This window comes from Clostridium subterminale, assembly GCF_039521425.1.
Taxonomy (GTDB): Bacteria; Bacillota; Clostridia; order Clostridiales; family Clostridiaceae; genus Clostridium_J; species Clostridium_J subterminale.
Map to the genome: position 1 here is coordinate 1 of NZ_BAAACI010000008.1, position 57671 is coordinate 57671.

61 protein-coding genes and 1 pseudogene (1 of these 62 running past the window's edge) are annotated in these 57671 nt (G+C 28.7%); 13 read left to right on the plus strand and 49 right to left on the minus strand.

The window, feature by feature from the left end:
• The first annotated feature begins 492 nt into the window (after positions 1-492).
• Positions 493-1044: a metal-dependent hydrolase gene (locus tag ABDZ93_RS20130; RefSeq protein ID WP_425544798.1), complete on the plus strand. Its 552-nt coding sequence runs from the start codon at positions 493-495 to the stop codon at positions 1042-1044.
• Between the two features lie 80 nt (positions 1045-1124).
• On the opposite strand, the gene ABDZ93_RS16520 is transcribed toward ABDZ93_RS20130, so the two are convergent.
• Positions 1125-2048, minus strand: coding sequence for a DMT family transporter (locus ABDZ93_RS16520; RefSeq protein ID WP_343827596.1), 924 nt, complete (start codon positions 2046-2048; stop codon positions 1125-1127).
• Between the two features lie 250 nt (positions 2049-2298).
• On the opposite strand from ABDZ93_RS16520, the gene ABDZ93_RS16525 reads away from it, so the two are divergent.
• Entirely contained in the window at positions 2299-2562 is a 264-nt protein-coding gene (locus tag ABDZ93_RS16525; RefSeq protein WP_343827597.1) for an ATP cone domain-containing protein, read from the plus strand.
• Positions 2563-2620: 58 nt separating this feature from the next.
• Here the strand turns inward: ABDZ93_RS16525 and ABDZ93_RS16530 are convergent, their stop codons facing one another.
• The 7 genes from ABDZ93_RS16530 to ABDZ93_RS16560 all read right to left on the minus strand — a co-directional run bounded on the left by ABDZ93_RS16530 (position 2621) and on the right by ABDZ93_RS16560 (position 7892).
• Positions 2621-3145 (minus strand): biotin transporter BioY, encoded by a 525-nt coding sequence (locus ABDZ93_RS16530; RefSeq protein WP_343827598.1) that lies wholly within the window; start codon positions 3143-3145, stop codon positions 2621-2623.
• Between the two features lie 243 nt (positions 3146-3388).
• Positions 3389-3946 (minus strand): ribonuclease FAU-1 family protein, encoded by a 558-nt coding sequence (locus ABDZ93_RS16535; protein ID WP_343827599.1) that lies wholly within the window; start codon positions 3944-3946, stop codon positions 3389-3391.
• Between the two features lie 36 nt (positions 3947-3982).
• A complete protein-coding gene (locus ABDZ93_RS16540) occupies positions 3983-4525 on the minus strand; it encodes a 2'-5' RNA ligase family protein (RefSeq protein ID WP_343827600.1) in 543 nt (180 codons plus the stop codon).
• A gap of 173 nt (positions 4526-4698) precedes the next feature.
• Positions 4699-5229 carry a 2'-5' RNA ligase family protein gene (locus ABDZ93_RS16545; protein WP_343827601.1) on the minus strand — a complete coding sequence of 177 codons (531 nt, stop codon included), beginning with the start codon at positions 5227-5229 and terminating at the stop codon, positions 4699-4701.
• A gap of 6 nt (positions 5230-5235) precedes the next feature.
• Positions 5236-6276, minus strand: a complete 1041-nt coding sequence (locus tag ABDZ93_RS16550; protein ID WP_343827901.1) for a S66 family peptidase — start codon at positions 6274-6276, stop codon at positions 5236-5238.
• Positions 6277-6370: 94 nt separating this feature from the next.
• Positions 6371-6835 carry an NUDIX hydrolase gene (locus ABDZ93_RS16555; protein WP_343827602.1) on the minus strand — a complete coding sequence of 155 codons (465 nt, stop codon included), beginning with the start codon at positions 6833-6835 and terminating at the stop codon, positions 6371-6373.
• A gap of 205 nt (positions 6836-7040) precedes the next feature.
• Complete coding sequence (locus ABDZ93_RS16560) at positions 7041-7892, minus strand: CAP domain-containing protein (protein WP_343827604.1); 852 nt, start codon at positions 7890-7892, stop codon at positions 7041-7043.
• A 255-nt stretch (positions 7893-8147) separates the two neighbouring features.
• Between ABDZ93_RS16560 and ABDZ93_RS16565 the strand changes: the two genes are divergently transcribed.
• Together ABDZ93_RS16565 and ABDZ93_RS16570 are read left to right on the plus strand one after the other, a co-directional pair.
• On the plus strand, positions 8148-8759 hold the full coding sequence (locus ABDZ93_RS16565) for a histidine phosphatase family protein (RefSeq protein ID WP_343827605.1): 612 nt from the start codon (positions 8148-8150) through the stop codon (positions 8757-8759).
• A 34-nt stretch (positions 8760-8793) separates the two neighbouring features.
• On the plus strand, positions 8794-9324 hold the full coding sequence (locus ABDZ93_RS16570) for a GNAT family N-acetyltransferase (protein WP_343827606.1): 531 nt from the start codon (positions 8794-8796) through the stop codon (positions 9322-9324).
• 221 nt (positions 9325-9545) lie between these two features.
• On the opposite strand, the gene ABDZ93_RS16575 is transcribed toward ABDZ93_RS16570, so the two are convergent.
• From ABDZ93_RS16575 to ABDZ93_RS16610, 8 genes are all read right to left on the minus strand, one after another.
• Complete coding sequence (locus tag ABDZ93_RS16575; protein ID WP_343827607.1) at positions 9546-11312, minus strand: ABC transporter ATP-binding protein; 1767 nt, start codon at positions 11310-11312, stop codon at positions 9546-9548.
• The gene (locus ABDZ93_RS16580) at positions 11309-13054 is read right to left on the minus strand and encodes an ABC transporter ATP-binding protein (protein ID WP_343827608.1); all 1746 of its coding nucleotides are present in this window, start codon (positions 13052-13054) and stop codon (positions 11309-11311) included. The genes ABDZ93_RS16575 and ABDZ93_RS16580 overlap by 4 nt, the downstream gene beginning before the upstream one ends.
• Before the next feature lie 193 nt (positions 13055-13247).
• Positions 13248-13916, minus strand: coding sequence for a class I SAM-dependent methyltransferase (locus tag ABDZ93_RS16585; protein ID WP_343827609.1), 669 nt, complete (start codon positions 13914-13916; stop codon positions 13248-13250).
• 19 nt (positions 13917-13935) lie between these two features.
• The gene (locus tag ABDZ93_RS16590; protein ID WP_343827610.1) at positions 13936-14853 is read right to left on the minus strand and encodes a GNAT family N-acetyltransferase; all 918 of its coding nucleotides are present in this window, start codon (positions 14851-14853) and stop codon (positions 13936-13938) included.
• Between the two features lie 190 nt (positions 14854-15043).
• Positions 15044-15583 (minus strand): GNAT family N-acetyltransferase, encoded by a 540-nt coding sequence (locus tag ABDZ93_RS16595; RefSeq protein WP_343827611.1) that lies wholly within the window; start codon positions 15581-15583, stop codon positions 15044-15046.
• 49 nt (positions 15584-15632) lie between these two features.
• Positions 15633-15803 carry a hypothetical protein gene (locus ABDZ93_RS16600; RefSeq protein WP_343827612.1) on the minus strand — a complete coding sequence of 57 codons (171 nt, stop codon included), beginning with the start codon at positions 15801-15803 and terminating at the stop codon, positions 15633-15635.
• Between the two features lie 797 nt (positions 15804-16600).
• On the minus strand, positions 16601-18286 hold the full coding sequence (locus tag ABDZ93_RS16605) for a bifunctional metallophosphatase/5'-nucleotidase (RefSeq protein ID WP_343827614.1): 1686 nt from the start codon (positions 18284-18286) through the stop codon (positions 16601-16603).
• Positions 18287-18473: 187 nt separating this feature from the next.
• A complete protein-coding gene (locus tag ABDZ93_RS16610) occupies positions 18474-18884 on the minus strand; it encodes an RDD family protein (RefSeq protein ID WP_343827615.1) in 411 nt (136 codons plus the stop codon).
• Positions 18885-19122: 238 nt separating this feature from the next.
• Here ABDZ93_RS16610 and ABDZ93_RS16615 point away from each other — a divergent pair, with 238 nt between their 5' ends.
• Complete coding sequence (locus ABDZ93_RS16615) at positions 19123-19326, plus strand: zinc ribbon domain-containing protein (protein WP_343827616.1); 204 nt, start codon at positions 19123-19125, stop codon at positions 19324-19326.
• A 98-nt stretch (positions 19327-19424) separates the two neighbouring features.
• Here ABDZ93_RS16615 and ABDZ93_RS16620 read toward each other — a convergent pair whose 3' ends face one another.
• From ABDZ93_RS16620 to ABDZ93_RS16630, 3 genes are all read right to left on the minus strand, one after another.
• On the minus strand, positions 19425-19670 hold the full coding sequence (locus tag ABDZ93_RS16620; RefSeq protein WP_343827617.1) for a YgjV family protein: 246 nt from the start codon (positions 19668-19670) through the stop codon (positions 19425-19427).
• 317 nt (positions 19671-19987) lie between these two features.
• Complete coding sequence (locus ABDZ93_RS16625; RefSeq protein WP_343827618.1) at positions 19988-20809, minus strand: Mrp/NBP35 family ATP-binding protein; 822 nt, start codon at positions 20807-20809, stop codon at positions 19988-19990.
• Positions 20810-21100: 291 nt separating this feature from the next.
• Positions 21101-21268 (minus strand): hypothetical protein, encoded by a 168-nt coding sequence (locus ABDZ93_RS16630; RefSeq protein ID WP_343827619.1) that lies wholly within the window; start codon positions 21266-21268, stop codon positions 21101-21103.
• A gap of 412 nt (positions 21269-21680) precedes the next feature.
• On the opposite strand from ABDZ93_RS16630, the gene ABDZ93_RS16635 reads away from it, so the two are divergent.
• From ABDZ93_RS16635 to ABDZ93_RS16650, 4 genes are all read left to right on the plus strand, one after another.
• Positions 21681-23273, plus strand: coding sequence for an ABC transporter substrate-binding protein (locus ABDZ93_RS16635; RefSeq protein ID WP_343827620.1), 1593 nt, complete (start codon positions 21681-21683; stop codon positions 23271-23273).
• Between the two features lie 84 nt (positions 23274-23357).
• Positions 23358-24317, plus strand: coding sequence for an ABC transporter permease (locus ABDZ93_RS16640; protein ID WP_343827621.1), 960 nt, complete (start codon positions 23358-23360; stop codon positions 24315-24317).
• On the plus strand, positions 24310-25155 hold the full coding sequence (locus ABDZ93_RS16645) for an ABC transporter permease (protein WP_343827622.1): 846 nt from the start codon (positions 24310-24312) through the stop codon (positions 25153-25155). The genes ABDZ93_RS16640 and ABDZ93_RS16645 overlap by 8 nt, the downstream gene beginning before the upstream one ends.
• A 211-nt stretch (positions 25156-25366) precedes the next feature.
• Positions 25367-26248: a hypothetical protein gene (locus tag ABDZ93_RS16650; RefSeq protein ID WP_343827623.1), complete on the plus strand. Its 882-nt coding sequence runs from the start codon at positions 25367-25369 to the stop codon at positions 26246-26248.
• Positions 26249-26333: 85 nt separating this feature from the next.
• On the opposite strand, the gene ABDZ93_RS16655 is transcribed toward ABDZ93_RS16650, so the two are convergent.
• From ABDZ93_RS16655 to ABDZ93_RS16730, 16 genes are all read right to left on the minus strand, one after another.
• Positions 26334-27212 (minus strand): DegV family protein, encoded by an 879-nt coding sequence (locus tag ABDZ93_RS16655; protein WP_343827624.1) that lies wholly within the window; start codon positions 27210-27212, stop codon positions 26334-26336.
• A 213-nt stretch (positions 27213-27425) separates the two neighbouring features.
• A complete protein-coding gene (locus ABDZ93_RS16660) occupies positions 27426-27992 on the minus strand; it encodes a ferritin family protein (RefSeq protein WP_343827625.1) in 567 nt (188 codons plus the stop codon).
• A gap of 168 nt (positions 27993-28160) precedes the next feature.
• Positions 28161-29021, minus strand: a complete 861-nt coding sequence (gene speE, locus ABDZ93_RS16665; protein ID WP_343827626.1) for a polyamine aminopropyltransferase — start codon at positions 29019-29021, stop codon at positions 28161-28163.
• A gap of 26 nt (positions 29022-29047) precedes the next feature.
• A complete protein-coding gene (gene speD / locus ABDZ93_RS16670; RefSeq protein WP_343827628.1) occupies positions 29048-29857 on the minus strand; it encodes an adenosylmethionine decarboxylase in 810 nt (269 codons plus the stop codon).
• A gap of 324 nt (positions 29858-30181) precedes the next feature.
• On the minus strand, positions 30182-30322 hold the full coding sequence (locus ABDZ93_RS16675; protein WP_343827629.1) for an LDCC motif putative metal-binding protein: 141 nt from the start codon (positions 30320-30322) through the stop codon (positions 30182-30184).
• A gap of 134 nt (positions 30323-30456) precedes the next feature.
• On the minus strand, positions 30457-30675 hold the full coding sequence (locus tag ABDZ93_RS16680) for a hypothetical protein (RefSeq protein ID WP_343827630.1): 219 nt from the start codon (positions 30673-30675) through the stop codon (positions 30457-30459).
• A gap of 254 nt (positions 30676-30929) precedes the next feature.
• The gene (locus ABDZ93_RS16685; RefSeq protein WP_343827631.1) at positions 30930-32951 is read right to left on the minus strand and encodes a methyl-accepting chemotaxis protein; all 2022 of its coding nucleotides are present in this window, start codon (positions 32949-32951) and stop codon (positions 30930-30932) included.
• 299 nt (positions 32952-33250) lie between these two features.
• Positions 33251-34258: a hydrogenase expression/formation protein HypE gene (gene hypE, locus ABDZ93_RS16690; protein WP_343827633.1), complete on the minus strand. Its 1008-nt coding sequence runs from the start codon at positions 34256-34258 to the stop codon at positions 33251-33253.
• Positions 34259-34333: 75 nt separating this feature from the next.
• Positions 34334-35425, minus strand: a complete 1092-nt coding sequence (gene hypD / locus ABDZ93_RS16695; RefSeq protein ID WP_343827634.1) for a hydrogenase formation protein HypD — start codon at positions 35423-35425, stop codon at positions 34334-34336.
• Position 35426: 1 nt separating this feature from the next.
• Entirely contained in the window at positions 35427-35669 is a 243-nt protein-coding gene (locus ABDZ93_RS16700) for a HypC/HybG/HupF family hydrogenase formation chaperone (protein ID WP_343827635.1), read from the minus strand.
• Entirely contained in the window at positions 35647-37950 is a 2304-nt protein-coding gene (gene hypF, locus ABDZ93_RS16705) for a carbamoyltransferase HypF (protein WP_343827636.1), read from the minus strand. The genes ABDZ93_RS16700 and hypF overlap by 23 nt, the downstream gene beginning before the upstream one ends.
• Before the next feature lies 1 nt (position 37951).
• On the minus strand, positions 37952-38293 hold the full coding sequence (locus tag ABDZ93_RS16710) for a hydrogenase maturation nickel metallochaperone HypA/HybF (protein ID WP_343827638.1): 342 nt from the start codon (positions 38291-38293) through the stop codon (positions 37952-37954).
• The gene (locus ABDZ93_RS16715) at positions 38286-38747 is read right to left on the minus strand and encodes a hydrogenase maturation protease (RefSeq protein WP_343827639.1); all 462 of its coding nucleotides are present in this window, start codon (positions 38745-38747) and stop codon (positions 38286-38288) included. The genes ABDZ93_RS16710 and ABDZ93_RS16715 overlap by 8 nt, the downstream gene beginning before the upstream one ends.
• Entirely contained in the window at positions 38744-40159 is a 1416-nt protein-coding gene (locus ABDZ93_RS16720) for a nickel-dependent hydrogenase large subunit (protein WP_343827640.1), read from the minus strand. Before ABDZ93_RS16720 ends, ABDZ93_RS16715 begins: the two co-directional genes overlap by 4 nt.
• A 2-nt stretch (positions 40160-40161) precedes the next feature.
• A complete protein-coding gene (locus ABDZ93_RS16725) occupies positions 40162-41085 on the minus strand; it encodes a hydrogenase small subunit (RefSeq protein WP_343827641.1) in 924 nt (307 codons plus the stop codon).
• Positions 41086-41100: 15 nt separating this feature from the next.
• Entirely contained in the window at positions 41101-41364 is a 264-nt protein-coding gene (locus tag ABDZ93_RS16730) for a hypothetical protein (protein WP_343827642.1), read from the minus strand.
• A gap of 304 nt (positions 41365-41668) precedes the next feature.
• Between ABDZ93_RS16730 and ABDZ93_RS16735 the strand changes: the two are divergent.
• Both ABDZ93_RS16735 and ABDZ93_RS16740 read left to right on the plus strand, forming a co-directional pair.
• Positions 41669-42214 (plus strand): annotated as a pseudogene (locus ABDZ93_RS16735) (glutathione peroxidase).
• Positions 42215-42230: 16 nt separating this feature from the next.
• Positions 42231-42497: a MarR family winged helix-turn-helix transcriptional regulator gene (locus ABDZ93_RS16740; protein ID WP_343827644.1), complete on the plus strand. Its 267-nt coding sequence runs from the start codon at positions 42231-42233 to the stop codon at positions 42495-42497.
• Positions 42498-42726: 229 nt separating this feature from the next.
• Here ABDZ93_RS16740 and ABDZ93_RS16745 read toward each other — a convergent pair whose 3' ends face one another.
• The 3 genes from ABDZ93_RS16745 to ABDZ93_RS16755 form a co-directional block, all read right to left on the minus strand.
• Complete coding sequence (locus ABDZ93_RS16745; protein ID WP_343827645.1) at positions 42727-43674, minus strand: 4Fe-4S binding protein; 948 nt, start codon at positions 43672-43674, stop codon at positions 42727-42729.
• 205 nt (positions 43675-43879) lie between these two features.
• Complete coding sequence (locus ABDZ93_RS16750) at positions 43880-44782, minus strand: LysR family transcriptional regulator (protein ID WP_343827646.1); 903 nt, start codon at positions 44780-44782, stop codon at positions 43880-43882.
• A gap of 157 nt (positions 44783-44939) precedes the next feature.
• Positions 44940-45314 carry a YkvA family protein gene (locus ABDZ93_RS16755; protein ID WP_343827647.1) on the minus strand — a complete coding sequence of 125 codons (375 nt, stop codon included), beginning with the start codon at positions 45312-45314 and terminating at the stop codon, positions 44940-44942.
• Positions 45315-45596: 282 nt separating this feature from the next.
• Here ABDZ93_RS16755 and ABDZ93_RS16760 point away from each other — a divergent pair, with 282 nt between their 5' ends.
• A complete protein-coding gene (locus tag ABDZ93_RS16760) occupies positions 45597-46337 on the plus strand; it encodes an acyl-[acyl-carrier-protein] thioesterase (protein ID WP_343827648.1) in 741 nt (246 codons plus the stop codon).
• Positions 46338-46421: 84 nt separating this feature from the next.
• On the opposite strand, the gene ABDZ93_RS16765 is transcribed toward ABDZ93_RS16760, so the two are convergent.
• The 4 genes from ABDZ93_RS16765 to ABDZ93_RS20135 form a co-directional block, all read right to left on the minus strand.
• Positions 46422-47378, minus strand: a complete 957-nt coding sequence (locus ABDZ93_RS16765) for a patatin-like phospholipase family protein (protein WP_343827649.1) — start codon at positions 47376-47378, stop codon at positions 46422-46424.
• Positions 47379-47519: 141 nt separating this feature from the next.
• Positions 47520-48926 carry an MATE family efflux transporter gene (locus ABDZ93_RS16770; RefSeq protein ID WP_343827650.1) on the minus strand — a complete coding sequence of 469 codons (1407 nt, stop codon included), beginning with the start codon at positions 48924-48926 and terminating at the stop codon, positions 47520-47522.
• A gap of 49 nt (positions 48927-48975) precedes the next feature.
• Entirely contained in the window at positions 48976-49164 is a 189-nt protein-coding gene (locus ABDZ93_RS16775) for a hypothetical protein (RefSeq protein ID WP_343827651.1), read from the minus strand.
• Between the two features lie 39 nt (positions 49165-49203).
• Positions 49204-49359 carry a putative ABC transporter permease gene (locus tag ABDZ93_RS20135; protein WP_425544799.1) on the minus strand — a complete coding sequence of 52 codons (156 nt, stop codon included), beginning with the start codon at positions 49357-49359 and terminating at the stop codon, positions 49204-49206.
• A 333-nt stretch (positions 49360-49692) separates the two neighbouring features.
• Between ABDZ93_RS20135 and ABDZ93_RS16780 the strand changes: the two genes are divergently transcribed.
• Positions 49693-50232 (plus strand): beta-class carbonic anhydrase, encoded by a 540-nt coding sequence (locus ABDZ93_RS16780; RefSeq protein WP_343827653.1) that lies wholly within the window; start codon positions 49693-49695, stop codon positions 50230-50232.
• A gap of 125 nt (positions 50233-50357) precedes the next feature.
• On the opposite strand, the gene ABDZ93_RS16785 is transcribed toward ABDZ93_RS16780, so the two are convergent.
• From ABDZ93_RS16785 to ABDZ93_RS16815, 7 genes are all read right to left on the minus strand, one after another.
• The gene (locus tag ABDZ93_RS16785) at positions 50358-51344 is read right to left on the minus strand and encodes a permease prefix domain 1-containing protein (RefSeq protein WP_343827654.1); all 987 of its coding nucleotides are present in this window, start codon (positions 51342-51344) and stop codon (positions 50358-50360) included.
• On the minus strand, positions 51331-51675 hold the full coding sequence (locus ABDZ93_RS16790; protein WP_343827655.1) for a PadR family transcriptional regulator: 345 nt from the start codon (positions 51673-51675) through the stop codon (positions 51331-51333). Before ABDZ93_RS16790 ends, ABDZ93_RS16785 begins: the two co-directional genes overlap by 14 nt.
• A gap of 361 nt (positions 51676-52036) precedes the next feature.
• Positions 52037-53371: an MATE family efflux transporter gene (locus ABDZ93_RS16795; protein ID WP_343827657.1), complete on the minus strand. Its 1335-nt coding sequence runs from the start codon at positions 53369-53371 to the stop codon at positions 52037-52039.
• Positions 53372-53476: 105 nt separating this feature from the next.
• Positions 53477-54295 (minus strand): MerR family transcriptional regulator, encoded by an 819-nt coding sequence (locus tag ABDZ93_RS16800; RefSeq protein ID WP_343827658.1) that lies wholly within the window; start codon positions 54293-54295, stop codon positions 53477-53479.
• A gap of 151 nt (positions 54296-54446) precedes the next feature.
• Positions 54447-55658: a metallopeptidase TldD-related protein gene (locus ABDZ93_RS16805; protein WP_343827659.1), complete on the minus strand. Its 1212-nt coding sequence runs from the start codon at positions 55656-55658 to the stop codon at positions 54447-54449.
• Positions 55659-55671: 13 nt separating this feature from the next.
• A complete protein-coding gene (locus tag ABDZ93_RS16810; protein ID WP_343827660.1) occupies positions 55672-57009 on the minus strand; it encodes a TldD/PmbA family protein in 1338 nt (445 codons plus the stop codon).
• A gap of 181 nt (positions 57010-57190) precedes the next feature.
• Positions 57191-57671, minus strand: partial view of an SDR family oxidoreductase gene (locus ABDZ93_RS16815; RefSeq protein WP_343827661.1) — the 3' portion only. Its footprint extends 374 nt past the window's final position; 481 of the gene's 855 nt are visible here — the last part of the coding sequence; its start codon lies off the right edge, out of view; its stop codon occupies positions 57191-57193.

Consider the following 57671-nt stretch of genomic DNA (forward strand, 5'->3'; position numbering starts at 1 on the left):
CATTTTTGAAACAATTATTTAACCACCTAAAAAAATAAATCCCTGTAATTACAATACATATCCCCATTGATAGCATAATTATTTTAATTATAGCTTTCTTTACATTTCTTCTACACCTCTTATTTTTTTTCATACTTTTACTCCAGATACTTTATTTACAATCATATAATACAATTCCCAAATAAATAAAAACCTATAGATATATTATCACAATAAATAAAAATCTATACTTAATTGTATTTTTTTGCATTAATTATATAATACTACCTTGACACTTATAGTCAATAATAATTCTTATTTATGAATAAAAATTAAGATTTTTCACATTTAGTTAATTTTTTAACTATATAATTTATATTTTTTAAATTTATAATTACATATTATAAAAACATATGTACGTAGCCCAATAATTAATATATAATATATTTAACTACTGAGGATTTATCATACATTTAATAATTAGTAGTAAAACAAAAGATAACAGGTGAAAAAATGACGAAACAAACGCATGAATCTGGTGGGTTTTTAATTGGAGTTATAACTATTTACCCAATGGTCCTAAAAAATTCAAACAATTATTTATTAATCTATGAGCTATTATTGATGATTTTATATTTTCGTTCAGTAAATATTGGAGCACTTTTTCCTGATATAGATCTTAAAAGTTCTTATATAAGCAAGCGATACCCATTAATCTCAAAATCATTAGGTAAAAAATGTAGACACAGAGGATTTACCCATAGTTTATTATCTTTAATAGTATTATACATATTTTTCGTGTTTTTTATTTACATAAGCAATTGGAATGTCGTTATAGAAATATTGTGCTATGGATTTTGGATTGGATATGCCTCTCATATATTTTTAGATTTATTTACTCACCAAGGAGTAGAGCTATTATTTCCGCTTAAACTTAATATTAATTTCCTTAATCTTAAAACTAATTCAGTAGGAGAGAAATTTTTCAATAGATTATTGAAGATTTTATATATAATACCAATCTCATATTATATTTACAAAATATATATTTATTTTCTACTATAACTCAATATGATTAAAGCTTGTATTATAGTCTACTACATTTATAAATGTAGTAGCTATAGTACAAGCTTTAATCTATCATATTAAATACTTTCTGTAATATCCTTTAATCCTTCTTCTGAAGGCTTTAATTGAGAAATAATTATAGCTATAAATATTAATACACATCCAACTAAGCCTCTAGTACCAATTCTTTCTCCCAAAAACATAGCACCACCTATGGCACCAAATACAGATTCCATGCTAAGAAGTATAGCTGCATGAGATGGTTTTGCATCTTTTTGTGCTACTACTTGAAGGGTATAGGCAACTCCTACAGATAAAAGTCCACCATATAGTATAGGTACCATAGCTCCTGATATACCTACCATATTGATATCTTCAAATATAATAGCCATTACTAAACTTAATATTGAACATGTAGCAAATTGTACACATGATAACATTAATGGATCTATTCTTTTAGTAAAGTTATCAATTAATAAAATGTGTACAGCCCATCCAATAGATCCTATGAGTACTAATAAATCCCCTTTTGATATAGAAAAATCTTCATTAATACTTAATAAATATAATCCTATAATTGCTATAACTATTCCTATCCAAGTACTCTTATTAACCTTTTGCTTTAAAAATAACCCTAAAATCGGAACTATCACCATATAAAGTCCAGTAATAAAACCAGCCTTTCCAGCGGTAGTCTCCATAACTCCCATTTGTTGAAGACTTGTTGCTATAAATAAAGCACATCCAACTATTATTCCAGCTTTTACAGTATGTTTTAAAGAACCTTCATCATTATTTTCATTGACCGCATTCTTCATATTTTTTCTATTTAAAAATAAAATCAACGGTATCAATGAAATACTTCCAAGGGCAAACCTAATACCATTAAATGTAAATGCTCCTACATGTTCTGCTCCTACCTTTTGAGCTACAAATGCTAACCCCCATATTGCAGCCGTAAGTAGAAGTAAAATATTTGCTTTTAGTTGAGTTTTAGTCATAGTAATCCCCTTTCAAATAAAACTTTTAATTCATGATTAATGCAAAAATATTTTTCTCATAATGAAAAATCTAAATTTTTTTTAACATATAGTTATTAAATTCTACAAATTTTTCATTAATCCTCTTTTAAATACTAATTTATTAATTATATAACATTAGTAAAACCTATATAATAATTACTTATTTCAGTGTATAATTACTTTAAATAAATTTATATGTGAATAATAACTATAGCAAGGAGGTTTTTATATGAAATTTATAAAGAAGAATGGAAAGGTTGTTTCTTTTCAACCATCAAAAATTAAAACTAGCGTTGAAAATGCTGGCTCTGATGTAGGTATTCATCTAAATTCTAAAGAATTAGACTTAATTATTTCTGATGTAGAGTCAATTTTAGTATCTTTATCTAGGGAAATAACTACTGGTTACGAAGTAAGAAGTATTGTAGTTGAAGCATTAATTAAATATGGATATAAAAATATTGCTAAATCGTATATGCTAAATATACTTTAACTTTAAGTAAGTTATCAAAAGCACAGTAAATAATATCTACTGTGCTTTTATTAATTATCTATACATATTTTTTTAACTTTTTAACTAAGAAAGCTGATAAAATAATTTTTAATATATCTCCAATTAAAAATGGCACTACACACATAAGCAACGCCTCTATTAGTCCACTTTGAGTTATATACATAAACCATGCTGTTCCAACAAAATAACATCCCAAGATACCTACTGTCATGGCTACTGCATAAGAATATACACTATCCCCTAATCTTTTTACTATAACTCCAACTATAATTGTAGCTATTATATACCCTATTATATATCCTCCTGTAGGGCCTACTATAATTCCGAAACCTCCTGTAAAGTTTGCAAAAACAGGAACCCCAATAGCTCCAATTATTACGTACACCAGTTGACTAATTGCTCCCATTTTAGCTTCTAGCAATCCTCCTGCAATAAAAACTGACACCATGGCAAGATTTATAGGAACTGGCGTAAATGGTAGTGGTATTGATATTTGTGAAAGAATTGCTGTTAATGCTGCAAAAAGAGCACATAATATAATGTTCTTAATTGTAATTTCCAATGATGTACCTCCAATGTTAATACTTATATATTTCATTTTAAAGACTCTTCACTTATATATTAACATATGTATACATCCATTTCTATAGATTTTGCGAATATTGTAATCTTTTTATTTAATCTAAGTTTACAATACCTTTTAAAAATTATTTTAATTATAGATATCAAAAAATAATACATTAATTCATATAAAATATTGAACTTATTTTGAGACATACTCAGCAGTACTTTATACGAACACTCGTTATATGTAATTTATTTCCTGGGTAATATTTTGTAAATGGTAATAATATTTCTTAGTAAGCTCATTTAATTTCTCAAAATTTTCATTTATCCATGCAATAAGCTCCTTAGCTTGTTTTGTTGCATCTTCATATTGTTTTTCTGTTATTTCCTTTTTACTTAAAGCATCATTTAATTCATCTTCATCTAATAATATTACTTCTCCTGTAGTTAATACTACTATATCCAAAAACAAATCATCGTAGAAAGGTATTCCATCTCTAGTAAGTTCATACTTTTCTGAAACATCAAAATACCATTGAATTATATTGTCTTTTTCATCAATCATAACTGTTAATACGAAATTTTTATTTTCTGGAAAATATTGAATCCAAGAATATCCATTGTCTACGATACAATAATCCACTCCCTTAGTTTGTATAATTAAAGGTTCTGTTATCTCTTTCATATGTATACTAGATATATATCCTCTTAACTCTTCATTATCAATAAATTCAATTTTAAACTCTTTCCTTAATACTCTACTCCAATCTGGCTTATTAGCAAATCTTCTCTTCATTGTATATCTTCTCCTTATAATGCTTATTGATAGAATCTACTCTTGTAAATCTACATCTATTTCCCTAATAGAACTATCATTTTTAACTACAATTTCTACAGACACCTTGTCCACCTTTGAATAAAATTTTTCTTTTAAATTTCCAATTTTCTCATATGCATTATTTAACTCTTCTTCAGAACTAAATTTTCCAACCGTCATATGAGGTATAAACTCCACCTGGTTTAACCACTGTGGCTTATACTCCTTCAATATTCCATCATACAACCTACTATGAATTTCTTTTATTTCTTCTTTGCCCTTCTTTACTCGTAAGCATAAATATAAACTTGAGTCACTGCTAATTTTTATTATTCCTTCAAGTTCCACATGAAAGCACTCTAAACCCTTTAATGCTTCATTCATCCAATTTCTCAATTGGTATTCTTTAATATTGCTTTCAAAAGGAAAGACTAAAGTAATATGAGGTCTCACATTATTTACAAAAGGATCATAAGTTTCTCTTATTGCATTAATTATATTTATATTTTCAAACTCTGGAAATATCATTATACATCTTTTTTTAATATCATTACTCATATCTACTCCTATCCAGATATATATTATAAATATATAAAATTTATACTGGTTTTAATTATAAAAGTTTATTGTAATTTAAATTATATTATATACATAAAATTATATCTATATCTACACTAACTGCCATAATAACTACTGATTTTAAATTATCGATCAGTAGTTATTATGTTTTTTTATTTTTGAAAAAGATACTCTCTATGTAATATCCATGTATTATTATCCCATTTATAAATACTTACATTATCGAAATAACCTTGAAAATTACATGGATACTTATTTACATAATTCCAAAGATCATAATATATGCTTTTTATCCTTTTAGAACTTATAGTTATATGAAATATCTTATCCTTACCATCTTTATCTATAAATTCAATGTATGGAAATTTACTCATTTCTTCAACTAATCCATCATGCAAAACCTTACCTTCCCTACTCATTGTCATATCCATATATATCACTCTATCATCAAAGTGATTATAGCCTTTAATCTCTAAAGGCTCTTTTTTATGGGACATACAAAAATTTTCTATAGATTTCTCTAGTTCTTTAATATCTCCATCATATTCAAAGGGAGCCTTTATAGTAAAATGTGCAGGTAATTTTGAAGACTTAGCCTTAAACTTTTCATAAACTTCTTTTCTAAGATTATTATTAAAATCTCCTGCTTCTCCCTTTATAACCGAAGCAATAACATATCTCATCTTCTATCACTTCCTAACTCCGCTTTCCATTATTGTAAAACTCTTCTCTTCACAATTTATTTCAGCCTTTGCCCCATAAGGAATTGTGATTATAGGAGTTGTGTGCCCAAAATTCACATTACATAGTATTGGTAAATCTTTAAGTTTCAATTCATCTCTTATAACCTTAATAAGTGCTTCTTTATATTCATCATAATAAACATTATCATAAGGTTTCCCAAAAACTATTCCATTTATATTTTTTAAAATTCCTTGAGCACCATAATTTCGTAACCAATATTCCACATAAGTAGGTTCTGGCTTATCTTCTGAGGTTTCTAAAAATAATATACCACCCTGCCATGTTTTAAGGTCTGGCCATATCTCAGTTCCCTTTAACATTTCTAATACATCAATGCATCCTCCAATTAAATGTCCTTGAACCTTTCCACTTCCTTGTAATAATTCATATCCCATATTTTCATTTACTTTTCTTGAAATAAATTTATTTTTTACTTCCCAAGGTAAATATTCACTTGTCCAAATTTTTGATGATTTAATATCTCCTATAGGGCTATTATTAAATAGTGCTTTATTAATATATTCTTTTGTATAGTCAAACATTTTAATATTTTCAGCAAATTCAGAAAGTATCGCAGGTCCATAAAAACTAGAAATACCAGCCTTCATACATATAAAATGAATAACTGTGCTATCAGAATACCCAATAAAAATCTTAGGATTTTCCTTTATTATTTCATAATCAATATAAGGTAAAATTCTTATACTTTCATCCCCTCCAATACAAGAAAAAATCCCCTTAATTGAAGGATCTTTAAAAGCTTTCATTAAGTCCTTCGCTCTTTCCTCTGGATGATTGTATACATATTCTGTCCCCTTAAGAGTTGTTTTCATTTCCACAACTTGAAGACCGAAATCTTCTTGAAGTCTTTTTTTCCCAACTTCATATCTCCAAAGTATATCCTCATCTCCTGCTCCACCCCAGGATAGGCTTATGGTTGTAACCTTATCTCCTGGAATTAACATAATTGGTTTTTTAAGTCCCATAGAGTTTAAATTATTTCTCTCATCTTCTTTATCATCTAATTTTATTATATTTTCAAAGCCTCTTTCCATTTTCTAACTCCTATCTACCTAATACTTATATTCTATTAAATCTTGATCCATTATCTAGAGTGTAAACTCTACTAACTTTATTAAATAAATGAGGTTGTATTAATGGATAAGTAAGATTTTTAGGTTGATTATTGAATAGACAAATTTCCACAATTTCTAAGTTAGGAAGTTGACCTAACTCTTCAATGTCAGCAAAGAAAAGTGCCCCATAGGATTCATCATAGTCATCAGTATCATTACTCTCTCTTACCACAGAGTATATACTTATAGCATTGAGTTTAAATTTTATAGCCCCTGTTTCTTCTCTCAGTTCTCTATGAGCAGTATCCTTTATGCTTTCATTTTCTTCTCTATGTCCCCCTGGAATTTCCCAAGTATCTCTTTCTTTATGCTTTACAAATATCCATTGATTCATATATCTTGCCATTATTACTGCAAATTTTAATTTATACTCTTCTACTTCATTAAACTTATAGAAATTAACTTTCATTATGTCTCTCCTTTCCTATATGAAATTACGATACAAACCTTTATTATATATTACAATAAACTTACAGTTTTGACAAATGCACTACAACATTTTTCATAGATATTTTTATATAAAATAAAAGCACTAAAGATGCCTTTTATCTTAGTGCCTTTTTAAATTAAATTCCCTATTATGCATTTACAATCTAATTTTAATGCTTGTACTATTATTTATAGAACTCCTGTGTAGCATAATATCTATTTCCAGCTTTATAAACGCCAACACCTATGCTTGTATAATCAGGGGATAGTATATTTTCTCTATGACCTTGCGAATTCATCCAATTTATCATAAATTGATTAGCAAGTTCATTTATATCAGATACTCCACCTATATAAGCTATATTTTCTCCCCAAGCTCTATAGGAAATACCATCTCTAGCCATTTGTGACGTTATAAGCTCACCCTCTAGATTTTTATGGTCAAAGTAATTTCTATCTCCCATATCTTTCGATTTTATTCTTGCATATTTCTCCATAAGACTACTATAACTTAAAGTACTCATACCAGCTCTAGCTCTCTCTTCATTTACCTTTGTAACTATAAGTTGTTCTATTTGTGATGAAAAATCACCTGTATCTGTTGTAGTAGGTGTAGTTGTTGATTTAGATGGTATATTTACTGTTTCATGAGATGGTACCGATGGCTTTTCAGTATTATTATAAGGAGTATCTTCAGTTATATCTTCTTGATTATTAACTGTAGTCTTAGAATTTTCTTTCTTATCTAAACTACTTCCTTCATCATTTCTAACTACATTTTTATCATTTTGTGAATTTTTAGCTTGTCCACCACCGCGAGATAACCTAGTGTCTTTTCCATCTAATACATTTGATGAATCGATTTCAGTGCTAGCATTCTCTATTGTATTCTCTTTGTTATCTAAACTTTCAATACTTGCTTTATTATTGTCATTAGAATTGTTTTCACTTTCCATATTATTTTGTAAAGTTAATCCTACTAGTGCAGTGCCTGCTAATGCTCCACATATAATTAGTGTAATAAACTTCTTCTTCATTAGTATCACTTCCTTTTAATTATGTTATTATTTATTTATAACATAAAATTTAGGATTTTTTATTAGTAGAACAATTCCTATGATTCCGTAATAATGTATAATTTCATATTCCCTCCTAATAATACCTTTATTTATATACTTTTTCCACTCAATTGCAACTATAATTAACCAAAAATTCACATAATTCATTTTATTTTTGTAATATAATTATATTATAACCTTAATTTAATTGCGACTATAGGAGGAACTATAAATTTGGATATCATTGTAATTAGACATGGTCAATCAGAAGCAGACATTTTAAATGTACATGAAGGAAGAGCAGATTTCCCTTTAACAAAACTTGGAAATAAACAAGGTTTAGCTATGTCAAATTTTTTATCAACTAATTATAATATTGATAAAATTTATTCTAGTCCGCTAAAGCGTGCTAGTGAAACTGCTAAAATATTATCTACTGCTACTAATACTCCTATTATATATGAAGATAGACTTATGGAATTTAATAATGGATTACTAGCTGGATTATCTAGAGAAGAAGCAAATGAGCGTTATCCTGAACCTGCTATAAGATGGCCTCATACATCCATGTATGGAATGGAAAGTATAATAGAATTCAGAACTAGAGCTGAATCCATACTATCAAAGATAGTTAGTGAAAATTCCTATGATTCCACTATAGCTATTGTAGCTCATGGTGGCATAATAAATATGCTCTTTAGAAGCTTTTTAGATCTTCCTTTAAATTCAAGAATGTTTATATCTACAGGGGATACCGGAATACACCACTTGCAAGTAACTAGCTGCTGTCATAGAATAGTTTATACAAACAAATTATCTCATTTAGATAACATTGACAATAATTAATTTATTAAAGATAAATTATGAAAGGTAGTAAACAATGATATATAAAGAATTAGCAATGGATGAACTAAATCATGAATTATTCATGGACTTTGATAGATATGAAGAAGTACACAGAGCTTGGAGAATAAGAGAGGATGGAAGTGAATATCTAAAAGATATTTATTATGAAGAGAATTGGGATACTAATGAGCTATTAAGCATATGTAATGAATTAAAATCTACCTTAGAAAAAGGTGGTTCAGTTTTTGCAGCCTTTGATGAAAATAAATTAGTAGGATTTGCTTCATTAGAAAATGAATTCTTTGGAAGTAAAGATCATTATATTCAATTATCTAATCTTCACATTACAAATAACTACCGTCATAAAGGTATTGGAAAAGCACTATTTAACATGTGTGCCAAAAAAGCTAGAGAATTAAAGTCCAGTAAAATCTATATATCTGCCTCCTCCTGTGAAAATGCTCAAAATTTCTATAGAGGTATAGGATGTGTATTGGCTAAAGAAGTGAATAAAGATTTATATGATCTTGAGCCCTTTGATTGCCATATGGAATATATCTTATAAAATACATTATATTTAAATCAGTATAAAATATAAAAAAGAAGATTAAATAAAATTTTGTTTAATCTCCTTTTTTTCATGAATTTTTATATAGAACTACATTGTTTTAACCTAGATAATTTTTATCGCTAAATTTCTTTTAGGATTGTTACTATATACCTTTTTACATGCTATCCTTAAGAAACGCTCCCTTATACTTAGGCATAATCATTTAAAACTCTCTTTTAAGCCTCAAGACCCCATATCTGCCTCATTTCTTCACAGGTTTCAAGAAGGTCTTCAAGTTTTCCTTCCCTTTCAATTTTTCCATCCTTCATAACTAAAATTTTATCTGCATTTTTTAAGGCCACATGACTATTAGAGACTACTATGGCAGTTATATTTTTTCTTTCAAACATTCTATCCCAAAGCTTTATTTCGGTTTCTATATCTAAAGCACTAGATATATCATCAAAAATATATAAATCAGCCTTTCTTGCAAACATCCTTGCCACAGCAACCCTTTGTCTTTGCCCTCCAGAAAGCTTTACTCCTTTAGAACCTATTACAGTATTCACTCCATCCTTAAAGTTACCAATATCCCTATCCAGAGCAGCAGAATATATGGCTTGATTTAAGTTTTCTTTTTCCTCCTTTAAGCCCAAAAGAACATTGTTTTTGACAGTATCACTAAATAGGTTGGGATTCTGAGATGTATAAGCTACCCTTGGAGGAACAAATTTTTCACTATTTTTCTCAACTTCTTCATTATTAAAATAGATTTTCCCATCATCCATAGGAAGCATACCTAAAATAGATTTAATAAGAGTTGTCTTTCCAGCACCGATCCTTCCTGTAACTACTACAAACTCACCTTGATTTATCGTAAAATTTATATTTTTTATACCATTGGTTTCATTATACATACAGGTTAAATTCTTAATTTTCAGAGATTTTAACTCTGTATGATTCTGTTTAACCTCTTCATCAATTAATTCTCCTTTTAAATGTAATGAATTATGTGCTAATAGCTCCTTCTCCATATTTCCATCCAATAACTTAAACATTCGTTTAAAGGCAATTCCTCCTTGCTGATATCTAGCAAAAATTTCTCCAAGAAAACCAGCAAAGTCGGCTACAAAGGGAAGATAATATACAAATAGTGAAAAATCTCCTACGGAAAAACTTCCTTCTAACATATATCTACCTGTTAATAGCAATATGAATCCAGTCCCAATAGTTACAGCATTTTCATATATAGCATCCATAATGTTTACAAAAATCTTATCTCTTACCATATACTTCATTCTTTTTTCATTGAGACTATTTAGATTATCGATAATATATTCTTCACTACCTGATATCTTTATAGCTTGTATTCCATTAAATATCTCTCCTATTGCTCCAGATACATCCCCAGTAGCTTCCCTAGCGGTAGTTCTATATTTTGAGATATATTTCATAGCTTTTTGTGATAATATTATAACCACAACTAGAGGCGCAAAAATAAACAATGTCACCTTTACATTTATAGTTAATAAAATAATTAATGCACCTAAAGCAAATAATCCATCTCCCATTATATCTAAAGTAAAGCTTATAACATCTTCAATCTCCCCTATATCATCTCTAAAACAGTTCATAGACTCTCCTAAGGAAGTTTTGTTCTCAATTAGTGGATTATTTAGAATACACTCTAGTAGATTTCTTCTAAGTAGTGCACTCATAGAAAATCTATGGTTGGCATCTACTCTTCCCCCAATAGCTATAATAATTGACCTAGTTAATGCAACCACTATAATTAATGCCATAAGACTAAGAATTTCACTATTTACCCTTCCACTTTTTTCTAACACCTGAAAAAATCTTTTAGTAATTAAACCGGGTACTAGAGGAAACATATGAATTGACACCCACAAAATACAGTTGAGTAAATAATACCATGGTCTGTACATTATCATCCTACCTATATATTTAAGTACTGGAGTTTTCTCTTTCTTCTTTTTTATCATGCCAGCACCTCCTCCATTCCCTTTTGTAATAGGTTATAAAATTTTGAACTTCTATCTTTACATAATTCTTTCCTATTACCATACTCTAAAACCGTTCCTTCTTCTAAAATTAAAATATTATCGGCTCTTCCTACAGTTCCAAGCCTATGAGCTATAATTATACAAGTTCTCTCCTCTAATAATTTGTTCAAGGCTCTATCTATAAGCCCTTCAGTTATAGGATCAAGTTTTGAAGTAGCTTCATCTAAAATAACTAATTTAGGATTCTTAAGAAAAACTCTTACAAAGGCTAAAAGTTGAGCTTCTCCCGAAGATAATCCACTTCCCCCATTATCTAAAATAGTATTTAAACCTTCAGGCAAATTATTAAGCCAAGATGTTAATCCAATATCTTCAATAACCTTGAGTATAGTATCATCTTTAATATTAGGATTAAATAGTGTAAGATTTTCTCTAACTGTTGCATGAAAAATTTGTACTTCTTGAGTAACATAGCTTATATTTTCCATTAAACTTTCTTTAGTCATACTCTTTAAATTTTCTCCATTGAATTTAATACTTCCACTACATACATCATATAATCTTACAATTAATCTAGCTAAGGTAGTTTTACCACTTCCAGTATGACCTAGTACTCCTAAAACAGTATTTTTTTCTATATTAATGTTTATATCCTTAAGTACAGCTTCTCCATCCTCATAACTAAATGAGACTTTCTCTAAGCTTAAATCAATAGAATCTTCATTATCCAAATTCTTAATCCCGTACTCTATCCTACTTTTAATTTGTAAAAGCTCCTTTACACGCTTAATACTTGCTTCTGCTCTTTGAAGCTTTTGCATCTGTGACCTTATCTCCTCTAAAGGACTAGACATAAGCTCCACATAATAAAATATTAAATATACAGTTCCAAAAGTTATTAATGAATTCCCATAAAAATATGCTGAAAGTATTAGTGCAACAACATTTCCTAAGGCAAAAACAATTATATTAGCTATCCACATATAATAATGTCCTAAAGATGCTTTTACTTCTATAGGTAACATCTTTCTATATAGCTTATACAAACTATTCATAGTGTAATTTTTAGCACCACAAGTGTTTATATCCTCTACACTAGTAATTTGCTCCCCTAAAAATCCATATAACTGAGCATTATATGCTCTTGATTTCTCCCAATGCTTTAATGATTTTTTCTCTATATATTTCATAGCTACCATGTCTAAAATAGCAATCATCGTTAATGTTAATCCAATTCTCCAGTCTTCTCTATAAAGCAATAAAATTATTCCTATCAAAAGCCCTAGATTAGATAGCAATTGTAATACAAAAGTAGAGAAAAAGCTAAATAATGCATTTATATCTCCATCAACTCTTTCAAGCATTTCTCCTGATTGATGAGCTTTATGAAAATCCATATCTAAATTTATACAATGCTTTATTAAATCACTTCTTAATGCATTAGTTGCTGTCCATCCAACCTTTTCGCTAATATAAGTAGATACAATTTTAAATACTTGTCTTATAATTCCAAAGCCCATGAATAATAAGGCTGCTATTAATAAATTTTCAATTCCTTCATTTTGTGTTACAGCATCAATATAATATCTCAATATCTGAGGATTCACTAACTGTATCACTAAGTTCATAACTAATATAAAGAATAATAGGATTACCATAAATTTTTGTCTTTTTAAATACTTATATAATAATTGAAAGTAGTCTTTCAATGGTAACTTCATAGTCATCACCCCTTTCAATTGGTTATGACGATACCAAATTTTCAATTAAGTTTATTTTATGACTAACATTTCTTATCTACTACTTTTATATAGTTTTAAATTATAGGTGTTAGTTACAGTTTAAAAATAAATAATCCCTATCAATTTTTCTCTTATATTCTTATATTATATAAGTGACTTTATGTTAATCCTTTTACTTTACCTCATAAATTAAGTGCTCACCTTTTTCAAAGATAATATGAAGACTTTTAAACCCAGCTTCTTTGAATAGCCTTCTTTGTGTAGTTAATGCAAAAGGAATATCTATATGATAAAGTCTAATTTTTTCATCACCTTGTTCTTTTAATAACTCAACTCTTTGTTTAAGCCACTTTTTTTCATAGTATTTACTTACCACATAGTCTCCCTCTATATAACTCCCCTCTTCCTTCAAAGCTAATTTTATTTTCTTATAAAGCTCTAACTTTTCATCAGGTAAAAAGTGGTGCATAGTCATTATTCCAAATATATAATCATATTTCTTTATTCCAAAATCTTTCTCTAGATAAGATGTAACTATTATATTTATTTGGTTCAATTTATTCTTATATTTTTCTTTAAGAATTTTTAACATTTCTTCAGATAAGTCTATACAAGTTACTCTGGCATTATGTGCCTTTCTAAATATCTCTTCTAACTCAAGGCCTGTACCACATCCTAAATCTAGAATTTCAATAGAATCCTCTGTATATTCCACAGTAGATGAAACTAACTTGTAATACTCTTCAAAGGAATTTAAGGCGTCTTCCATATGCTTTTCATATCCTTCAGCCCTTAAATTGAAAAAACTCCCCATTTCTTCTATTTCATAATTTTCACTCATATTATTACCTACTTTCTAATTAAACTAACTTCATCTGTGTCCACTCAAGCCCCTTTAAAAATCCTATGTTATCATAAACCTGCTCAGCTTCATTTCCTATATCTACATACAATCTCACTACAGGGTATTCTTTTTTTAAAATAGTTAGTGCATTTTTAAGCATTTTTGTTCCTATACCTCTCCCTTCATAACTTGGCTTAACGGCAATCTGAGATATTAAAGGCCATTCCTGCCAAAGAGATACATAACAAACTCCAACTAGTTCATTAGTATTCCCATCATATACAAGGATAGAGGCCTTATTTAAGACATCTTCATTTAAATAATCATCAAAATATTCTTTTACCCACTCCGTATATTCATCTAAACTATAACTGCTATAAAGATTCACATTACTTTCAAAAGCCTCATGAAGTAACTTTCCTATTTCTACTTGATTTTCTCTTTTAGGTAAGTCCACATAAAACTCATCTCCCCAAGTAATCTTAAACTCTTCTGTTGGTCTTATCATCCATCTACCACTTTCTACCTTTTTAAAGCCTATTTTTTCATAATTTTCAATCAAAGACGGTTGTACCATATCAGCAACTATATCCTTTGTAGGATCTGACCAAAACATCAAAATTTCTTTAAGTCTTTCTAGTATTAAATCTACATTTGAATGGGGTGGTATAACAAATAATTCTGCTATATTATTAGGTTCTATAAATGCTCCACCAATTTTCTTTTCATCCTTAACAATCCAAAAACACTCATCCTCATCATCAACTACAGTTCTCATTATGTCGTAACTTTTCTTAAAGAAACCGTTAGTAGTATTCATCTGAGAGTAGACTGTATAATAATCTGTAAACTCTTCAATATTAGCTCTCTCCAATCTATAATTATACCTTAGATTGTATATCATTGTATCTTTTGACCACTTCTCAAATTTCATAGATTATTTCCTCCTTGTTTTTGTTAGAAATATCAACATACGCTCTTGTATATGGAGCATTTTAAAATTTTAAGATGTTATAAAGAAATTTTCTTTAAATGTTAAATATTTATATAGTTCCATAGATAAATATTTATCTATGGAACTATATAAAATTTAATCTGTTGGCCTAACAAACTTGATTCTTCTACTATTTGTAAGATTTAATGTCCATTACTATAAATTTAAATTCTTCATCTTCCAAATACTCATCACATTTTTTAAAGCCTAGCTTATTAAATAGTGCTAATGATGGCTTATTTTTTTCTTCGATCTCAACATATATTCTGTTTATATCCATGGTATTGAATATATAGTTCATCGCTATCTTGATAGAGTCATAGGCTATACTTTTTCTCCAATATCTTTTATCACCTATAGTAATTCCCATTTCCCCCTGCCTTTCAACTGTATCTATACTAAAGAAGTTGACAAAGCCTATAAAATTTTCATCATTATCGGTGATTATAAAATACTTATACATTCGATCTTCTAATTTCTCGTTGATTACACTTCTTTCAAAGTTATTACAATAGATTTTACATTCTTGGATTAATTCTTTACTATTACTTGGTATAGGTCTTGGATCATACCTATTAATTTCCTTGTCAATTCTACAAGAAAACAAATTAATGATGTCTCCTTTTTCTATGTCTCTTATCTTAATTTTCTTATCCTCATAATAAATCACTATTAAATTCCCCCTGTTTCTCTAGTTAATTTTAAAACTATACTTAGCATCACCGATGACGCTCTGTAGTAAATACTTTAAAACCAACCACACTATATATAGCTTCATTTTGTGATTTGCTAAATATTGCTGTAGTTCCTTGATTTCTATGTCCTAGTACTTCTTTAAATTCTTTTATTTCTCTAAGATGTTTTATATCTCTATTTTTCTTATATTTCATTTTATACTCTCCTTTATTAACTTAAAATTTCTTATTATTTCAATTAGAATTTAGAATTATTTATTTTCTCTAGCATAATTACTGTTTGTATTTATAAATTTGAATTTCACTCTCTCACCTCTCTACCAGATATTAGTTTTTGTCTCTACTTTATCTTTTTACTTTTTAAGAAATCCTCTTATTGAGCAACAAAAAAGCTGCAAGAAAGAATACTCTCTTACAGCCAAATCTAACATTATTATTTTACTTAGGTAATATATTAAATCCATGATTTAGTAAATATCACCTACTTCACCCAGTATATATGGATAAAGTTTCATATTAGCATACACTCTATAAACACAGAACCACAGTAAAACGTTAAGTATGATAATACACTTAAGCAAATTTTAAGTTCTTCTATAACTCATAAAATATATATTAAATTATATTATTATAAACTTATGATACCTTTTAGGTCACTATATTTTTTAAAACATAAATAATCCCATTAAAAGTTTACCCTTCTTAAGATTCATATCTTAAGCAAAGCTTATTATAATAATTAAGTAAAATTCAGAAATAGCTCAATAAGATTGATTTCATTTCAATTGTTTTAAAAAGAAGCATCACAAAAAACCCCATAGACGTACTATAGATTTATAACGTAAACAAAACCTCTTTTAAATTAAATATTTTCTTTTCTCGAAAATTTAACTAACAATTGATTCTAATCAACATCTCATTGTCTCCTTCCTAAATTTAAAATTACAAGTATAATTTACCATAATAAATATATATAGTCAATACATTTTTTACTACTTCATATCAATTAAACCCAATTCTTTAAGTTCGTATATATTCAAAGCCTTATTATATGGTAATTCAATACTACCTTCATTAACTAATTTAATTATTTTTTCTTTATATGGTGATTCTAAATTAACCCCAGTTATCTCCCAGTTATTATCCACTTGCGGAGATATAATACCTTGATTTTTAATATACTCTACTATCATATCTCTAATTGTATTAGAAGATTTCCATATATAATCTTTCTTTGCTAACTTCCTACCTTTTAAATTTGCAAAATAGCAATAATCACTAGTTGCTAATTTTAATACTTGATCTTCTTTCACTAATTCACCTTTGAAAATTAAATCTACAATTCGATGACCTACTGGTTTAGAAATATCTACTTTATAATCTACTCCTGCAAAAAATTCATGTTGATATCCTGGAATATCCATAGTAAAACTTATAGAAATATCCCCTGGTTTCCACTGATTATATGCTGAAGCAGCCCATTCCATATAATTCTTTAACTCCTTACCAGTAACTTCTACTACATAGAGAAAAGTTGTGAATTTATATATATTGAAAATATTTCCATAAGTTATAATACCCTTTTTTATATTACTATCATCCCTGATTAAAGAAGTTGACGTAACATCTGCACCAGAATTTATGAGCTGAACCTTATTTATTAACTCCATAAGTGGAGTATCTCTAAGTTTTCCTTCAGGTATAAATTTTATTTCATCCTTTGGTTGAAAGTCTTCAGAGGCTTCTCCTATTACTTCTGTGATAAAATCCATAGTTGTTTCATGGGCTTTCTTAATAACTGGTAATTTACTTAACTCTTCACTTGGATAATAATCCTTCATAGCTACAACTTGTACTTTTCCGTCTATAACACAATTATTACTATCAAGAGTTAAATCAAATCGAATTACGTCTCGTCCACTATCTGTGGCACCTCCAATAAGAGTTTTTCCTCTTTTCTCTTTTACTGTTATATGAAAATGCCCAACTACTAGTACATCTATCTCTGGACATAATCTCAATACTTTTTCAGCTGCATCGCTTTCATTCTTCTTGTCATGTTCTGAAACCATGCTAGCATGAGCCATAACCAGTATCACGTCTACTTTATCCCTGATTTCATTAACATACCTATAGGCTGTTTCACCAAGATCATAAAAACTTAGTTCCTCCACTAGATTTCCTGCCCATCTTGGTACATTAGGAGTAGTTAATCCTATAATTCCAACTCTCACTCCACCGCAATTTAAAATTGTATGTGTCTTTACAAACTCATCACCATTTTTTCTATAGTTTACGTTTGCAGAAAGAAATGGAAAGTCACTTTGTTTTTCAAGAGATTTTATTAAATCAATTCCAAAGTTAAATTCATGGTTTCCCAATACCATAGCATCATATCCCATGAAATTCATAGCAGAAATCACAGGATGTTTTTCTTCCTTCTCATTACTATAAATTTCATCTGTTAAAGTATTCCCCTGAATTATATCTCCATTATCCACTACCAAAGTATTAGGATTTTCACTTTTAACTTGCTTTATATAGGAATAAATACGATTCATGCCACTATCAATAAAACTTTCACCATTATCATAGTTATATCCTAAAACATTACCGTGTACATCTGTAGTTGCTAATATAGTAATTTTCTTATCCTTTGTTGTAGTGATTTTATTCATTTATATTTAATCCTCCACTTTAAAACATTGATTATTAATGATACTTCTCTGAATTGTACCTTCTTGATTTCAAGTTTTTATTATACTAATTATAACATTTACTTCAATATAATATAACTTTACTATTGTATCTATCTTATTCTTCTTAAAATAAAAAACGCATCTAAACATAGACACGTTTCCATTACTATAATTTTAAAATAGCTTTTCCTATAGTTCTCTTTAACTTAGTAGCTTCCATTATAATACCATATAAAATATTTACAATCACATATATAACCAAAAATACTGATACTTTATCTCCAACTTTATATCCAAAAGGCATTAAAATTAAATTAAATAAATAAAGCAATACAAAACTTGCTAATAAACTTATTCCCTGATCAATTATACTGGCCCCCAGCTTCGCTAGAAATCCACTTTTGTTTTTAATTTCTTCATTAGAAGACTCTTCTACTTCTTCTATTTTTTCTAATTCTTCTGCATTTTCTAAAGTTGCTTCCATATTTTCTTGTGTTTCAACTATAGTTTCTTCCGTTATATTTTCCTCTTCTATAATATCATTTTCACTTTTTATATTTTCTTCATCCTTTAACATCCAATATCCTCCTCACATAATAATTATAAACTCTCTGATAAATATACTATACTTTAAATTATCTGTAAATTAATTCTATGTAAACTTAGTATGAATTTACATAAAAAATTTATTTTTCATCCATTTAAAGTAAATAATTATACATATTAATTAAAATTGTTAATATATTTTACTTTCAATATTAATTTTTCTAATTTAAACTTATAATGTAACTATAAGCTTAAAGGAGGTATTATATATGTCAAATTATAAATGTCCTAAATGTGGATGTACTCAATATGAAAGTGACCAATTTCAAGCAACTGGTGGTACCCTTTCTAAATTATTTGATGTGCAAAACAAAAAATTTATAACAGTAAGTTGCAGAAGTTGTGGTTATACAGAATTATATAAATCAACTACATCTACAGGAGAAAATATTTTAGACTTCTTAACTAGCTAATTATATTTAATAGCTATGGTGAAATTTTTTTATTTCACCATAGCTTAAGTTTTATTCACGTACACTAAAATATTTATAAATACGTTTAATTATTAAAACTAAACGTTATTTTTATTATTTGCTTCTCTATATAATTTATATAAGTAGTATAGATTTATAAAAACTATTATTGCATTAGCTATAGCTACAGGATATGCTTCTATGATTAGTCCGTATATTACAAATAAAACACATCCCATTAAATTAATAAATCTTAGTTTGAATATGTCTTTCATAAACATAGAAATTGTAATTAGTATAGATGCTAAATAACCTATCCACTCAATTAATGTACTATTAAACATGAGTCATCCTCCTAAAGTTTGTTATATTTATTAATAAATATTCATTCCACATACTAATAAAACTAATGATAAAAAATATGTTTATTTATAGTTTCTCTATTATATATTTTTTTATTTATGTAATAATTTTTTTTTTCAATTTTTACTTTTTACATCTTATATGATAATATAGCTTAATTCTTGGATTTAAATCATAATATAAAAAACTATCTCAAACCAAAGATTTAAGATAGTTTTTCATATCATAATTTTCTATACTGTTATAATAATACACTAAGCTTAAAAACAGTTATAATAATTATTTATTCTACTTATTTTTATAGATTACTAATTATATTTTCAACAATTGTATTAAATGTATTTTTGAATTCTTCTTGGTGCTCTTCCTCACCTCTAGATAAATTACTTATACTACTTATCATAGGTAACTCACCTAAAAGACTTAGCTCCATATTCCTTAAGAATTTTTCAGTATCTTCTCCATTAAATAATTTAATTTTTTTATCACAATCAGGACATTTAATATAGCTCATATTTTCAATAACACCTAAGACTTTTATATTTAATTTTCTTGCCATGTTAACCGCCTTTGCAACTATCATAGATACAAACTCTTGAGGAACAGACACCATAACTATTCCATTTATCGGAATATCTTGCATTACTGTTAGTGCTACATCTCCTGTTCCAGGTGGCATATCAACTACTAAATAGTCTAACTCACCCCAAATTACGTCTGTCCAAAACTGTTTAACCATTCCACCAATCATAGGACCTCTCCAAATTACAGGATCATCTTCATTTTCTACTAGCAGATTTAAAGACATAACCTTTATACCTTCTTTTGATTCTACAGGATATATGTTTTTGCCATCGCCCATAGCTTTTTTACCTGTAAGTCCAAGAAGTCTTGGTATACTTGGTCCTGTAATATCTGCATCTAAGATTCCTACTCTATGCCCCATTTCTTTTAATTGTCTCGCTATCAAAGTAGTCATTGATGATTTACCAACTCCACCTTTTCCACTCATAACTCCAATAATTGTTTTTACATTATTTAAAGGATTGTTTTTTATTCCACAACTTCCTTTATCTTTACTGCATCCACCATTTGATGGGCATGTATCACATGCTGACATAAAATCATCTCCTCATTATTATTGGTATTTGCTAAATTTATATTACTTCTCTTTCAAATTGCTGTCAAATTCCAATAATGCAATTTCTTATGGATTACAATATTATAATTTCAATTCAATATACTATATTATTAAATTAAAATAAATCACCTAAGAGAATGATTATTACCATATAAAAGAATCTACTACAAATTAAAGTTCTGTAATATTGCATGCTAATTCTACCTTGATTACATAACTTATTTCTATAGTAAATTCTTCTACTGATTTATCTCATTAATATATTTAATTCTATTCCCATGTTTCATTACAATAGCTACATAGTTTTTTATTATCTACACAATTCCTATTGCCACATCGTATACATTCTTCATAGCCTTCATCATAATAATTTATTTCATTTTCAAAATTATATTCTTCTTCTCCCCAATTGTCTTCTGGGACTCCATGATTATTCATTATGTTCTCCTCCTAAACTTTTATAAAATATAGTTTTAAATATTCCCATAATCTATAGGATATAGTATTATAATTTCCTGTAATAATTATATTTATACTTAATAACCCATTTTATAAAACAATTCACCAAGATGAAATTAGATGAATTTCTGAAAATACTATACTGCTTATTCTCACCACTGAACAATAGCTTACTTCTTAGTTTATTATGTATTATTTTGTTGTAATTTGTAGTTATAACGTTTTCGAATAGATTATTATTATTTATTTCAATTTGTAATAAGAGTTATATACTAATATTTATTATGTTATCCTATATAAGGAATTGTTACATACTTTTCACGTAAGTATAACTTACTTACAATTGATTCATATATGTGAATCAATTTAGTAGTATATAAGGGGGATTACAATGAAAAAGACTAAATTTCTCAGCATTGGACTATCTTTAATACTATCTTTATCCTTAATTGGATGTAGTTCAAAAAATAGTTCTACTGATACTGAGGCAAAAACAAATGAAACTGCTCAACAACAAATAAAAGATGGAGGGACAATGGTATTTTCAGCTAGAACTGATCCAAGCTGTCTTAATCCATTTTTTCAACAAAACAGAGTTACTTATACAATAAACAATGCATTATTTGATCCACTATATGTAGTTGATAAAGATGAAGTAAGATATTACTTAGCAGAAAGTATGGAGGCTTCTGAAGACAAACTTACATATACATTAAAATTAAAAGATAATTTAACATGGCATGACGGTACAAAAATAACAGCAGATGATGTTGTTTATAGTGTAAATGTAGCTAAAGATGAAAATCAAGGAATTGATGCTAGACAAACCTTTGTTATTGATGAAAAAGAAGTTCAAGCTAATAAAATTGATGACTTAACTGTAGAATTTAAACTTCCAAGTACCTTTGCACCATTCTATATATCAATTGGAGATTTCAGAATAATTCCAAAACATATCTTTGAAGGTGAAAGCAATTTAGCAGAATCAGATAAAAACAATAATCCAGTAGGTTCTGGTCCTTTTAAATTTAAAGAATGGCAAAAGGGTGAGATGGTAACCCTTGAAAGATTTGATGATTATTATTTAGGAAAACCTCATTTAGATAGTGTAGTTTATAGTATAATTCCAGATGATAATACTTCAAAAATTGCTTTTGAAAATGGAGAAGTTTCAGCTGCATACTTAGCTGAAGATAAATTTGAAACCTTCTCTACAGATGACAGATTTAAAACTCATTCTTTTGATGAAGGAATGCTAAACTATATTATACTTAATGAAAAAAATGAAAACTTAAGTAAAAAAGAAGTTAGACAAGCTATATCCTATGCCCTAAATAAAGAAGAAATTCTAAAAACATCTTATACTAATTTAGAAAACACTGAAAAAGCTTACTCTATTTTAACTCCAAACACAAAATTCTATACTGATGATGTAGAAAAATATGATCAAAATATAGAGAAAGCCAAAGAACTCATGGAAAAATCTGGTGTTGGTAATATAAAATTAAATTTTCAATACACTCCAAAAGATAGTAAAGTTGCCATGGTTGTTAAACAACAACTGGCATCTATCGGTATAGAAGTAGATGCTCAGCAAATAGATGACAATGTATACTTCTCAAAAATTCTTGGAGAGCAAGAAAGAGATTACGATATACTTATAAATGGATATGTTATGGGAAATGATCCAGATGGATATTCTAGTGCTTATATGTCTGATGGTAGCTTTAATGCTCAATGCTATGTTAATAAAGAACTAGACAAGTTGTGGAAAGATGGAACTTCTCAATCAGATGATGCAAAAAGAAAAGAAATATATGAAAAAATTCAAAAGACCATAGCTGATGATGCTGTAGTATATCCATTGTATTATTCTAAATCACTAATCGGAGTTGATGCTAAATTTGGTGGAGTTGAAGACGCTAAATTAGTACCTATATATATGTTTGAAGATTTATCAAAAATATATATGATTCAACAATAAAAATATATCTATATGGCTCATTTACCCTTTCCGGGTACTTGAGCCATTTTTACATAAGTTTCTTCCATAGAAAGGATAAGTATTATGAAAAATAAAATTACAAAGAGAATTTTACAAGCTATTCCTATGCTTTTATTTATATCCTTTGTATCTTTTTTGCTTATGAACCTGGCTCCAGGAGATCCTGCTCAAGGATATATAACCCCTAAAATGTCAAAGGAGCAGGCAGATTTAATAAGAACAAGTCTTGGATTAGATAAACCTATGTTAACTAGATATTTCTTGTGGCTTAAAAATGTATTAAGTGGTGATTTGGGTTACTCCTTGGTTTCTAGACAATCTGTAGCCAGTGAAATTTCTTCAAGATTTTTAGCTACGGTGGGGCTTATGGGTTCTTCCCTACTTCTTGGTATTTTAATATCAATTCCTCTAGGATTATATACGGGTATGCATAGAAATAAATTCTTAGACAGATTTACAAATATATTAAACTATATTGCAATTTCTATACCTAGCTTTTGGTTTGCAATGATATTGCTTTCAATATTTTCTTTAAAGTTAAAGTGGCTTCCTAGTGTTGGTATGAGGACTATAGGTGTAACTTCAACATTAGATGTTATAAAACACGGCATATTACCTACTATAGTACTTAGTTTATCTAATATAGCTGTTCTTACAAGATATGTCCGTTCTTGCACTATAACAGAACTAAAGCAAGATTATATTGTTACTGCAATTTCAAAGGGTGCAAGCAAAAATAGAATTCTATTTAATCATATTATGAAAAATGCTCTTCTTCCAATGATAACAATTCTTGGAATGAGCCTACCATCTTTAGTTTCTGGTGCATTTATCACTGAAACTATCTTTGGATGGCCTGGTATGGGAAGACTTGGCATCAACTCAATAAAAGCCTTAGATTATCCAGTTATAATGGCTATGACTTTAGTTACCTCAATAATGGTTGTTATAGGAAATCTAATTGCTGACATTAGTTATGTACTAGTAGATCCTAGAATACGTAGGGGGGATAAAAATGTTTAGTATTAGATTTAAAGAAAACTTTATAAGAGAGCTTAAAAAAAATAAGTTAGGAATATTTGCTTTAATATGTTTAGCTTTAATAATTATTTTATCTATTTTTGCATTTTTAACTCCCTATAATCCCGACACTATTGATATGAGTAATCAATTTGCTTCTCCAAATTTAAAACATATATTTGGAACAGATGAACTCGGAAGAGATTACTTTACTAGAGCTTTATATGGTGCACGAATCTCCTTAATAGTAGGTGTACTCTCCATGATGGTATCTATATTCATCGGCACCCTAGTTGGTGCTATAAGTGGACTATTAGGAGGCAAAGTTGATGCTATTATAATGAGAATAATAGACATGTTAATGAGTATACCTCTATTCTTTTTACTACTAATAGTAAATTCCTATTTAAGGCCAAGTATAGCCAATATAATAATCATTATAGGTATATTTGGATGGATGAGTATCGCTAGAATAGTCCGCTCAGAAACATTATCCATAAAAGAAAGGGATTATATTCTATGCTCTAAAGCATTAGGTAGCAATAATATAAATATAGTAAAAAAACATATAATTCCTAATGCTATTTCTACAGTAATTGTTGCAGCTAGCATAAATATAGCCGATGCTATACTTATGGAATCATCTCTAAGTTTTTTAGGTTTAGGAGTACAACAACCAATGGCTTCTCTAGGTAGCATGCTTCAAACTGCACAATCTAGAATTGGGGATAAGACTTATTTAGCAATTTTTCCAGGGTTTATAATATTATTAATTGTATTAAGCTTTAACGTTCTTGGTGATATCTTGAGAGTAGCATTAGATCCGTCTCAAGGAGAGTAATTAAAACATATAAGTATAAAAATAAAAATTATGCTATAATTTATGTTATAACATAATTTTTTAGGAGGTTTTTATGGACACTTATACCCTTCCACTTTATCAAAAATCAAGTTTAAAAAAGTCTCTAAAATTTCTTTATTTATTTTTTGTACTATTTTTTTTAATATTATCTATTCTTATATTTATATTTATTACTAAAGAAAATCCCATTATGGGCATTGTTTTTGGCTTGATTTTACTTGTACTTTCTATTTTCTTTATGTATCTATTTATAAATATTGAAATTCTAAAGAAATTTCAAATTGAAATTACTTATGAATATATTAAAATCACTACACCATTTATTAAAAAATTTGCATTTTGGAAAGATATTTATAATGTACAACTCTATAATTATCAAAATAATCCTATGTTATCTTTCTTGCTAATTAAGGACTTAAATAAAAAAACAAAATCATCTATATGTAATAATTTAAATTTACTTTTAGGGATTCCACCAACTTCCTTTCAGATATCTCTTAATCTTTTTAAAGATATAGATATGGAAAAACTTTATAATACTATAGTTATGCAACTAGATAAAGTATCTGTAAATGATGCTAATATAATTACCGAGATTTCAAATAATATTTACAACAGACCAAATAATAACCTAATTAAATCAATTATACTTTCCTTTATTTTTACATTTATAATTGGAATTATATATGGACTTTCCATATACAAGCTGGAAAGCAATTATTTAATAATACCTATATTGGGTTCTTTATTAATTATATCTGTCTTTAATAAATACTATTTAGAAAAATCTTTTAAATTATCTATTAGATGTTTAGTAGGTTTTATTTGTTCTCTTCAAGTCCCTATTTCAATTATATCTATGCTATTCATAGATTTAAAATCATTATTACCACACACCAAATTACTAATGATACTAAAAATGTTAAAGTCAGATGTAAAGTATATAATTTATAATCCCATTGACCATTTTTTACTCTTCTTAATTTTTATAGTTTCCTTTGGAATTGGATTTTTATATGGAAGAGTTTCTAAAAAAAATTCAGAAGAACATTCCGAATATCTAGATATATAAAAGAAGCCTAGGTTAAATTACCACTAACCTAGGCTTCTTTTGCTATATTATAAATAATTATTCCATAATAATTCTTAATAAGCTCTTATTTTAAGTTTTTGTTTCCCATAAATGTTAGTCCTATCATTCCTTGTCCAGTGTGCGTTCCAATTATAGGACCTATAGTACTAATAATAATGTCTTTCACAAGTTCCTTTTCTCTAATAATATTAGCAAGATATTCCGCTCTTTCTAAGCTATCTGCATGGCCTATAATAATAGTTTGTTCTTTCAAGTTTGTACCATCTTCTAACATCTTATCTAGTAATTTTTCCAAGGATTTTTTGTCTCCTCTTACTTTAGACACATTTACTAACTTTCCTTCATAGTCAACACTCAATACAGGCTTTATTTTTAAGGTTGTCCCAATAATTGCTTCCACTGAAGAAATCCTTCCACCTCGTTTTAAGTGATGCAAATCTTCAACTGTAAACCAGTGGCAAGCATTATTTCTGTATTCTTCTATCCACTCAACTAATTCCTCCATGGCTAAACCTTCTTCTTTTTTCATTACAGCATTGTATACTAGAAGTCCTTCTCCCACTGAAGCTGAAAGAGAATCAACTGATATAATTTTTCTTTCAGGGTATTCCTCTTTAAGATCTTGTATCACTAATTGAGAGTTATTATATGTTCCACTAAGTCCTGAAGAAAACGCTATATATAAAATATCTTTTCCTTCCTTTAGTAGCTTTTCAAAGTATTCTCTATAAGTAAAATAATTTATTTGTGTTGTAACAGAAGTATCACCCTTCTTTAGCCTTTCATAAAACTCATGGCTTGTCATTTCTCTCTCATCGGGATAGTGTGTATAAGTTTTATTTCCCATGTCATAAGCCATAGGTATAATGCCTATATTTATTTTCTCTATAATATCAAGAGGTAAATCTACCGTTGAATCTGTAATAACAACATAGTCTTTCATATATTCTCCTCCTTTATAACTCATTTTTGCATTTCATACTATATGTGTCTAAAATACTATTTTAACATTTATTAAGTCTAATGTATATGCACAGACTTATTAATTTGTTCAATTCATCACTAATTTTGTTGAATTTAAAGCCTTCTAGAACTTTTTGTTCTATAATTGAAATTATTCTCTATTAAAATAATTTCAAGCAAAACTTTACCTATATTAATTGACCACTCTATACTCATAGGTAAGGTCTATATGGTCCTTTTCCACTTCAATTAAAGCTTCAAAAACTTTTTTTACATTTTCATCACATACTTCATTCTTATATCTTTCATAATAGTAAACAGCATGCTCTTCTCTTTCCTTCGCCAATTTCAAAAGTGCTTCATCACTATCATGCTTGTCATAATTTATTTTAGATAAAGTAGGTGTTTTAGTAAAACCTCCTAGTCCCATATGAACCTTTGAATGAAAAATTTCTATTTTTGATAAAGCCTGAAAAGCCTTAGAAATCTTTTCACTCTTTGCTGTTTTAGCTGCTTCTTTATAAAATTCTCCATTAAATATTTCAAGCTTAACAGCATGGTCTAAAATTTTTAATGTATTCTCATCTAAATTCTTACTATCTACTTCAATAACTTTATCACTATTACTTAAATAAATACTGCTTACTCCACAGAATGGGCAATACACTATATTATCTATAGAATTTATATTTAAAAAAGCAAATGAATTAAAATCATAATTTTTCTCATTAATATTCATTCCACATATTTTGCATTTCATATTAATTCCTCCTAACCTCAATATATATATTTTACCATATATTTAAAGTATTTAAAAATAAAAAACCTTTAGAGCATATTAAATTACTATTAGTATGCTAAAGGTTTTATTTATATTCTATAATTTTATCTACATAGAAAAATATAACTTTATTATGTAGAATAAATGTTATTCTTCATCACATGCATGTTCTAGCATGTCTAAAACATAGTTAGGAAGAGCAAAAGATCCCACATGTAGATCTGTATTATAATATTTAGTTTCTAATCCTAAAGAGTTCCATGCCTCAGCATTTAAATCTTTTACAGGATCATACTTTTTAGATGCAAATCCAAATAACCAATGGCCCGAAGAATATGTTGGAATATGCACTTGATATACTTTACCTATTGGGAAGGATTCTTTTATACGCTTATGAGCTCTCTTCATTGAACTAGCATACATTTCATAATACGGACTTTCATGTTGATTTACTAAAATTCCTTCTTCATTTAAAGCATCAAAACAACTCTTATAGAATTCTTTTGTAAATAAGCCCTCACCAGGTCCTATAGGATCAGTAGAATCTACTATTATTAAGTCATAGTAATTTTTCTTATTTTTTACAAACTTAATGCCATCCTCAAAGTATAAGTTTACTCTTTCATCTTTTAACTTACTCGATGTTATAGGAAAATACTCTAAACATACATCAACAACTTTCTTATCTATTTCTACCATATCTATTTCTTTTATTGTGCTATATCTAGTTAGTTCTCTAATAGTTCCCCCATCTCCAGCTCCAATAACTAAAACTTTTTCAATCTTAGGGTTTGTAGCCATGGGAACATGAACTATCATATCATGATAAATAAATTCATCCTTTTCTGTTATCATAACTATTCCATCTAAAGTGAAAAATCTTCCAAATTCCTTTGTCTCAAATACATCTATCCTTTGAAAATCACTTTTTCCAGCATATATTTGCTTGTCAATCTTTATTGAAAATCTAACAGTTTCTGAGTGATTCTCAGTATACCATAACTCCATTTTTCATCCTCCTAGTTTATATATTATTATTCATTATAAACATTCTTACCACTAAATATTTCTATCATTTCTTTTCTAAGTGCATTACTTATATTAAGTCTTTCTCGTGGTAAGAATTCATGAGTATCTTTTTTAAATAGATAATTTTGCAAATCAATTTCCTTTATAAGCAATTTAGTATGGAAAATATTTGTTTGATACATATTTATATCCATAGCATCATACTTTTCTAAAGTCTTATCATCAATATAATCTTGAATTGATTTAATTGGTGTATCTATAAAGCATTTTTTACCATTAATATCACGCGTGAATCCTCGAACACGGTAATCAATAGTAATTATATCAGAATCAAAACTACTAATTAGATAATCCAATGCATTTAGTGGAGAAATTTCTCCACAAGTAGATACATCTATATCTACACGAAAGGTTGCTATAGAATTATCTGGATGATATTCAGGATAAGTATGTACCGTTACATGGCTCTTATCCAAATGTGCAACAACGGTTTCCTTAGTTTTCAAAATATATTTGCCACTATTACATGATTCATCTATTAACCCGTCCCCTAATGGCTCCTCCGAAATTAATATAGTTACACTTGCACCTTGTGGATCATAGTCCTGCTTGGATATGTTTAATACATGAGCACCAATAATATCAGTAACATCACATAAGATTTTAGTTAATCTTTCTGAATTGTACTGCTCATCAATATAATCTACATACTCCTTTTGTTCTCTTTCACCCTTTGCATAGCAAATGTCATAGATGTTAAAACTCAGTGTCTTAGTAAGATTATTAAAGCCATATAATTTGATTTTATTTTCCATTCTTTTATATACACCTTTCCTTTAGATGAAATTCACTGAATAAATTTTATTAGGAGTTGTTGAATTTGTCAATAATAATTTGAAATGTAATTATTACATTTTATTATATATGAAACTGTATCTATAGTTTCAATATATTTATTATAATTTTGCTATAGTATAAAACATCCCTACTGACGATTTAGTTATATAATCTAGAAAATCATAATCTTTTGTATGAAGTTGAGTATGATTCCTTTAGGACTTAATATTCCTAAATTTAATATATAACATGCTTTTTTTACTTTTACCTTACATTACAACTTGATATAATTAATTTATCTCTTACTTATTTCTTATAGACTTGTTTTCATTTTGTTTGTTTAAATTACAACAATCCATCTTTCTTTTTCCATATAACTCCTCATTTTGCTTTGCAATCTTATCTAAAAAGTTATTAACTGCTTTCTTTACTCTAGTAAACATAATACCCCTCCATAATAGTTTTTTATTAAATTATATCAGTAATTTGTGTGTTTTTAATGGAGTTTCTAATCTAAATACTATATTTTATACAGAGTAAGCTTTTATTTATATAATTTATTACATATTATTCTAAATTATACTATATGACATTTTATTAAATCATCACCATCTTTACTTTTATCAGTATTTAATATTTTTTCAAGACCTTCTTCCACATAATACTCATTATCCTGTTCTCTTACCTTAACTTGAGTATTATTATTTAATAACGTTGATTGTTTAGAACATTTATTTATTTGCTCAATTGAAACATTTTTAAGTAATTGACTTTTTGGGATTTCTCTTATATCCATAAATATCACTCCTTTTAACATCCACAATATTATATAAAGCTAGATATATTTTGTATTCTAATATATAGTATAAGCAAATTAAAATATTTTATTTGGTAATAAGATATGTTGATGTACTTTAAATATCTATTTACATAAAGTCTCCTTTTCTATTAGAAATAGTTGAGAAATATATTTTCTGTCTTATTTAATAACTTTGTTTTATAAAAATGATAAGGAATACAGCTTACACCGTATTCCTTATCTTATGATAGTTATTCAAATTTAAAAGCATTTATCATTTCTTGTAGTTTTTCAGACATTTGTTGTAATTCATTAGCATGACCTGTAAGCTCCTCAGAAATCCCTGTTACCTCTTCTGTTGAAGCAGTTACCTCTTCTGAAGATGCGGCAGTCTCTTGTGATATAGATGATATGTTTTCTATTTGGGCTACTACATTGTCCTTCTTTCTATCAATAACTACTATATAATCGCTAATTTCAGTAACTTTATTTATTAAATCTCTCATTCCTGTCATTATGTCATTAAATACAGCCTTTGCTTCGTCTACCACTACCTCTTGCTCTTCTACAATCTTTCCAGTATCCTTAATAGCTACAACAGCAATGTTAGTCTTATTTTTTATATCATCCACTATTTTCTTAATTTCCATAGTAGAATCCTTTGATTGCTCCGCAAGCTTTCTAATTTCTTCTGCTACTACTGCAAAACCCCGACCAGCTTCACCAGCTCTAGCTGCTTCAATGGATGCATTAAGAGAAAGTAGGTTAGTTTGCTCTGTAATCTGTGAAATAGTATCTGATACAGAATTTATTTTTCCTGTACTCTCATCCATCTCTATAACTAATTCTGATACTTTAGTAGTTGAAACCTTTGTATCGTTAGATTTCTCTATAAGTGTATCTACCATGCTTAACCCTCTGTTACTTAGATGATTAGCATTTTCATAAACTGCGCTCATAGCTTCAGTAGCTTCATTTAGTAGTTTCAAGTTCTCTGATAACTCAATCATAGCTGTAGAACCATCTTGAGCACTATTAGCTTGCTCAATAGCTCCACCAGACACATCTTCTATAGCTCTTGCTACTTCACTTATGGAAGCACTAGTTTCCTCAGCTATAGCAGATAGATTAGATGAGGTTTCTAAAACTGTATTGGAAGATTGGTTAACACTTTTTATTAAAGATGATACATTTTCTATCATTACATTAAAACTTTCACCTAATTCTTTAAATTCATCTCTTGACTTTATATTAACTTTAACCCTTAAGTCTCCATCCTTAATCTTGTTGAACGCTGTTAATAATTTATTAATATTCTTTGATATAGAATTACTAAATATAAAAGATACTACTATAGCTATTAGAGCTATCACTCCTAAAGTTAGCATAATTATATTTTGTATATTTTGTGTATCATTTAATAGTTCTTTATCATCCAAAGAAGCTACTATTTTCCAACCTGTTAATTGACTTGTAGTGTAAACAGCAAATTTACTCTCACCATTAAACTTATATTCAGTAAATCCTTCTTTATTTGAGCTTATATCACTCCAAACTGAGAGTTTAGCAGCTTCATCAGTACCTATAATTTCTTTATTGGGATGTGCCACTAAATTACCATTAGCATCAGATACATACATGTACCCCTCATTCCCTACCTTAATCTCAGATAATCCATCAGAAAGATTCTTTAAACTTACATTAAGTCCTATAACTCCAACTGCATTATTATTTTTCTCTATGGTTTTAGCTACAGTTACTACATTTTCACCTGTTGTTGCACTTTTATATGGAGGAGTTATTACTAATTGTCCCTTATTTTCCATAGCTAGTTTATACCAAGGCCTGGATTTATAGTCATAATTAGCATCAGTGTTTGCTTCTGGGTAAATATGAAATTTCCCCTTTTCTGTTCCCATAAATACATTTAAAATATCTTCATCTGAATTTTTAACATCCATCATTAACATTTTAGCAAATTTAAAGTATTCTTCTTTATCCTCCGCTTCCACAATATTTGTATTATTAGATAGTAGCTCTACAGACTTAGACATGCCGATAAAATAGTTATCTATTCCTCTATTCACCTCTAAAATTGTTTGTTTACTTGTAGTTTCAAGCTTATCTCTTAGAGTTGATTTTGATTCTGAATATATAGTTATCCCCATTCCAGCAACTGGTACTAAACAAATTAGTAAAAGTATAACTATAAGTTTAACTCTAATACTTTGTAATTTAAATTTCTTAAACTTATTAAATTTCTTAAATTCCATAATTATGTCCTCCTATATGTATAATATTTTTTGTATTTTATATATTTTTGTAATTTATATACATATTATTAATAAAGATTAAACTTCTTAAATAACTATTATATTTACTCTATAAAAATAACTCTTTGAACCTTTCTTTAAATTTAATTACAAAATATATTATAAAACTTACTATTATATACTCGAATATATATAACATTACTTTATAAATAACTTAAATATATATTTATATTAAAATGTATATTTTAAACAAATAAGCAAACAAAAAGAAGCAAGTTTCCTCTCGCTTCTTAAATTAATCAACATATTCTTGGTATTAATTCTCCTTGTAGCAGTCCCAATACCCTGGTACCTTCAATATAAGTTTTTAAATATAATTTACTTTTGCCATCCTCTAACACATGACCAATAATAGCAGCTTCTCTTCCTAATGGATTTGTCTTAATTGCATTTAGAATCTTATGGGCATCTTTATTGCTCACTATGCAAATCAGCTTACCTTCATTAGCTACATATAGAGGATCAAATCCTAAAAGCTCACAAAAATTTCTTACATCATCTCTTATAGGTATATCCTTTTGCCATATTTCCATAGACTTTCCACTGCTATTCACCAATTCCTTTAAGGTGTTAGCTAAACCACCTCTAGTCGGGTCTCTCATTATTCTAACCTCATTACTAGCGTTCATTATAATTTTTGTTAGTTCATTAAGGGCAGCACAATCGCTTTTTATAACTGATTCTATATCCAAACTTTCTCTTTCATTTATAATAGATACTCCATGATCTCCAATGGTCCCGCTTATAATTATTGCGTCTCCTTCTCTAATCTCCTTTATGTTTAACTGATAATTATTTTTTTCTATATATCCTATTCCTGTTGTATTAATATAAATTCTATGGCCTTTTCCACTTTGTACAACCTTAGTATCTCCTGTTACTATTTTAACTCCTATTTTATTAGCAGTATCTGCCATAGATTTTACTATTTTCTCTAAATCCTTAATTTCTAACCCTTCTTCAAGAATAAACCCAACAGATATATATAGGGGAGTTGCACCACTTACACACAGATCATTTACAGTACCACAAATACTCAGTTTTCCTATATCTCCACCCTTAAAAAATACGGGATCTACCACAAAACTATCTGTAGTTACTGCTATTTTCCCCTTAATCATATCTAATATAGCTGAATCCCCTTGTTCCTTTAATGTATCATTATTAAAATACCTTAGAAACACATTATTTATTAATTTATAAGTTTCCTCTCCTCCACTCCCATGGGCTAATGTTATAACTTCCATAGTTCCTCCTAATATAAAACTTAAATATATATATATAATTAAAATTGTTACTATATTCTATATTAAACTTATAATTTAAAATTCTTTTGTACTGTATACAATACCACAACTTCCTTCTTTAGATACCATGCATGGACCAATTGGAGTCCTAGGTGTACACACTGATCCAAAAGCCTTGCAATCCATAGGACTTTTCATTCCCCTTAATACGTCTCCACAAATGCATCGTTTATCTTCATTTGCAATTTTACTTTTTAAAGAAAATTTATTTTTAGCATCAAAGGAACTATATTCCTCTCTTAATTTATATCCCGTACCCTCCATATTTCCAAAACCTCTCCAAAAACTAGATGAAGTTTCAAAGACCTGATTTAATATCTCTTGTGCTTTTCTATTTCCTTCTGGATAAACAAAACCTTTATATAAGTTTTCACATCCGTAGCTGCCTCTCTCTTTTTTATCTATGATATAAAGTATCCCAGCTAATATATCTATAGCCTTGAAGCCACATATAGCCATAGGAGTCTTATACTCATTAGATAATCTCTCAAAAGGTCTACTGCCAATTATTGTTGCTACATGACCTGGGCATATAAATCCATGAATTTTAACTTCTTTATCTAAAATTAGTGTTGACATAACCTTCGGCATAGTCTTTAAAGAATTTAAAATAAAAAAATTACTTATATTTTTTTCTAGTGCCTCTTTTATTGTAAGGGCTATTATAGGTGCTGTAGTTTCAAATCCAATAGCTAAAAAAACTACATTTTTCTCTCTATTATTCATAGCTACCTTCAATGCATCCAATGGGGAATATACTACTTCTACCTTTCTTCCCTTAGCTATCTCTTCTCTTAATGAACTCTCGCTACCCCTAACCTTAATCATATCCCCAAAGGTGGTTATTATTACATCTTTTTTCTGGCTTAACTCGATGGCATGGTCTATAAAGCTTTCATCTGTTACACAAACTGGACATCCTGGTCCTGATAACAACTTAATATTAGAGTGTAAGAGCTTATCAATACCAGAATTATAAATACTTCTTGTATGAGTACCACAAATCTCCATTATATTTATATTTTCCTTACATCTTCCCTTAATGGCTTTTAACAATTTAATAGCCAAATTAATTTCTCTTGAATTTCCTTCACCTTTATAAAACATTCTAAAAGTCTCCCATTAACTCCTTAAATATATTTAAAGTGTCTATAGCTTCTTTTTCATCTATTTTTTCAATGGCACAGCCAACATGAACCAAAACATATTGTCCAACAACTAAATTTTCTATTAGACTAGTATTAACTCTTTTTCTTAAACTTCCGAATTCAACCAATGAATTACCTTCATATATTTCTATTACCTTTCCTGGAATAGCTACACACATATTATTGCTCCTTACATAACTCATTTCCAATAACCACCTGACCTATAGATAATCCCCCATCATTGCAAGGAATTAATCTATGGGTTATAACTTGAAATCCACTTTTTCTTAAGGATCTCTCTATTCCTTCTAATAAAATTGAGTTTTGAAATACCCCTCCACTTAAAGCTACCTTACTTATGCTATATTCTTCTCTCAACTTAATACAGATTTCATTAGAAAAACCTATTATAGTATTATGAAATTTAAAAGCTATTCGCCCTTTATCAATCTTATTATCTAAATCCTTTAGAATGTCTCTAATCATATTATTTATATCTATTATATAAGGTAGACTATCATTAATTTCCCACTTATATCTATTCTCACACCTCTTTATATAATCATAATCATTAGTACCCTTTAAAGAATCAATGAAATCTCCTGCTAACCCTTCAACATACATAGCTGCTTCTCCTTCATAGGATGCTTTTTTCTTAAAACCTAAAAGACTGGCAATTCCATCAAATAATCTTCCCATACTAGAAGTTAGTGGACAATTGAAATTCTTTTTTAACATATTAATAATTATCCTTGATTCCATACCATGAAAATATCTACAAGCAACTTCTTCAAACTCTTCTTCCTGTGAAGCTCCACATAAAAGAGAAAGTCCAATTCTCCATGGAAATTTTACTGCTCCATCCCCTCCAGGCAAAGGAATATATTTCAAATGTGCCCCTCTAATAAAATTCTTTTTATCGCATATTAAAAACTCTCCTCCCCAAAGGTTTCCATCTTCACCATATCCCACTCCATCAAAGGCTATCCCTATGACTTTATCATTTTCTTTGTTTTCTATCATACAGCTTACTATGTGGCTATGATGATGATAAACACCTAAGGTTTTCATCTTGCTCTTATTTAAATAATTTTTACTCCAATAATTAGGGTGCATATCATGAATAATTGCACTTGGTTCAACTCTAAAAATATTCTTCATGTGCTTTAATACTCTATTAAATCTTAAATAATTCTCTTCTCCATCCATGTCCCCAATATAGGGACTTGTAAAAATACATTCTTCACTACCCAAGGAAAATGTATTTTTAAATTGAGACCCTAAGGCTAGGATATTTTCTTTAAATATATATTTATTATAGTAAGGTGCATAGCCTCTACCAGCCCTTATAACCCTCTCGTAACCTCCAACTACCTGAACTACAGAATCATCAACAGGCATATTTATTTCTCTATTATGGATTAAAAAATAATCTACTATTTCACTAAGATTATCTGTAGCCTCTATATCCTCATATATTATTGGCATAGTACTTAAATTCCCGCTAGTAAAAACTATAGTATCTATATTGTTATCAAACATTAAATAATGAAGGGGAGAATAGGGCAATAATACTCCGAGTCTTTTATTACGAAAGGAAATATTAGTTGGTAATTTATTGCTCTTTTTCTTTAAAAGCAATATGGGTTTCTTATTTCCTGTTAAAATTTCTTTTTCTTCACTATTTACATAACAATATTTTTCTACTACATTTATATCTTTCATCATAAGAGCTAATGCCTTATCTGGTCTGTTTTTTCTAACCCTTAGTTTTTCTATAGCTAATTCATTATTTCCATCACAAACAAGATTAAAACCACCTATGCCCTTAACACCAATTATTTTTCCTTCCCTTAAGTACTTTCTCACACTTTCAAATTCGTCTTTAGATTTTATAAGGTTACCCTTATTATCTAATAGAATTACTGTTGGACCACAAGAAGAACAACAGGTAGGCTCTGCATGAAATCTTCTATCATTAGGATTTTCATATTCTTCCTTGCATTTATCACACATAGTAAAATTATCCATAGAAGTATATCTTCTATCATAGGGAGTGCCTTTTATTATTGAAAATCGAGGACCACAGTTTGTACAATTTATAAAAGGATATAAATATCTTCTTGGATTGTTACTATCCCTTAGCTCTTTTTCACATTCCTTACATGTAGCTATATCTGGAGAAATTAAAGTCATCCCATTCTCCTCTGTACTTTCTACTATAAGAAACTCCTTATAATCCTTTAGGCTTTTTTTATTCTCAACTAGTACTTCTTCAATACTACTTAACTCAGGAGCTTTTTCCTTAAGGTTGGCTAAAAAGTTTTCTGTACCTACTTCATTTCCTTGAATTTCCATAACCACTCCCTTACTTGTGTTATTAACCCAACCTGATAGTTCATTTTCTATAGCTATTCTATATACAAAAGGTCTAAATCCTACACCTTGAACTGTCCCTTTAACCGTAATTCCTTTTCTAATCACCTTATTCTCCTTCTATTCTGTAAAGCAAAATTTCATAACCTGAAGTTATTTCATTACTTATCTGATTACAAATAGGACACCTTCTATTTGTAATCTTCAACGGAAATTCCTTATGACAATTATTACAATATGCCTTACTTAGTAACTTCTCTATAATAAGTTTTGCACCCGCACAACAACTACCTAAGCTCATTTCTTTAAAAATAAAATCAATGGAGGAATTATCTATACAAGAAAATTCTCCTATTTGCAAAATTACTTTTTCTACCTTAGTTATATTATTCATCATACACTGCTCTTCTACCATATCTATAACGTAATTAATTATTGAAATTTCATGCATCTATATCACCAATTATCCTTTTAATTTCCCTAAATACTTCTTTAGTAATTTCAGAAAAATTATTCTTTAAAGTTTTAGATAATTCTAAGGAATAATTCACCTTTTCCACTTCAATACCAACTAAATATCCAGGAATTTCTCTATATTCCTCTCTTAAAACCTTCAAAAGATTCTCACTATGCATATCTCTGCAAGGGCTAATAAATTTATCACATTCCTTTAAATTTAATACTGAAACCCTACCAGGCTCAATTCCAAAGTAGGTGCTGTCTACTAGAATAACAGTATCTTCCTTATTAATTCCATTTAAATAATATACATAATCAATTCCAACTATTAATACCTTCACATCTTTGCTATAGCTTTCGATTTGGTCCCCTATGGACTCCATTATCTTTACTCCTATACCATCATCACCTAAAATGATATTTCCTATGGCAAAAATCTTTATCATAGTATATTTATTGTTATAGGCTCATATTTATCACTGGTTACATGGGCGGCACAGTTTAAACATGGATCAAAACTTCTTACTATACGCCCTATTTCTACTGGATGGACCATATCTTTTATCTCTGTCCCTATCAATGCTTCTTCCACCGGCCCTTTTATTCCTCTATTGTCAGTTGGAGATAAATTCCAAGATGAAGGTGGTATTAAAGTATAGTGATGTACTAACTTATTTGTAATAGACAACCAATGTCCTAGTGCTCCTCTCTCTGCTTCTACTAATCCAATGCCTCTTGCTTCCTCAGGCATTTCCCATTGCTCTTGATAAGCCTTCTTTAGTTTTAATAAATCTATTAATCCCTCTATAGCTTCACATAATCTCTTAGCTTCTATTGATTTAGCAATTATTCTATCCATAGTAGATACTCCCCCACTATAGTCACCACTTAAAGTCATTCTAGCTAATGCTCCAACCTCCATAGGATTTCCCTTATATCTAGGTGCATTAACCCAACTGTATGCTTCTGGTTTATATGGATTATAGGTGATTTTATTGTCTTCTCCTGGTATTATAGTTTGAGAATCTGATTCTACCCAAGTTTTAGAAATATCTTCAGTTATGTTGCCAGACTTAAATTCTTCTCTAATTCCATTTATCATTACTCCAGTTGATACCATTTTAATTGGATGTAAATAATTATCATATAATCCATAACTCATAAAATTTTTATATCCACCACCAATTTTAAAATAATCTTCATAGGTAGCTGCTATAGCATATACATCCGGTATAAGCTTATCTACAATAAAATTTTTTATTACTTTTATACTATATTTAATGTTTTCTATTTGTGGTATATCAATATTGGTAGTTGTGCCACCTACAAAAATACCATGACAATGAGGAACTTTTCCAGCTAATTCAGCTACACCTCTATGAGCTTCTCTACTATACTTTACTGCCCCTAAGTAATCTTCATTTATTCTTTTTGTATCCTCTCTAGATAACCTGTAATCAGCAGCTTTAGCACTTTCTGTTTTATACAACGGATTTATATGAACTATATCTACATAATCTGGAAATACGAAAAAGTATATGTGTCTCAAATAATTCTGCAAAATTTCAAATCCGTTAGCGATATCTCTAACTACTTTTCCATTGAAGTCAGGTTCAACTTTCATTGCATCTTCTAGACATAAGGTAGCAGCTACAGCATGATGAGTAGAACAAATTCCGCATACCCTAGGAGCAAGCCTTATAATATCTAATGGATACCTACTTTTAAACATCTCCTCAAATCCTCTAAACTGACTTCCACTACTTTTTGCATCTACAATCTTATTATTAACTATATTTACTTCTATATTTAAAAGCCCACTTACCCTAGTCAATGGATCAATTACTATCTTAGTCATAATTAAACCCCTCCATATTTTACAAAAGGCTCCATTCCATCTGGAAATTTAGGTCCTGCACATCCTATACAATTAGTATTATCCCCTATAGGCCAATTATCAGTACCATTCCATCGGCTTATAGGACAATATGCATAGGTTATTGGACCTCTGCAACCTAAAGAAAACAAACATTCTGGATCTCCAAATTTCTTAGCAAATATTCCATCATCGAAAAATCTTCTTCTTGGACAATTATCATGAATTGTCTCTCCATAATAAGCCTTTGGTCTTCCATCACTATCAACTTCTGGCATACCATAGGATGTAATGTAACCCAATATTCCCATAGTCCAAACAGGATTAGCCGGACAACCTGGTATTCTAATAATATCATCTTTTTTTAAAAACTCTGATATGCTAACTCCGTTAGATACATTAGGTCTTGCTGCAGTAGGTCCTCCATAACAAGCACATGTTCCCACTGAAATAATGTATTTAGCATTTTTAGCTATTGTTTCTACAGCCTCCATTGCTGTTATTTTTCTTCCATTATAAGTAGCTACAGTAGTGAATAGACCATTATCTCTTAAAGGTACTGCCCCACAAACTAAAAATATATATTCAGTATCTAAAATATCAAATATTCTCTCATAGCTTTCCTGTCCCTCATCTCCATTTATACTTCCAAAGAAAATCATATTAACAAATTCCTTTAGCATATAAACCACGTCTGGTTCATCTCCATTCAGCAGAGAAATAACTTCTCCAAAACACCCTGATATCTCTAGCCATATAGCATTAATTCTTCCCTTTTTACCTTGTTGTACTTCTTCAATTGCTCTTTTAGTATAGGATATAGCCAATTCTTCTATAGCTTTTATATGTTCATTCTTATACTTGCAACAGCTGCATTCTCCTAATTCTCTTCTTATATTAATATCCATAATCCCCCCTTAAACCTACTTATTTAGAATAATCTTATAAATTTCTAATATCTCATCTAAGGATAAGTTTTCTAAAGGCTTCATCCTGTATTTAAACATAGATGATATTAAGCTTTCTCTCTCATTAATTATTTTTTCTAGCTCTACATCTGTAAGTTTAGTTTCACTATTCATGGTTACATTTGTACAGTTAAAAGTATTATAGTGAAAATTATAGGTTTCTTTGAACTTATTAAGATGCAGTTGTAGAATTTGATCTGAATTTAAGTGACTAGTCAATTTTTTATCTCAATAAAATTATCTTGAATAGTTTTTTTAATATTACCTTTAATTTCTTGTAAATCTCCACTTATACTTTTTTCATTTTGAAAATTACCCATAATCATTCTTCTTTTAAAATTACTACTATAATAATAGTTTTTTAATATAAATTTTATGCAGTAATTATTAAATTTAATTTATTTTCATATTGACATACTTAAGATTCTGCATCGCTATCATTTTAAAAGATTTAATTTCACACAATTCAATTGTTAACTATTCTATTTCGCGCTACACAACCATTTTGAAAGGAGATAAATATATGAATATTTATGATTTTAAAGTTAAAACTATTGATGGATAAGATGTTACTTTAGAAAAGTGCAAAGGTAAAATTTTAGTAGTTGTAAATACAGCTAGCAAATGTGGATTTACACCTCAATATTCTGATTTAGAAAATATCTATAAAAAATATAATGATATGGTGCTAGAAATTTTAGGCTTCCCTTGTAATCAATTTGCTGAACAAGAACCCGGTAATAGCAATGATGTAAAAGTATTTTGTCAGTTAAACTATGGTGTTACCTTCTCATTATTTGAAAAGATAGATGTTAAAGGACGAACAGCTCATACACTATTTAAATTTTTAAGTGGTTCTGAACCTTTCGAAGGTTTTGACCTAAGCACTGCTAGCGGAAGACTACTAGATAACATCTTAAAAGAAAGATATCCTGAGTATATTATAGGTAATAGTATTAAGTGGACCTTCACTAAATTCTTAATAGATAGAGATGGAAATATAGTAGATAGATTTGAGTCTCCTGTAGAACCTATGGATATGATTCAAGAAATAGAAAAACTTCTATAAGTCAGAGGTTTTTAATATGAACTATGAAAAATTATATATAGATAATCAACTATATTTTGCTTTGTATGCTTCTTCAAAAGCTGTAATAAAAAGTTATAAGCCTTTACTAAATGACCTCGGTATTACTTACACTCAATATATTACCCTTTTAGTCCTTTGGAGAGAAGATAATATAACTGTAAAAGAGTTAGGCAAGAAACTTTATTGGGATTCTGGAACCCTTACACCTGTATTAAAACGACTTGAATCCTTAAATGTAATACAGAGAATAAGAGATTCTTAAGATGAAAGAAATGTATATGTAAAACTAACAGAAAAGGGGTTATTAATGAAGGATAAAGCTTCAGAAATACCTAAAAAAATGTTCTGTAGTGCTGGTCTTTCTATAGATAAAGTATTAGACTTAAGAGAAAAACTTAAATTTTTATTAAATAATCTACAATAATAAAAACAAGCTAGGTAAAAGTATTTTAACTTACACCTAGCTTATATTTTTATTTTCTATATCTTAACTAACAGGAATAGCTTCTTTTAGTGTGAACCTCTGCTTTTAATATTTCTTCTTTTTCTTGGAGAATTTCATTACCTAATATTCCTTTAGAAACTTCTTCAAATCCGATTCTATCTACCATATCTCCAAATCTTTCTCCAGTTTTTCCACTTTCTCTGTAATACAAAATTGTTTTTTCTATTATATCCATAGCCTCATCATAGGAATAAATACCCTCCAGTGCTTCACCACGTCTTGGCGTTTTACCCCATTTTCCACCTATAAATAGTTTTACGCCCTTTTTTTTACATTCTACTGAATCAAAATGACATTTATCTATGCATAATCCACAGTTTGTGCACTTCTCCCTGTCTATTTGAAGCTTTCCATCAATGACCTTTGCTGCTCCTTTTTTACAAGCTTCTTCCACTGAACATTTTTTGCATCCAGAACATAAATCGTCATTACAATCTGGTACTCTTTGACCCATTATGCCAAAATCATTTAAGTCTGGCTTTATACAGTTGTTTGGACATCCACCTATCCCTATTTTAAACTTATGTGGCAAAAGTACATCGTAATATCCTTTATAAAATCTTTCATGTATGTTTCTTGCCAATTTTTGTGTATCTAAAAGTCCAAATATACATACGGTTCCTTTGCATGATACTATTGGTCTAACTCTTGGACCTGTTCCTCCAGACTCTAATCCTGCGTCATTAAGCTCTTCTTTTACCTTTGGGATATCTTCAAACTTTATCCATGGAATTTCTACTGTAAGTCTTGTAGTATAACTCATATATCCTCTTCCATATCTCTCAGCTATTTCAGAAAGTTTTCTTGTTTCCTTTGAATTTAAGTTTCCATCCTCAGTAATTACCCTACAAGCAAAGTGTATTCCATCTCTTTGTGGAAGAAATCCTTGCCCCTTTAATTTTGATTTTTCCTCTGATGATGCGTTTATTGCCATTACCCTCACTACCCCTCTTTATTTTATTGTATTGATACTCTAATTTCTAATCTTTCTGCCGACTTATCATATTCTTGTAATATTTTCATATTTATTATATCTCTGTTATTTTACAAAGTGAACTTAAGATTAGTTATAGTTAAATAAAGATTCTTTATACTTGTAATAATTTAAATTAAAAATAGATTCTGAATTAGAATATATTCTATTCTAATTCAGAATCATCGCATTGCTTTTTACAAAATTCAATAAAGTTCTTTATAAAATCCATATTCGAACTTTTTAAATATATAAAGTTAAATTCTCTTTTCATTTTCATATTTTTTATTGATAAAGCTTTAAATTTTTTACTCATCAATGTTGAATTTAGTGCTTCCTTTGATACCACTGTTGCTCCAAGCCCAGATTCTACTAAAGACAAAATTGCTGTTATATCTCCAATTTCCATATAAGGGGTAATATTTTTAGGTTCAAATCCTTGCTGCGCCATATAATCTTCAAATATCTGTCTTGTTCCAGACCCTTTTTCTCTTAGTATAAGTTTTTCTGAAAGAATCTCCTCTATTGTTATTTTCTTTTTCTTAGCAATCTCATGGTTCTTTGAAATAGCAAATACTAGTTCATCATCTTTAAATTTTTCATATATAACCTTACTTTTATCAAATGGACCTTCTATAACACCCAATATAATTTCACCACTAAAGAGTTTTTGGATTATATTCTCCGTGTTTTCTACCTGAAGTATTATATCTATATTGTTATTATTCATCTTATAATTTCCTATGATAGGTGGAAGCACATATCCCCCTATTGTAAGAGTTGCACCTACATTATATCTCTTTATAATAGATGATTCATTTGAAAGGTGTTTTTTTGCTAACTTACTTATTTTATCAATTTCTAAGGCATACTTGTACAATATCTTTCCTGCTTCTGTAAGCTCCATGTTCTTATTCTTTTTCTCTAATAACTTCACATTGTAATATTCCTCTAAAAGCTTTATGTGATGAGAAATTGCAGGTTGAGTCATATTTAATATGCTGGCAGCCCGTGTAAAGTTCTTTGTATCAGCCACAGTAATAAATGTTTCAAGCTTTATATCAATCACAGCTTCTATCCATTCCTTCCCAGTTTACTATAAGATACTCTAATTATACTACGTATATCTATAAAGTTCCAATTCATCATATTGAATACTCTAATCATATTTTAGTTAATATTCCACCTACCTATATCTTCCTTAATAAAAGTCGATCTTTATATTTCTATAACAAACTTTTATTTATTATAATTAATGCTATTAATATCCATATTAATATAATAATTCCACCAACTATGTAATTTTTAGGTCTTCCTTCCTTAAAAATATTTTCAGCTTCAAGTTTGCAACTTTCTATAACTTCTTTTGGAATGAGTTTTAAAGATAACCAAATGAGAACGGGTAATAAGATAACATCATCCAAAAATCCAAAAATAGGTATAAAATCCGGTATTAAATCTATTGGACTAAAGGCATATCCTACAGTTATTGCTACTACTACCTTTGCATACCATGGTGTTCTTCTATTTTTATATACAAGATACAAAATATCTATATATGTTTTTAACTTTTTTGCCCAATATTTTATCTTTTCTATCATAACTATTTCCCCTCACCCACTTATTTAAATTATCAACACATAATTCTAGACTATCAAATCTACTATATAAACAGTTTATTTTATCAACTATTCATATGCAATAGTTACTTTGCACAGAATGATTTTTGTACTATAAGAAGAGCCATGGTAGAATTTAATATTCCTCAAAGGGAAAATAATATTTACAGATTAGTTTAATTATAAATGTAAAATTAGCCCTAACTTTGTGGTAAAATATTCATATGCCTTAGTAAAATTGATTATCGCCATAGGAGGAATAACATGAGTTTAATAACTAGTAAAAATTATAATGTACACTATTATGAAGTAGATGCCAAAAAAAGAGCTCTAATTTCCACTATAATGAATTATCTTATGGACATATGTTCTGTACAATCTGATAGACGTGGTGTTGGTGTAGACTACCTAATAGCAAATAATAAAGGATGGATACTAACTCAATGGAATATAAAAATAAATAGATACCCTTTGTATGATGATGAAGTAAAAGTATCTACAAGAGCAAATTCTTTCTATAAATATTATGCATATAGAACAAACTATATTGAAGATAGTTTAGGTAACTTAATAGTAGATGGACGTTCTATATGGCTCTTAGTTGATACAACTAAAAGACGACCTATAAAAGTAAGTGATGATATGTATAATGCATATAATATATCTAAAGATGAAACTGAACGCTTTACTCATTCATCTTTGAAGCCTTTAGATAGTTGGGACAATGAAAAGGTCTTTGATATAAGGTATAGTGATATAGACACTAATCAACATGTTAATAATGTAAAATATGTAAGTTGGATAATTGAATCTATCCCATTAGATATTGCTTTAAATTATGAAATGCGTGAGATTACAGTAGTATATAAAAAAGAAACCTATTATGGTCATAGAATAAAAGTTCATACGAAAATTGAAAAATCACAAACTGGATATATGTGCACTCATGACATCATAAATGAAGATGGAGATGATTTGACCTTAGCTACTACCTATTGGGAATAAAATATAACTTTATAGAATAAATTCTAAACTTTAAAATGGTATCATAGCTTCCAATATCTATGGAAATCTATGATACCATATATCTTAAAATACATGATTATTATTGAGTAATTCTTTGTTATATTCTTCATGTTTTTCAATTAACTTCTTTAGTGGTTTTCCCTTCATCATATCTATTATCATAGGTGATAAAATTGAAAGTCCATCCCGATATCCTAGATTTATATGTTCATTTAATGTACTTTGCCTTATATTAACTGTACCTACTCCACTTACTGCTTCTAAATGCATAGACGGATATATTTCAATAATATTGCAATCTTCAAATCCTGTTCTATCTAATTTATGCTTATAAGATAAATGTACAACTATAATAACATCACAATTATGGTTTTTAAGAGGAGCTATTGGTACATTATCTGTATTTTGATAAGCATATTTAGGGCTATTTATACCTCCATCTGCATATCTATACTCATTTATATTTATAGGCTTAAAAATAAATGGTACTGCACAGGACGCAAGTACAATATCTATAAGTGCCTCATTGTCATAATCATTCAATCGAAAATACTCAGGAGTTTTCAGGTCTATATTATATGCACATGCATAAAGAGTTTTTCTTGATTCTTTAATTACTTTGAAATCAACATACTCCTCAATAAATCGGCGTATACCACTCTGAGAAAGCAAGCCTATATCACTTACCTTAAGTAGTTCATTAAACTTTTGCTCCTTACCTATATTCTTAGCTTTTTTTATTAACTGAGAAATCTTTAAATCTCTTGCCAAATTTTCATGATTAATAAATCTAGAATAAGTTAGACTTGACCAACTTTTATCCATTATGCTATTGTCATTCATAGATAATAGAAGTCCATTTATTGTACCAATAGATGTTCCTGATACAACGGAAACTCTTCTTATTATGTCTAACTCCCAAAGAGCTTTAAATATCCCTGCCTCATAGGCGCCTTTTGCACCGCCACCTGCTAATACTAGTCCTATATTTAAATCAAATAACCTCTTTATTTCCTCCATACTTTCCCTCTTAACTTATAATTTATTCATTACTACATTATACTCTAATCATACAAACTAAAATAAACCTCTAGATGATATTATCTATTTAAGACTTTAAAGGTATCTATGTAAAATTACCTTCATAGTGTATATGTGTATCTATCTTATTTTTATATATTTCCACTTTCCTGTTCTAAACCTCATATAAACAAAGAACCACCTTACGAATTGATCCATAAATACAGCTATCCATGCTCCTGCTAATCCATATCCAAGTATATTTACAAACAAATGAGCTAGTACAACTCTTATTAATAATACTCCAACAAATGTAGCAACTAATGGCCAGAAAGTATCTCCTGCTCCCCTTAAAGCTCCTGCTAATATAAGTTGTGATGATTGAAATGGTTGGACTAATGCTATTATTTTTAAAGCTACAGACGCATTTTGTATAATCCTAGGGTCATTTGAATATAAACCTACAATTTGTGGACCCATAAAGAAGAAAATTATAGCCATAAAAGTAGATATCATGGAACCAATCTTTCTTGTTTCCTTGGCATAACTCTCAGCCTTTGAAAGTTCTTTAGCTCCTATGTTTCTACCTACCAAGGATGAAGCTGCAATACCAAAAGCTTGTCCTGGTTGAAAAGAAAGACTCAATATATTTAATGATATTTGATGTGATGCATAAACTACAGTTCCCAGTCCTGCAACTATCCTTACAAACATAAGTACTCCAACTCTTAAAACTAACTGCTCGAGAGAAGCTGGTACCCCTATCTTTAGTAGATTATATACAATATTTTTATCAAATCTAAACGGTTTTTTAATATCTAATTTAATTATACTTTTACCTTTTATAATATACCTAAATAAAAGTATACTTGCTATTACATTAGATATAGCAGTAGATATTCCTGCTCCAGTAACACCAAGTTTAGGAAGCCCCAAAAGACCATATATAAGAACTGCATTGCCAATAACATTTAAAAAATTAGCTCTTAAATTTATTTTCATAGGTGTTTTCGTTTCACCAATACCCCTTAGTGCTGCAGATATTGACATATTAAAAGATTGAAATATAAATCCAATCATAATAATTCTAAAATAGCTTTCACCTGCTTGTAAAGTATCACTTGCTGCTCCCATAAATTTCATAATAGGTACTGTAAAAATTATTCCTAGTACTGATATAGGTATAGCTAACATTATCAAGCTTAATAATATTACATGCTTTAAAGTAGTTTCTATTTTTTCAGTTCTATTAGATCCTAAGTATCTTGCAATCATTGCTGTTCCACCAACATTTAAAGCCTGTACAAGAGACAACCCAATAAATAATGGTTGGTTTGTCATACCTACAGCAGATACAGAAGCTGCTGCTAATGAACTATTCCCCATTCTTCCAAGCATCATCATATCTACCATTCCAAAAAGTGATCCCATAAGAAGCTCTAAAAGAATAGGCCATGCAATATTAATAACATCAGCTCTTGTAGAATTTTTCAACCGCAAAAACAATTTACTCTTTTTACCATCTTCATTTTCCTTTGAAACAAACATTATCATTCTCCTTTGCAAGTTAATTTAATTTAAATTAAAGACAATACTTCTAACGCATACCTTCTTCACATAACTTATTCCATATTTGCTCTTTAACATAATGAATTTCTTCTAATTTAGTATTAAGATTTATTATAGAATTTACAGATATAAACATGCCTGCTAGCACAAATATTATAATACCAGTAGTTAATAAATGAACTACTTTTGTAGGTATTGCTTTTACAAAATTATCCATTTAGCGATGTATAACATCAATAAGTACAATACATAGAACTCAAAATAAAAAAGAGTTCTTTAAACAAACTCTCCCTCTAATGCTAAATTTATACTCAGAATAATCCCACCATCTTGTGTTAAACAATTTTCCATAATAAAACTTGTAATATACTCTATAATAGTTGTAGAAATCATACCAATAATGAATTGTCAAAATAATTAATATACTCTAAATAATATTATAACATATAAATATATTCTTGTTAATCTGTTCCATTATATATAATTATCTTGTAATTATTATAAATAATTTATACATTTCTATAATTAACTATTAATTATATTATTTTTAAGTATGTTTTAAATTTACTTTTTTATTATCTAAAAAATTAGAAATTCCTTGTATTTAGTTCATATTTAAAATAAAATCTATTTATTAGGTTATAATTAAGTGGTTGTATACTACTATTAACTTTATTTTTAATTTAATTAGATCTTTAAATTTATCTTTACACTTTATAATACTTATATTAAAGGACGTGAAAACATGTTAGATGAAATTTTGAAATACAATAAGGACTTTGTAGAAAATAAAAGATATGAAAAGTATATTACAAGTAAATACCCAGATAAAAAAATAGCCATAGTTACATGTATGGATACTAGACTAACAGAACTACTTCCAGCTGCCCTTGGATTTAAAAATGGCGACGTGAAAATTATTAAAAATGCTGGTGGTTCAATATCCCATCCCTTTGGAAGTGTAGCTCGTAGCTTACTAGTAGCTATATATGATTTAGGGGTCGAAGAAATTTTTGTAATTGGTCATACAGACTGTGGTGCACAACATATGAATAGTAAGAAAATCATTGAAAAAATGAAACTTAGAAATATTTCTGAAGATCAAATTAATTTAGTTAAATACTTCGGAGTTGACTTTGATTCATGGTTAAGTGGATTTGATAACGTTAATACTTCAGTAGCTGAAACAGTAGATATTATTACAAAACATCCTCTTATACCAAAGGATATTAGTGTATATGGTTTTATTATGGATTCCATCACTGGAGAGTTAAACCCAGTATAAATTATGAATTTTATTAATAAACAGAAAATCCTAGATACCCTTGATTTACCTTCTAATTTTTTATAAATCAAATAAAATATAATGGCTAGTCAAACTTTAAATTCTTGACTAGCTATTATACTAATTTATCTTTTATTATTACGCTTTATTAATGCATATAATCCACTAAAAGCTCCAAAGAGTATTCCAGTAATAGGGAATACAATCCAACAAATATCCCATCCATCAAATCCCAAACCCCAGATCAAAAATATGACTGTGGCAATTGGCCATACAACTGATGCAACATCACCTGTAACTTTATTATTTTCCTTACCTTTTGATGAATATTCTTCAATTTGTAAAAGTGCATTATAACTATTATTTATATTTCCAACTCTTATAAATATAAACACTGCAATAGCTACCATTATTAATAGTACAATTGCTCCATAAGTAGATATTATGTCGTCATTATATCCTCCAATTGCTGATATACCAATTAACGCAACAGGTGACAGTACACAAAGTGTAACTCCAATTATATTTAATTTAGTAAAGTTAGATGAGAATTCTTCTTTTTTAACTTTTACTCTTTGCTGCACATGTAGTGGACATATGAAATCTTCTTCTAAATACTTATACTTGTCAAGTTGAGTACCAGCATAGATAAATAGGCCTACAGCAATAGCTATAAAAATAAATAATGGGATAACACTGAGTCCTTCTAAAGTTTCCACATTAATTTCTGTACCAAATACTCCACCTATTATAATATTATGAGTAAACATTAGCATTGCTGGTGCTAATATACATAATATAACACCAACAGCAATCAACTTACCATATTTAACTTTATCTCTCATGTAATTTTCTGCTTCTTCCATGGTAACAGTATGAATACTCTCTATTGGTTTTCTATTTTCAATTCCCAATTCCATTATTAACTCATCAATATTTCCAAACTCAGAAATTACAATTCCAATAGCTTCATTTTCTGTCTTTCCACTTTCTTTAAGCTCCCTATACTTTTCCTCCATATTTGAAAGTAATTCTTCTTTCAATTTTATAATTTCTGCTGATTTTGGTAAACTTGAAAAAATATTATCTAAATAATTTCTAATGGTCTCCATACTTCTCCATCTCCTTTATAAATTTACTCATTACTTCTTTAATAACCTTCCATTCTTCACATTTTTCTTTGTAGTAATCGCGTCCTTTTTGTGTGATTCTATAGTAAGTTCTTCTCTTTCCAAAGGTCTCATCTCCATAAAAAGATTCTATATATCCGTTGTTTTCCAGCCTTGTAAAGGCAGAGTATAATGTGGTTTCTTTTATAATATACTTTTCCTCTGATAGTTTTTTTATCGTTTTAGATATCTCATATCCATAAGACTCTCTATCTAGAAGAGTGAAAAGAATTATAGTATCATTGTATCCTCTAATAACATCGCTACTTATCAAATGTTATCCTCCTCTCTTTACCTACTACTTACCTATTTTATAGGTAACTATGTCTTTAGTGTATATTATGAAATTACTATGTCTATTGTACTTTGTCTGTCGTAGTAATTATAATATACCATAATTACTACGACATGTGAAGTACTTTTTCCAAAAATTTTAAATCTGTATCTGTATTTAGATATAAAAATACAGCAGATAAATATGCACAAAGCAAATCCATCTACTGTAACTTTTGATTTTAATTTTATTTTATAATACAATGATCCGAAATAAAATGATCTTCAAAATCTTATACTACCCTATTCTAATTTAATCATATTAATTTATTATACATATACTATTAATTAGTGTAACTATCTTATGCATTGTATTTTAAGTTATTTATATTATATTTTACTATGAATAATCCAATAAACAAAGTAATAAATTCTGCAGCTGGTATGGTAGACCATAACCCATCTATACCGAATATTTTCGGAAGAATACATAAATTAATCAATACTAATGCAAAGCTCTTTATTATAGACATTGTATTTGATATCTTGGCATGATTAACTGCTTGGAAAAATGATATATTAACCATATTAATTCCCATAAAAATAAATGCTGAGAAATATATTTTCATACCTCTAGCTGTAATTTCAATAAGCTTTAAGTCTGAGTTATTAAAAAAGCCAATTACTTCTCTTGTAAAGATATTTCCTACTAAGAAAAACGCTACTCCAAAGGCTAATGCAATAAATAGAGCTGCTTTTCTAGTTTTAATAACTCTATCATAATGTTCAGCTCCAAAATTAACACTTACTATTGGCTGAATAGCTTGGCTTATTCCAGATAATATAGCAACTCCAATTAAAGCAATGTTACTAATAATACTGTAAGCGGCTACGCCAATCTCTCCTATCATATCTATTAAAATATAATTAAACAGTATTATAACAATAGCTCCAGATATCTCAATGAATGAGCTTGATACCCCTACCTTGAAAATGTTTGTAATATATGGAATCTTAATTAAGTTATATTTGAATCTAAGATGTCCAGATTTTTTAATAAATTTAGTAGCTATAATTATTAAAGTTACTATTGGTGCTATAGCAGTTGCTATGGCAGCACCTCTCATCCCCATGTCAAGTACAAAAATAAATACATAGTCAAAAACCACATTAAACATGTTACCAGTAATTCCGGCAACCATAGAAAGCTTTGGAGCACCATCATTTCTTATAAATGCTTGTAAAACTCCTGATAATATAAAATTTATCCCTGATAATAATATTATTTTTAGATATTCATCAGAAAGCCCTAATATTTGTTGTGAAGCTCCAAACATTATAGCAACATCCTTTGAAAAGATATATCCCAAAATAGAAATACTTAATCCAATTATAATTGCTACAAAAATGGATGTATTAAAGACCTCATTTGCTTTTTTATTGTTCTTTTTACCCATATTAATAGAGTATAAGGTAGCTCCTCCCATTCCTATTAGAAGTGATACTGCATTATATACATTATATATAGGTATAGCAATTCCTAAAGCCGAGAGTCCCTCTTTTCCAATTCCTTGACTTATAAATATAGTATCACAAAGAATATTTACTGAAGTTGCTAGCATAGCTAGTATGCTAGGAAATAAAAATTTTATTAATAATTTTTTTAATCTCATTTCTGTTAATTCTACAAAGTTCATAATATCACCTACTTAAAATAATTTATCTGATGTGTAATTAATGTTACACTCTTATCCCTCACAAGTTAATATTCTAAACCTTATAGTAACTATAATGTCAATAGCCTATTTTAAAGGAATTTGTATTTCTGTTAAATACTCTTCTTCCTTTGAAGAAAAAGCTGAATCAGTTATGGTAAGAACTATGCCATCTCCAACACTCTCTAGTCCATTTATATCCATAAAATTTATGAGCTTATTAACGTAACTTTCTGCATAATCATAGAGTCCTCTATAAATTATCCTTGCATATCTTCCTTTACGCAAAGTTCTTATATTTTTATGGTTAAAAATGCCATGATCAAAAATTAAAGCAATATCTCTAAAGGTAATATACTTTTTATTTAAGATATCTTCTTGTGAGATAAAAGCTCCTATTCTTCCATCAAATAAACAAAGATTATCTCCCAATCTATTACTTAATTCTTTTATTCCATATTCTACACTATATATATCTGTTCTATCATTTAAAGAAATATATATTATATCTCGATCTTCTAAATCAACTATTTCACATTCTTCAAGTCCAGCTTCTTCTATACTTTCTTCCAAAAACTCAAGTTTTTTAGATATACTTTTTTTATATCTTTCTAAAAGTTCAATTTCCTTATCTATGTCCTTCTCTTTCTTATTAAGGAGATCAATTAGTATTTTAAGATTTCTATTTGAAAAATACTTTTTTATATCCTTAAGGGGCATTCCGAGCTTTTTTAAAAATAAAATGGAATCAAGTTGAGCAAACTGTTCAATATCATAATATCTATATCCATTCTCTTCATCTTTATGTCTAGGCTTAAGTAATCCAATAGAATCATAATACCTTAGGGTCTGAGTTGATATATTGTGAATCTTAGCCATTTCTCCTATAAGTATCTTTTTATCCATTTCATCCTCCATAAGTTATATTTTCAAACGTAATTTTCCCTATAAAAATATATAAATAGTTATATAGAGAACTATTTATATATTTAACTAGTTAACTAGTTGTTGTGGTCGTGCAGATTTGAGGGATTTATATATATTTACTACATTATACCTAATTTATCTTCATTTTTATCGCTAGGACATGCTCATCAATAAATGGTTTGCCTTCACTTACCCCTACAAAATCTTCTCCAAACATTTCGTATAAGTTTCCTGAAATATTGAATTCAGGTAAACGTCCAATAATATGCTCACCATCAGTGATCATAGCCATCTGAACCGGTGAAGCAAAATTTCCTTCACTAGTAAAATCACCACCACTTGCTGCAATAACAAGAATAGCTAATTCTCCATTCAACAATTCCTTTAAGGTTTTACCACTTGATTCGATAGAAAGCATAGCTCCACTTAAAGCAGGAACTTCATCATAGCTTCCACTAGCAGCTCCTGTTAAAGGCATAGAAAATTCTATTGAACTTTTCTTATCAGTATAAGCACTTTTAATTACACCTTTTTCAATAAGATTATATTTATCATTTTCATTTACAACACCTTCCATGTCAAAAAACGGTGTATGAAACATCTTATCCGTACTATCTTGATATATAGTAACCTTCTCATTAAATGCTTTTAAATTCATTTTTTCATTAAATAATGATGTACCTCGACCTATAGCCTCTCCATTTAATTCTTCTTCAATCTTTCCTAATAGTTCATTTTCTTGAACTATTACAAGATTCTTTTTCTTTTCTGGAAGATCTACTTTATTTCTATATCCTTCTATCATTTCCTTAGCCATTATCAAAATAGTTTTGTCATCTAAATATCTACTTTGTTTAAATATCACAGTATCAAAAATATTTAAGGAATCCACATGTTTTATTAAAAGTTCTATGTCAATAGTTTTATCATAATTAATATAGCGAAGTCCAGCATCATTGGTCATTGATATCTCTGTTTCAACCATATTAATTTTATTACTAAAGATAAAATCAGGATACTCCTTATGCAAAGTGTCTAAAATATTTTCCATATTACTAATAAATTCTTTATCACTTATATTTAGTTTCCTTAAATCTCTAATACGTTTCATATCTTTTTCTGGCTCAGAGATATATGGAACTTTAGCTGATAAATTGGCCTCTGCTCTTTTCCATGTATCCTCTGTAGGCTCTCCTAACGTGCCTGCAATTCCAATATAACCATTGCTATATACCCTACATCCACTTTTAGTAATGGTCTTCTTTCTTACAGAATCAATTCTGCTTTGAGTCACATTTAAGGATGTTTCTTTTATTATTTTCTTATATAATTCCTTTATCATTTCCTTTATCCTCCTATTGAACCACTATGCCATTAACACGAATATATGGACCACCAAAGCCTACACTAAGTGGATGCTGTTCCATTTTCCCACAACCACCAAGAACAAAAGAAAGTAACTCCACATCCTTTGAAATGCCATCAATATTATAAAGGGTACTCATAACATTACCACTTATTACAGAAATTCTAACTGGTTCTGCTAACTTTCCATTACGTATCATATATGCTCTGCTTGGTGCAATGGTGAAGGTTGTCATTCCAGAGCCATGATTTATACCATCAATGTATATTCCTTCTTTAATCTCCCCTATTAGTTCCTCCTTAGTTAAGTTTCCAGCTCCTATATAAGTAGTTGTCATACGAACAATAGGCTCAAATTCAAAATTCATAGCACGAGCATTTGCGGTAGGTTCTTCTTCTAAAAGAGCTGCTGTATAGCTACTGTGCAGTCTTCCTTTTAAGATACCATCTTTAATAATGTAATTCTCTCTAGCTCTACATCCCTCATCATCAAAAGGAACGTATCCTGATCCTTCTAATAAACCTGTATCTATGATGTTTAAAATAGGTGCGCCTACTTGTTTACCAATAGCCCATTCTCTTTTCATCACTTCATCACCAATCATAAAATCCGCTTCACTTTTATGCCCAAAACTCTCATGGGCAAATACACCTGTTGTAACAGGAGACAGCACACATGTATAAGTATCAGGCTTAACTGGTACAGCTTCTTTGTTATATTTTATATCTTTTTTAAGAGTTTCTAGTATCTCATTTTGATGATTTGGTAAATCTTCAAACTTCATTTTATATATATCTTCTCCTCCGTTATAAGGTATATTGTTATTTTTTATAGTATACCTTACTGCTATAGCACAATTTTGTATATCGAAGGTAACATCTGTGCCTTTACTAGAAATAATATGCTTCACCATATGATTATCTAGATAAAACATTTTTGACACTTGTACTTCCTTTTCTTCTTTTAGTATAGGAATATAAGTATTAAGCATTTCTAATTTCTTATCATTACTAATTTTAGAAATATCACAGTCTACATATCTTAGACATGTCTCTTTATTTACTTCTATTCTCTTTACTACTGGGTGTTCATCAATATTAGGATTAAGTATAGCCATTCTTGCCAATTTATCAATCTCTTCTTGTAAATGATCAACTTCTGTGGTTGCACTATAATACCATCTATCTCCGTCAAAAATACGAATCATTGCACCTTTTTCTGTACTCACTTTATTTTGTTTTAGCTGAAAGTTTTCTAATGCAATCTTAGTTTTGATAACTGTCTCAATTCTTACATCTGTATATAGGTTTTTAGGGAATAGGTACATTATTTTACACCTCACTTAAATATTATACTTTCTATTTTTCAGTAATGTTGTATAGTATTAATTTAATATTACCTCAAGCAAATGTAAATTAAAAGAATTATTTCAATTATTTAGATTTGCAATATCTATATTACTCAATCTAAACAAAAAATGCCACAAATTTGTGACACTTTCTTTGTTACTATATTTTAAAGGAAAAATCTTTTATACATTTTTTAATTGCTTCTTCCGTTGATAAAAAATGTATATCATATTTCTTAATTTTTTCATTAACTATTCTTATATCTCTATGTCTATCACTATTTTTAATCAAAAGTTCTTCAATTCTACTAGTTAAATTCAATTCATTAAATACAATTTTAGCAATGTCATAAGCACCTAAATCATTTTCACTACCGGCATTATATATACCTTCAGGTAATTTGAGTATCTTATCAAAAGCTTCTATTAAATCATAAACATAAGTTATCCCCCTATAGTCATACTCTGGGAATTCTATTTTTTTATTTTCCATAGCACCTTTTATAATATTCCAAATTATACCAGGCTTTATTTTCTTATTTCTTTCTGGTAAACTAAAAAGCCATGTGATCCTTAAAATAACTGCATCATCTACTAATTCTAATATCTTTTTTTCAGCTTCTATTTTATGAGAAGCATAT

Coding starts and splice junctions, on each gene's coding strand:
- ABDZ93_RS20130 (WP_425544798.1), top strand. CDS start 493: ATGACGAAACAAACGCATGAATCTGGTGGGTTTTTAATTGGAGTTATA.
- ABDZ93_RS16520 (WP_343827596.1), bottom strand. CDS start 2,048: ATGACTAAAACTCAACTAAAAGCAAATATTTTACTTCTACTTACGGCT.
- ABDZ93_RS16525 (WP_343827597.1), top strand. CDS start 2,299: ATGAAATTTATAAAGAAGAATGGAAAGGTTGTTTCTTTTCAACCATCA.
- ABDZ93_RS16535 (WP_343827599.1), bottom strand. CDS start 3,946: ATGAAGAGAAGATTTGCTAATAAGCCAGATTGGAGTAGAGTATTAAGG.
- ABDZ93_RS16540 (WP_343827600.1), bottom strand. CDS start 4,525: ATGAGTAATGATATTAAAAAAAGATGTATAATGATATTTCCAGAGTTT.
- ABDZ93_RS16545 (WP_343827601.1), bottom strand. CDS start 5,229: ATGAGATATGTTATTGCTTCGGTTATAAAGGGAGAAGCAGGAGATTTT.
- ABDZ93_RS16550 (WP_343827901.1), bottom strand. CDS start 6,276: ATGGGACTTAAAAAACCAATTATGTTAATTCCAGGAGATAAGGTTACA.
- ABDZ93_RS16555 (WP_343827602.1), bottom strand. CDS start 6,835: ATGAAAGTTAATTTCTATAAGTTTAATGAAGTAGAAGAGTATAAATTA.
- ABDZ93_RS16560 (WP_343827604.1), bottom strand. CDS start 7,892: ATGAAGAAGAAGTTTATTACACTAATTATATGTGGAGCATTAGCAGGC.
- ABDZ93_RS16570 (WP_343827606.1), top strand. CDS start 8,794: ATGATATATAAAGAATTAGCAATGGATGAACTAAATCATGAATTATTC.
- ABDZ93_RS16575 (WP_343827607.1), bottom strand. CDS start 11,312: ATGATAAAAAAGAAGAAAGAGAAAACTCCAGTACTTAAATATATAGGT.
- ABDZ93_RS16580 (WP_343827608.1), bottom strand. CDS start 13,054: ATGAAGTTACCATTGAAAGACTACTTTCAATTATTATATAAGTATTTA.
- ABDZ93_RS16585 (WP_343827609.1), bottom strand. CDS start 13,916: ATGAGTGAAAATTATGAAATAGAAGAAATGGGGAGTTTTTTCAATTTA.
- ABDZ93_RS16590 (WP_343827610.1), bottom strand. CDS start 14,853: ATGAAATTTGAGAAGTGGTCAAAAGATACAATGATATACAATCTAAGG.
- ABDZ93_RS16600 (WP_343827612.1), bottom strand. CDS start 15,803: ATGAAATATAAGAAAAATAGAGATATAAAACATCTTAGAGAAATAAAA.
- ABDZ93_RS16605 (WP_343827614.1), bottom strand. CDS start 18,286: ATGAATAAAATCACTACAACAAAGGATAAGAAAATTACTATATTAGCA.
- ABDZ93_RS16610 (WP_343827615.1), bottom strand. CDS start 18,884: ATGTTAAAGGATGAAGAAAATATAAAAAGTGAAAATGATATTATAGAA.
- ABDZ93_RS16615 (WP_343827616.1), top strand. CDS start 19,123: ATGTCAAATTATAAATGTCCTAAATGTGGATGTACTCAATATGAAAGT.
- ABDZ93_RS16620 (WP_343827617.1), bottom strand. CDS start 19,670: ATGTTTAATAGTACATTAATTGAGTGGATAGGTTATTTAGCATCTATA.
- ABDZ93_RS16625 (WP_343827618.1), bottom strand. CDS start 20,809: ATGTCAGCATGTGATACATGCCCATCAAATGGTGGATGCAGTAAAGAT.
- ABDZ93_RS16630 (WP_343827619.1), bottom strand. CDS start 21,268: ATGAATAATCATGGAGTCCCAGAAGACAATTGGGGAGAAGAAGAATAT.
- ABDZ93_RS16635 (WP_343827620.1), top strand. CDS start 21,681: ATGAAAAAGACTAAATTTCTCAGCATTGGACTATCTTTAATACTATCT.
- ABDZ93_RS16640 (WP_343827621.1), top strand. CDS start 23,358: ATGAAAAATAAAATTACAAAGAGAATTTTACAAGCTATTCCTATGCTT.
- ABDZ93_RS16645 (WP_343827622.1), top strand. CDS start 24,310: ATGTTTAGTATTAGATTTAAAGAAAACTTTATAAGAGAGCTTAAAAAA.
- ABDZ93_RS16650 (WP_343827623.1), top strand. CDS start 25,367: ATGGGCATTGTTTTTGGCTTGATTTTACTTGTACTTTCTATTTTCTTT.
- ABDZ93_RS16655 (WP_343827624.1), bottom strand. CDS start 27,212: ATGAAAGACTATGTTGTTATTACAGATTCAACGGTAGATTTACCTCTT.
- ABDZ93_RS16660 (WP_343827625.1), bottom strand. CDS start 27,992: ATGAAATGCAAAATATGTGGAATGAATATTAATGAGAAAAATTATGAT.
- speE (WP_343827626.1), bottom strand. CDS start 29,021: ATGGAGTTATGGTATACTGAGAATCACTCAGAAACTGTTAGATTTTCA.
- speD (WP_343827628.1), bottom strand. CDS start 29,857: ATGGAAAATAAAATCAAATTATATGGCTTTAATAATCTTACTAAGACA.
- ABDZ93_RS16675 (WP_343827629.1), bottom strand. CDS start 30,322: ATGTTTACTAGAGTAAAGAAAGCAGTTAATAACTTTTTAGATAAGATT.
- ABDZ93_RS16680 (WP_343827630.1), bottom strand. CDS start 30,675: ATGGATATAAGAGAAATCCCAAAAAGTCAATTACTTAAAAATGTTTCA.
- ABDZ93_RS16685 (WP_343827631.1), bottom strand. CDS start 32,951: ATGGAATTTAAGAAATTTAATAAGTTTAAGAAATTTAAATTACAAAGT.
- hypE (WP_343827633.1), bottom strand. CDS start 34,258: ATGGAAGTTATAACATTAGCCCATGGGAGTGGAGGAGAGGAAACTTAT.
- hypD (WP_343827634.1), bottom strand. CDS start 35,425: ATGTTTTATAAAGGTGAAGGAAATTCAAGAGAAATTAATTTGGCTATT.
- ABDZ93_RS16700 (WP_343827635.1), bottom strand. CDS start 35,669: ATGAGTTATGTAAGGAGCAATAATATGTGTGTAGCTATTCCAGGAAAG.
- ABDZ93_RS16710 (WP_343827638.1), bottom strand. CDS start 38,293: ATGCATGAAATTTCAATAATTAATTACGTTATAGATATGGTAGAAGAG.
- ABDZ93_RS16715 (WP_343827639.1), bottom strand. CDS start 38,747: ATGATAAAGATTTTTGCCATAGGAAATATCATTTTAGGTGATGATGGT.
- ABDZ93_RS16720 (WP_343827640.1), bottom strand. CDS start 40,159: ATGACTAAGATAGTAATTGATCCATTGACTAGGGTAAGTGGGCTTTTA.
- ABDZ93_RS16725 (WP_343827641.1), bottom strand. CDS start 41,085: ATGGATATTAATATAAGAAGAGAATTAGGAGAATGCAGCTGTTGCAAG.
- ABDZ93_RS16740 (WP_343827644.1), top strand. CDS start 42,231: ATGAACTATGAAAAATTATATATAGATAATCAACTATATTTTGCTTTG.
- ABDZ93_RS16745 (WP_343827645.1), bottom strand. CDS start 43,674: ATGGCAATAAACGCATCATCAGAGGAAAAATCAAAATTAAAGGGGCAA.
- ABDZ93_RS16755 (WP_343827647.1), bottom strand. CDS start 45,314: ATGATAGAAAAGATAAAATATTGGGCAAAAAAGTTAAAAACATATATA.
- ABDZ93_RS16760 (WP_343827648.1), top strand. CDS start 45,597: ATGAGTTTAATAACTAGTAAAAATTATAATGTACACTATTATGAAGTA.
- ABDZ93_RS16765 (WP_343827649.1), bottom strand. CDS start 47,378: ATGGAGGAAATAAAGAGGTTATTTGATTTAAATATAGGACTAGTATTA.
- ABDZ93_RS16770 (WP_343827650.1), bottom strand. CDS start 48,926: ATGTTTGTTTCAAAGGAAAATGAAGATGGTAAAAAGAGTAAATTGTTT.
- ABDZ93_RS16775 (WP_343827651.1), bottom strand. CDS start 49,164: ATGGATAATTTTGTAAAAGCAATACCTACAAAAGTAGTTCATTTATTA.
- ABDZ93_RS16780 (WP_343827653.1), top strand. CDS start 49,693: ATGTTAGATGAAATTTTGAAATACAATAAGGACTTTGTAGAAAATAAA.
- ABDZ93_RS16785 (WP_343827654.1), bottom strand. CDS start 51,344: ATGGAGACCATTAGAAATTATTTAGATAATATTTTTTCAAGTTTACCA.
- ABDZ93_RS16795 (WP_343827657.1), bottom strand. CDS start 53,371: ATGAACTTTGTAGAATTAACAGAAATGAGATTAAAAAAATTATTAATA.
- ABDZ93_RS16800 (WP_343827658.1), bottom strand. CDS start 54,295: ATGGATAAAAAGATACTTATAGGAGAAATGGCTAAGATTCACAATATA.
- ABDZ93_RS16805 (WP_343827659.1), bottom strand. CDS start 55,658: ATGATAAAGGAATTATATAAGAAAATAATAAAAGAAACATCCTTAAAT.
- ABDZ93_RS16810 (WP_343827660.1), bottom strand. CDS start 57,009: ATGTACCTATTCCCTAAAAACCTATATACAGATGTAAGAATTGAGACA.